Annotated in this window: 46 protein-coding genes (1 of these 46 running past the window's edge); 25 read left to right on the top strand and 21 right to left on the bottom strand. The window is 52.4% G+C overall.

The window, feature by feature from the left end; translation table 11 throughout:
• Nucleotides 1-454 precede the first annotated feature (454 nt).
• The 4 genes from RID21_RS11405 to RID21_RS11390 all read right to left on the bottom strand — a co-directional run bounded on the left by RID21_RS11405 (nucleotide 455) and on the right by RID21_RS11390 (nucleotide 4,577).
• Nucleotides 455-661: an ankyrin repeat domain-containing protein gene (locus RID21_RS11405; RefSeq protein WP_350189015.1), complete on the bottom strand. Its 207-nt coding sequence runs from the start codon at nucleotides 659-661 to the stop codon at nucleotides 455-457.
• Complete coding sequence (locus RID21_RS11400) at nucleotides 612-1,247, bottom strand: ankyrin repeat domain-containing protein (protein ID WP_350189013.1); 636 nt, start codon at nucleotides 1,245-1,247, stop codon at nucleotides 612-614. The genes RID21_RS11405 and RID21_RS11400 overlap by 50 nt, the downstream gene beginning before the upstream one ends.
• A 1,076-nt stretch (nucleotides 1,248-2,323) precedes the next feature.
• On the bottom strand, nucleotides 2,324-3,583 hold the full coding sequence (locus tag RID21_RS11395) for a sulfate adenylyltransferase (RefSeq protein ID WP_350189011.1): 1,260 nt from the start codon (nucleotides 3,581-3,583) through the stop codon (nucleotides 2,324-2,326).
• Between the two features lie 172 nt (nucleotides 3,584-3,755).
• The gene (locus RID21_RS11390) at nucleotides 3,756-4,577 is read right to left on the bottom strand and encodes a sugar phosphate isomerase/epimerase family protein (RefSeq protein ID WP_350189009.1); all 822 of its coding nucleotides are present in this window, start codon (nucleotides 4,575-4,577) and stop codon (nucleotides 3,756-3,758) included.
• A gap of 144 nt (nucleotides 4,578-4,721) precedes the next feature.
• On the opposite strand from RID21_RS11390, the gene RID21_RS11385 reads away from it, so the two are divergent.
• Nucleotides 4,722-5,531, top strand: a complete 810-nt coding sequence (locus RID21_RS11385; RefSeq protein ID WP_350189007.1) for an SDR family NAD(P)-dependent oxidoreductase — start codon at nucleotides 4,722-4,724, stop codon at nucleotides 5,529-5,531.
• 90 nt (nucleotides 5,532-5,621) lie between these two features.
• Here the strand turns inward: RID21_RS11385 and rpsT are convergent, their stop codons facing one another.
• Together rpsT and RID21_RS11375 are read right to left on the bottom strand one after the other, a co-directional pair.
• Nucleotides 5,622-5,891, bottom strand: a complete 270-nt coding sequence (gene rpsT / locus RID21_RS11380; protein ID WP_149345247.1) for a 30S ribosomal protein S20 — start codon at nucleotides 5,889-5,891, stop codon at nucleotides 5,622-5,624.
• Nucleotides 5,892-6,098: 207 nt separating this feature from the next.
• Nucleotides 6,099-7,514, bottom strand: coding sequence for a tetratricopeptide repeat protein (locus tag RID21_RS11375; RefSeq protein WP_350189005.1), 1,416 nt, complete (start codon nucleotides 7,512-7,514; stop codon nucleotides 6,099-6,101).
• A gap of 349 nt (nucleotides 7,515-7,863) precedes the next feature.
• Here RID21_RS11375 and RID21_RS11370 point away from each other — a divergent pair, with 349 nt between their 5' ends.
• The 5 genes from RID21_RS11370 (at nucleotide 7,864) to RID21_RS11350 (ending at nucleotide 11,676) form a co-directional block, all read left to right on the top strand.
• Nucleotides 7,864-8,871, top strand: a complete 1,008-nt coding sequence (locus RID21_RS11370; protein WP_350189003.1) for a 3-keto-disaccharide hydrolase — start codon at nucleotides 7,864-7,866, stop codon at nucleotides 8,869-8,871.
• 58 nt (nucleotides 8,872-8,929) lie between these two features.
• Nucleotides 8,930-10,330, top strand: a complete 1,401-nt coding sequence (locus RID21_RS11365) for an MFS transporter (RefSeq protein WP_350189001.1) — start codon at nucleotides 8,930-8,932, stop codon at nucleotides 10,328-10,330.
• Entirely contained in the window at nucleotides 10,330-10,563 is a 234-nt protein-coding gene (locus tag RID21_RS11360; protein ID WP_350188999.1) for a hypothetical protein, read from the top strand. Before RID21_RS11365 ends, RID21_RS11360 begins: the two co-directional genes overlap by 1 nt.
• A gap of 264 nt (nucleotides 10,564-10,827) precedes the next feature.
• Nucleotides 10,828-11,283, top strand: a complete 456-nt coding sequence (locus RID21_RS11355; RefSeq protein WP_350188997.1) for an Hsp20/alpha crystallin family protein — start codon at nucleotides 10,828-10,830, stop codon at nucleotides 11,281-11,283.
• A 9-nt stretch (nucleotides 11,284-11,292) separates the two neighbouring features.
• Nucleotides 11,293-11,676, top strand: coding sequence for an Hsp20/alpha crystallin family protein (locus RID21_RS11350; RefSeq protein ID WP_350188995.1), 384 nt, complete (start codon nucleotides 11,293-11,295; stop codon nucleotides 11,674-11,676).
• 5 nt (nucleotides 11,677-11,681) lie between these two features.
• Here RID21_RS11350 and RID21_RS11345 read toward each other — a convergent pair whose 3' ends face one another.
• From RID21_RS11345 to RID21_RS11335, 3 genes are read right to left on the bottom strand one after another with little or no spacing between them, the layout of a single operon-like run.
• The gene (locus tag RID21_RS11345) at nucleotides 11,682-12,803 is read right to left on the bottom strand and encodes a tetratricopeptide repeat protein (protein ID WP_350188993.1); all 1,122 of its coding nucleotides are present in this window, start codon (nucleotides 12,801-12,803) and stop codon (nucleotides 11,682-11,684) included.
• Complete coding sequence (locus tag RID21_RS11340) at nucleotides 12,800-14,572, bottom strand: CRTAC1 family protein (RefSeq protein ID WP_350188991.1); 1,773 nt, start codon at nucleotides 14,570-14,572, stop codon at nucleotides 12,800-12,802. Before RID21_RS11340 ends, RID21_RS11345 begins: the two co-directional genes overlap by 4 nt.
• Complete coding sequence (locus tag RID21_RS11335) at nucleotides 14,553-15,356, bottom strand: creatininase family protein (RefSeq protein WP_350188989.1); 804 nt, start codon at nucleotides 15,354-15,356, stop codon at nucleotides 14,553-14,555. The genes RID21_RS11340 and RID21_RS11335 overlap by 20 nt, the downstream gene beginning before the upstream one ends.
• Before the next feature lie 202 nt (nucleotides 15,357-15,558).
• Between RID21_RS11335 and RID21_RS11330 the strand changes: the two genes are divergently transcribed.
• The 4 genes from RID21_RS11330 (at nucleotide 15,559) to RID21_RS11315 (ending at nucleotide 18,904) form a co-directional block, all read left to right on the top strand.
• Entirely contained in the window at nucleotides 15,559-15,918 is a 360-nt protein-coding gene (locus RID21_RS11330; protein WP_350188987.1) for a GYF domain-containing protein, read from the top strand.
• A 273-nt stretch (nucleotides 15,919-16,191) separates the two neighbouring features.
• Nucleotides 16,192-16,914 carry a DUF1559 family PulG-like putative transporter gene (locus tag RID21_RS11325; RefSeq protein WP_350188985.1) on the top strand — a complete coding sequence of 241 codons (723 nt, stop codon included), beginning with the start codon at nucleotides 16,192-16,194 and terminating at the stop codon, nucleotides 16,912-16,914.
• A gap of 108 nt (nucleotides 16,915-17,022) precedes the next feature.
• Nucleotides 17,023-17,949 (top strand): DUF1559 family PulG-like putative transporter, encoded by a 927-nt coding sequence (locus tag RID21_RS11320; protein ID WP_350188983.1) that lies wholly within the window; start codon nucleotides 17,023-17,025, stop codon nucleotides 17,947-17,949.
• A 19-nt stretch (nucleotides 17,950-17,968) separates the two neighbouring features.
• Nucleotides 17,969-18,904, top strand: coding sequence for a DUF1559 family PulG-like putative transporter (locus tag RID21_RS11315; protein WP_350188981.1), 936 nt, complete (start codon nucleotides 17,969-17,971; stop codon nucleotides 18,902-18,904).
• Here the strand turns inward: RID21_RS11315 and RID21_RS11310 are convergent.
• Together RID21_RS11310 and serC are read right to left on the bottom strand one after the other, a co-directional pair.
• On the bottom strand, nucleotides 18,901-19,659 hold the full coding sequence (locus RID21_RS11310; protein ID WP_350188979.1) for a phosphorylase family protein: 759 nt from the start codon (nucleotides 19,657-19,659) through the stop codon (nucleotides 18,901-18,903). The genes RID21_RS11315 and RID21_RS11310 overlap by 4 nt on opposite strands.
• Nucleotides 19,656-20,741, bottom strand: coding sequence for a 3-phosphoserine/phosphohydroxythreonine transaminase (gene serC / locus RID21_RS11305; protein WP_350188977.1), 1,086 nt, complete (start codon nucleotides 20,739-20,741; stop codon nucleotides 19,656-19,658). The genes RID21_RS11310 and serC overlap by 4 nt, the downstream gene beginning before the upstream one ends.
• A gap of 264 nt (nucleotides 20,742-21,005) precedes the next feature.
• Here serC and RID21_RS11300 point away from each other — a divergent pair, with 264 nt between their 5' ends.
• The 4 genes from RID21_RS11300 (at nucleotide 21,006) to RID21_RS11285 (ending at nucleotide 27,325) form a co-directional block, all read left to right on the top strand.
• Nucleotides 21,006-22,022: a ribose-phosphate diphosphokinase gene (locus RID21_RS11300; RefSeq protein WP_350188975.1), complete on the top strand. Its 1,017-nt coding sequence runs from the start codon at nucleotides 21,006-21,008 to the stop codon at nucleotides 22,020-22,022.
• A 42-nt stretch (nucleotides 22,023-22,064) separates the two neighbouring features.
• Nucleotides 22,065-24,665, top strand: coding sequence for a DNA mismatch repair protein MutS (mutS, locus tag RID21_RS11295; RefSeq protein WP_350188973.1), 2,601 nt, complete (start codon nucleotides 22,065-22,067; stop codon nucleotides 24,663-24,665).
• A gap of 128 nt (nucleotides 24,666-24,793) precedes the next feature.
• Entirely contained in the window at nucleotides 24,794-25,192 is a 399-nt protein-coding gene (locus RID21_RS11290; RefSeq protein ID WP_350188971.1) for a hypothetical protein, read from the top strand.
• A 156-nt stretch (nucleotides 25,193-25,348) separates the two neighbouring features.
• Nucleotides 25,349-27,325 carry a glycosyltransferase family protein gene (locus RID21_RS11285; RefSeq protein ID WP_350188969.1) on the top strand — a complete coding sequence of 659 codons (1,977 nt, stop codon included), beginning with the start codon at nucleotides 25,349-25,351 and terminating at the stop codon, nucleotides 27,323-27,325.
• A 6-nt stretch (nucleotides 27,326-27,331) separates the two neighbouring features.
• Here the strand turns inward: RID21_RS11285 and RID21_RS11280 are convergent, their stop codons facing one another.
• Nucleotides 27,332-33,484 (bottom strand): alpha-2-macroglobulin family protein, encoded by a 6,153-nt coding sequence (locus RID21_RS11280; protein WP_350188967.1) that lies wholly within the window; start codon nucleotides 33,482-33,484, stop codon nucleotides 27,332-27,334.
• 270 nt (nucleotides 33,485-33,754) lie between these two features.
• Here RID21_RS11280 and cls point away from each other — a divergent pair, with 270 nt between their 5' ends.
• The gene (gene cls / locus RID21_RS11275) at nucleotides 33,755-35,185 is read left to right on the top strand and encodes a cardiolipin synthase (RefSeq protein ID WP_350188965.1); all 1,431 of its coding nucleotides are present in this window, start codon (nucleotides 33,755-33,757) and stop codon (nucleotides 35,183-35,185) included.
• 8 nt (nucleotides 35,186-35,193) lie between these two features.
• Here the strand turns inward: cls and RID21_RS11270 are convergent, their stop codons facing one another.
• Nucleotides 35,194-36,435, bottom strand: coding sequence for a hypothetical protein (locus tag RID21_RS11270; protein ID WP_350188963.1), 1,242 nt, complete (start codon nucleotides 36,433-36,435; stop codon nucleotides 35,194-35,196).
• A gap of 149 nt (nucleotides 36,436-36,584) precedes the next feature.
• Between RID21_RS11270 and RID21_RS11265 the strand changes: the two genes are divergently transcribed.
• From RID21_RS11265 to RID21_RS11255, 3 genes are all read left to right on the top strand, one after another.
• Nucleotides 36,585-37,232, top strand: a complete 648-nt coding sequence (locus tag RID21_RS11265) for a TlpA family protein disulfide reductase (protein WP_350188960.1) — start codon at nucleotides 36,585-36,587, stop codon at nucleotides 37,230-37,232.
• Between the two features lie 26 nt (nucleotides 37,233-37,258).
• Nucleotides 37,259-38,287 (top strand): alpha/beta hydrolase family protein, encoded by a 1,029-nt coding sequence (locus tag RID21_RS11260; protein WP_350188958.1) that lies wholly within the window; start codon nucleotides 37,259-37,261, stop codon nucleotides 38,285-38,287.
• Between the two features lie 334 nt (nucleotides 38,288-38,621).
• A complete protein-coding gene (locus RID21_RS11255) occupies nucleotides 38,622-39,146 on the top strand; it encodes a CBS domain-containing protein (RefSeq protein ID WP_350188956.1) in 525 nt (174 codons plus the stop codon).
• A 28-nt stretch (nucleotides 39,147-39,174) separates the two neighbouring features.
• On the opposite strand, the gene RID21_RS11250 is transcribed toward RID21_RS11255, so the two are convergent.
• Both RID21_RS11250 and RID21_RS11245 read right to left on the bottom strand, forming a co-directional pair.
• The gene (locus RID21_RS11250) at nucleotides 39,175-40,074 is read right to left on the bottom strand and encodes a uracil-DNA glycosylase (protein ID WP_350188954.1); all 900 of its coding nucleotides are present in this window, start codon (nucleotides 40,072-40,074) and stop codon (nucleotides 39,175-39,177) included.
• A gap of 18 nt (nucleotides 40,075-40,092) precedes the next feature.
• On the bottom strand, nucleotides 40,093-41,421 hold the full coding sequence (locus RID21_RS11245) for a leucine-rich repeat domain-containing protein (RefSeq protein ID WP_350188952.1): 1,329 nt from the start codon (nucleotides 41,419-41,421) through the stop codon (nucleotides 40,093-40,095).
• Between the two features lie 337 nt (nucleotides 41,422-41,758).
• Between RID21_RS11245 and RID21_RS11240 the strand changes: the two genes are divergently transcribed.
• The 4 genes from RID21_RS11240 (at nucleotide 41,759) to RID21_RS11225 (ending at nucleotide 47,740) form a co-directional block, all read left to right on the top strand.
• A complete protein-coding gene (locus RID21_RS11240) occupies nucleotides 41,759-45,721 on the top strand; it encodes an outer membrane protein assembly factor BamB family protein (RefSeq protein WP_350188950.1) in 3,963 nt (1,320 codons plus the stop codon).
• Nucleotides 45,722-45,773: 52 nt separating this feature from the next.
• Complete coding sequence (locus RID21_RS11235) at nucleotides 45,774-46,574, top strand: TPM domain-containing protein (RefSeq protein WP_350188948.1); 801 nt, start codon at nucleotides 45,774-45,776, stop codon at nucleotides 46,572-46,574.
• The gene (locus RID21_RS11230; RefSeq protein WP_350188946.1) at nucleotides 46,516-47,295 is read left to right on the top strand and encodes a TPM domain-containing protein; all 780 of its coding nucleotides are present in this window, start codon (nucleotides 46,516-46,518) and stop codon (nucleotides 47,293-47,295) included. The genes RID21_RS11235 and RID21_RS11230 overlap by 59 nt, the downstream gene beginning before the upstream one ends.
• A gap of 184 nt (nucleotides 47,296-47,479) precedes the next feature.
• Nucleotides 47,480-47,740 carry a hypothetical protein gene (locus RID21_RS11225; protein ID WP_155366900.1) on the top strand — a complete coding sequence of 87 codons (261 nt, stop codon included), beginning with the start codon at nucleotides 47,480-47,482 and terminating at the stop codon, nucleotides 47,738-47,740.
• Nucleotides 47,741-47,747: 7 nt separating this feature from the next.
• Here RID21_RS11225 and RID21_RS11220 read toward each other — a convergent pair whose 3' ends face one another.
• The 6 genes from RID21_RS11220 to RID21_RS11195 form a co-directional block, all read right to left on the bottom strand.
• Nucleotides 47,748-49,535 carry an arylsulfatase gene (locus tag RID21_RS11220; protein WP_350188944.1) on the bottom strand — a complete coding sequence of 596 codons (1,788 nt, stop codon included), beginning with the start codon at nucleotides 49,533-49,535 and terminating at the stop codon, nucleotides 47,748-47,750.
• Nucleotides 49,536-49,575: 40 nt separating this feature from the next.
• Nucleotides 49,576-50,517, bottom strand: a complete 942-nt coding sequence (locus RID21_RS11215) for a sugar phosphate isomerase/epimerase family protein (protein ID WP_350188942.1) — start codon at nucleotides 50,515-50,517, stop codon at nucleotides 49,576-49,578.
• A 37-nt stretch (nucleotides 50,518-50,554) separates the two neighbouring features.
• Entirely contained in the window at nucleotides 50,555-51,313 is a 759-nt protein-coding gene (locus tag RID21_RS11210; RefSeq protein WP_350188940.1) for a phytanoyl-CoA dioxygenase family protein, read from the bottom strand.
• Nucleotides 51,314-51,376: 63 nt separating this feature from the next.
• A complete protein-coding gene (locus tag RID21_RS11205; RefSeq protein ID WP_350188938.1) occupies nucleotides 51,377-52,705 on the bottom strand; it encodes a Gfo/Idh/MocA family protein in 1,329 nt (442 codons plus the stop codon).
• A gap of 44 nt (nucleotides 52,706-52,749) precedes the next feature.
• On the bottom strand, nucleotides 52,750-53,313 hold the full coding sequence (locus RID21_RS11200; protein WP_350188936.1) for a DJ-1/PfpI family protein: 564 nt from the start codon (nucleotides 53,311-53,313) through the stop codon (nucleotides 52,750-52,752).
• Nucleotides 53,314-53,477: 164 nt separating this feature from the next.
• Entirely contained in the window at nucleotides 53,478-54,635 is a 1,158-nt protein-coding gene (locus RID21_RS11195; protein ID WP_350188934.1) for a XylR family transcriptional regulator, read from the bottom strand.
• A gap of 186 nt (nucleotides 54,636-54,821) precedes the next feature.
• Here RID21_RS11195 and RID21_RS11190 point away from each other — a divergent pair, with 186 nt between their 5' ends.
• The 3 genes in view from RID21_RS11190 to RID21_RS11180 are tightly spaced (at most 22 nt apart) and all read left to right on the top strand, a layout consistent with a single transcriptional unit that may run on beyond the window.
• The gene (locus tag RID21_RS11190; protein WP_350188932.1) at nucleotides 54,822-55,280 is read left to right on the top strand and encodes a GNAT family N-acetyltransferase; all 459 of its coding nucleotides are present in this window, start codon (nucleotides 54,822-54,824) and stop codon (nucleotides 55,278-55,280) included.
• A 22-nt stretch (nucleotides 55,281-55,302) separates the two neighbouring features.
• Entirely contained in the window at nucleotides 55,303-57,006 is a 1,704-nt protein-coding gene (locus RID21_RS11185) for a glycerol-3-phosphate dehydrogenase/oxidase (protein WP_350188930.1), read from the top strand.
• A gap of 17 nt (nucleotides 57,007-57,023) precedes the next feature.
• Nucleotides 57,024-57,671: the 5' portion of a carbon-nitrogen hydrolase family protein gene (locus tag RID21_RS11180; RefSeq protein ID WP_350188928.1), read on the top strand. It continues 720 nt past the right edge of the window; 648 of the gene's 1,368 nt are visible here — the first part of the coding sequence; it begins with the start codon at nucleotides 57,024-57,026; its stop codon lies off the right edge, out of view.

The raw sequence follows: 57,671 nt of genomic DNA, 5'->3' as shown, positions 1-57,671 counted from the left end.
TTAACATCGACCGTCGGGTTGACGGGATCAGCAGCAGCCCTGACAGAGAACATTGGGGGGGCTGATTCAGAATCAGTATCACCAGGCGGGGACATGGGAGCCCGCACACAATAGTTCGATCTGGGATGATTCCTGCTCGCTGCGCCCGGCCCGAAATGCATTTGGGCCTATCGGTTGTAGCAACCGACGTCAGCGGGATTTTCAGTCAGGTGCCAATGAGAGCAGGAGGGGATCAAATGGCACCTGGCAGACACGCAGGCCTGCTTGCAGGGGTGATTTTAGCGGAAACGTGCTCGTGATGGAAGACATAATCGGGAATGAAGGATCTGGCGGGCGGATACGTGGGGCCGCACCCCGGTTTTCAGAGGTTGGCAGGCTGGTTCTGGATTGATTGTTTCAACCGGGGCTAAGCCCCTGCGGCTGATTTGGTTTTGCCTGCTGTTGTCGTGAAACATTAGATACGGTTTTCATTCTGCTGTGCAAGCAGTTCGGCGGTTTTGGTTTTGTGCCTGCAGATGGCGTAAGTTTCGGCCGTTTCTCCATCATTGCAGACATGCCGGGGATCTGCCCCTTTCTGGAGAAGCAGCTTCGCGATTTCATAACTCTGGTCGTCATCTAATCCATTTGATAACGCGCACAACTCCAGGGGGGGGCGTATCATCGATATCAGTCTGACTCAGATCTGCGCCGTAAGAAATTAAAAGGCTGATGGCTTCGAACTGACCGTAGATAATTGCCAGATGCAGTGCCGAGAACCCCTGGTGCAACGAATTGATCTCGTCGGCTCCCGATTTGAGCAACTCGCTGAGAGTGGCCAGTTCTCCCTCACGGGCTGCGATTGCGATTCGTGACGGACGGCGGACTTTTTTTCTGTCATCAAGCAATTCATATTGAACGATGGTGTCCAGATCGGCTGTGACCAAGATCTGTTGTCCCGCGAACTCAATTTCAAAACCGCCCTCGCCCGCACCATCTTCAAACTGAGCCAGGGTAAATTCTTTTATGTCTTCGACCAGTTCCTCGCTGGTTTCTTCAGGAACCGTATATGTGACTGCCAGACCGCCTCTATCCTCCTCAACCCAGACTCGGATCACTCCTCCGGTGACTCCCTGGTCGGCAATCTCACTCTCTAGATAATCGGCCAGTCGTTCCCGGGTCACTTCCAGTTGGTTCATCTCTGGCTGAAGTGTGATGTGTGATTCTGATTCATCACAAAATTCTGCTGACAGAAATAATGTCAAACGCATGTTGTACTTTCCACGTTGAATGTGATCGCAATTGCTGGTCCTGGATTCTGTGCCCGATGCTGATTATTGATTCAGCTTAACGATTTTCAGCTAGGGGTGTGAGGGGCATTCCTTAAAATGATGGGTTTGGTTGTGGTTCCGGTGGAGGCGGTGCGGGATTCAATGTCACCCGGCGGGCGGACACTTGGGTCCGCACCCTGGTTTTCACGGTTGGTTCCCTGGTTCTGAATTGATCTGTTGCTCTGACGGTTTCCTGTTCGCTGCGCTCGGCCCGAATTTTATTCGGGCTTACCCGGTTGTGGGGGATTTTTTCAGAACACGGCACAGTTGGGCAAGCCAACTGTGGCAGCCGGTTTCTTACGAAATCCGGTTGGCAGGCTGGTTGTGGATTGTTTGTTTCAGACTGGGCTAAGGCCCTGCGTCTGATTTGAGTTGAGCGGAATAGCGTTTGTCATCGGTATGTGGATTGATGATCTCACTGATTACCGGCGGCTAGCGCCTTGCCGCTCAGGAGGATTTGGGTTCGATGTATTACTCTGGTTTACTGGTTTCTTCAGACAAGGTGGCATGCAGGGAGACCGAACAGATGGCTCGTGTTGTTCTGATTTTGTTGAAGGGCAGCTGGGGGTCAAGACAGAATTTTGTCCCGATGTGGCCGGATTTTGTCCTGGTGTGTCCCGGATTTTGTCCTTGTCTGACCGGAATCTGTCCTGGTCTGCCCTGAACATCGGGGGGAGAACTTTGCGAACCAGTTCAAACTGTTCTACTGAAAGGCCGGTGAAAAACGTCCGTGATTCAGGTGAATCTGAGTCAGTGGTGCGTCCTGTTCCGGTGCACGATGACCTGCCTCGCGCGCGAGCCACGTTCGAAACAGGATACGGATCGGCGGGGGCGGTTCAAGTTCAATTTGAGCAGTCCCACTCAGGATCTGCGCAGTGGTGCGTACAGGAAAGTGAGATCTGTTTATGAAGGAACAACCAGGAGTGAGACGAGCGCAGCGTGTTGTGCGCATGAAAAAAGGCAGACAGGTCGAGGCCTGTCTGCCGGTAGCTGGTTCTCGGTTAAACCGGGATCACTCAGGAGACCTTCATGGCCTCAGCGAGAATCTGAGAAGTACTTTCCCGCATGATCCGGGGATCAACCATTTCGCCCTTCTGGAGGGTGGCACGGACTTCTTTTCCGGAGATGAAGACCGGCTTTTCTTCCGAATGGTTTTCCATCAGGTCGACGCGGCCCATCGATTCGTAGTAGGCAGCGAAGCCAACGTTGACGGGCTGAATCAGCAGTTCGCCATTCAGGTTGTTGAAGATTTCCTGGGCGTCGAAGTCACCCCAGATCGCGGTGCCGTCTGCGTAAGGAGCGTCGGCATGTTTACGACCGATGACGATGTTCGTGTAACCCATGTTCTGGCGGTAGATGGCGTGCATGACGGCTTCTTTGGGTCCGCCGTAAAACATTTTGATGTCCAGGCCGAGCAGCAGAACGCGATCGGGAGGATTGTCGTCGCGGGCCCCCCAGAGTTCGGGATCGCTGTCGCCATCGCCCAGTTCGCGGTTTTCGATCAGCTTTTCGTAGGTCTGCATGCGGATTTCTGCACTCACGTCGTCGCTCTTGGTTTCCCCGATCAGCGGGTTGAGGACAGCGCCGGCGTTCTTGCCGTCTTTCAGGAGTTTTTCGAGACCGTAGACCAGGGCGTATTCGTGAGCCCGGTGCAGTGGGTTACGGGTCTGGAAGGCAACCACGGCATCCCAGCCTTTTTCTGCGATCAGGGCACGGACTTCGCGAGGAGTCAGAACGTATTTGCCGAATTCGCTGTTCTTGGGCTGAGGCAGAACGCGGATTTCACCACCGATCAGGTGAGTCTTATCAGCGTCACCTTCGAGGACCATGGCCGCACCGGGGTGGTCGGTGCGTTCGGTCTGGTAGACGCTCTGGATGTATTTGGGTTTGTCCCATTCGAAGACGTCGCCGATTTCCAGGATCGCGACGATTTCGCCTTCCGGGCAGGTCAGAGCGACTTTCTGTCCGCTGGAGAGAGTGCCGGCCAGTTCGGAAGTGACGGGCAGTGCGAGCGGGATGGTCCAGGCGTATTTCTTACCGTTGACTTCGATGCAGGCTTCGTCCAGCACGCGGTTGTAGACGTCCCCGTTCATCGGTCCGGTCAGCGGGCTCAGAGTCCCGTCGCCGAGGCGGTATACGGTAGACAAGTCGGCGGCAGAAACAGGAACCTGGGGCAGGCTGGCTGCTTCGGCTTTGAAGCTGTCAATTTCCCCTGCGGGCACTGTACAGCAAACGGGTTCAGTCAACCCTCCGTGAGGGGCAATCAGATCGGCCATTGTTTGAATTCTCAATATTTGTAAAAAGTTCCGAAATTAACGCCAGCCAGTGGGCGTCTCCAGCAGCGAAATTAGGGAAACGCCGTCAAAACTTCAAGCAACAGACAGGGGGATTCATGGAAATCAAAAAACTCTCTCGTTTCACGGCAATTTCCGCCGGTTTAAGTCGATTTCAACCACGCAAACCGGCCTGTTTCATGAGGGAATCAGTGGATTCGTATGCTTCGCGGACCCATTCCTCAATTTTGTCGGGTTCGGGGGAGTACTCGAGCTCGAGTGAAATGGCCCCGTCGATGTTCAATTTTTTAATCTCAGCCAGGTAGGGTTCGAAGTGAACAACGCCGCGTCCGGGAGGCAGATCGCCGTGTACTTTACCGTCGCAGTCCGAAATGTGGACATGAATGGCCTTGCCCTGCAGCTTCTGCAGTTCGGGTGGTTCGACGCCGGCGAGCAGGAGGTGCGAGACATCGATATTGGCCTTGAGCGCGGGATGATCGACTTCATCGACGAAGCGGACCATGGAATCGACGTCGTTGAGCAGCGAGAGGGGGAACGGTTCGAGTTCCAAGGCGATTTCCAGCCCCAGATTGGCCGCGTATTCGGCGAGCCTGCGACAATTCTCCACCGCGGTCTGCCACTGTTCTGCGGGGGGAATGACTTCGCGGTTCCAGATGTATTCCCCGAGGACCAGCAACAGGTTACGGGCCTCGTACTCGTAACAGAGATCGAGGTAATCCCTGACGCGCTGGAGATGGAACCGCTGCACACTGGGATTGAAATCGATCAGGCCGACCGCGACGCAACAGACGGACATGATGGGCAGGTCGAGCTGGTCACAGGTATCCTTGACCAGTCTCCGCTCGCGGATGTCGACATCCTGCGGATCGATGAAGATATCCACGCTGTCAAAGCCGATCTCTTTCGTTTTGTGCAATCCCCAGGCGGTATCACGACCGGCCTGAGCCCAGGCGGAGTTGATCATCCCCAGTTTCATAGAGGTTCCTTTGCAGCTGCGGTTCCGGGTGTCGTGTTTCGTTTCTTTCAAGATAACAGTCCGCTTGCAGGGAGAAAAGGCATCGATCAGAATGGGCGGAACAGTTACTGGACTCACCTCACCTCTCTGCAGGATCGGCAGCTTATGGATCTCAAATTACAGAACGTCCCCATTATCATCACCGGAGGTGCCAGCGGAATTGGACTGGCGACCGCACGGACCTTTGCCGAGGAAGGTGCCCTGCCCGTCCTCTGGGATCAGTCAGACCAGGTAACGGCGGTGGCGGAACAGCTCGCTTCAGAAACCGGGCAGCCAGTGCATGGATTTCAAGTCGATATCACCGATTTTGAAGCGTTACAGGATGTGACCCGACAGACGGTGGCGGAGGTGAAGTCGTTCGCACACCTGGTGCATGCGGCTGCGATCGGGTCGGGTAAATTCGGGTTCCCGTTTACGAATCTCACACCGGCTGACTGGCCGCGCGTGTTTGAAGTCAACATGCAGGGCATGGTGAATGTGGCGCATGCGGTGACGCCTGTGATGCAGGAGTCGGACGTGGGGAGCATGGTGTTTGTGAGTTCGATTGCCGGGCAGATCGGCTCACAGACCGACCCGCCTTACAGTGCGTCGAAAGCGGCGAATATCAACTTCGCCCAGTGCCTGGCCAAAGACCTTGCTGCGGGGGGAATTCGCGTGAATTCCGTCTGTCCGGGGATGGTACAGACGCCGTTGAATCAATCGGTGTGGCAGGCGTGGAATGATCGTCAACCAGAGGATCAGAAACGGAGCTACGAGGACTGGGCGGGGGATAAAATCCGTCAGCTGGTTCCCCTGCAGCGGTGGCAGACGACTCGGGACATTGCGGATATGATTGTGTTTCTCAGTTCGGCTCGCGCCGCGCAGGTGACGGGTCAGACCATCAACGTGGACGGAGGTTTTGTGATGCACTGGTGAGGTGTGGAGGCGGTTCCAAAAACAAAACCCCGCGCAGAGGACCTGTGCGGGGCTGGTTTATTCGGTTTCAGATCAGCTGGTTGAGCGAGACTACTCAGCTGTTTTCTGATTGGCGCTCTTTGCCAGACGTGATTTGGTCCGGGCAGCGGCGTTTTTGTGGATGATGCCTTTGGCAGCAGCCTGATCGATCTGTTTGCTGGCCAGCTGTAATGCTTTGGTGGCAGCCTGTGCATCGTCACCGGTGATCGCAGCACGGGCATTTTTGATGGCAGATCGTAATTCAGAACGGGTCGCACGGTTACGGACACGACGAACTTCACTTTTCCGCAACGCTCTTTTGGCACTTTTCGTGTTTGGCATTTTTCGACTTAAGTATTTTCTGAGTAACTATTTACTGTTCATACCAGCAACCGCATTTCAAGACGGTCGCCACAAGATATCTCAGGCAGATTGAGAAGTGTAACAATCTGTCGACGGTTATTCCAACCATCCCGAGACGCAAATATGAGGTTTTTTCAGGAATTCTGGAGAGAAACCGGCTATTTTCCCCTGCTGAGAGCGGAGAAATCAGGCCTCTACTCCGCCTTCCATGTCTTCCAGACGCTGGCGAGTGTCCCGGTAGTCGTAATCGACGGCCAGAATTTCGCTGTAGTGATCGGCCGCCTGGGATTTCTGATCTGCATCCTCATAGAGGCGTCCCAAAAGGTAGTGGGCTTCCTTGAAGGTGTCTTCCTTTTCATCCGGCGACAGCTTGGGAAGGGCCTTTTCGAACTGCCGCTTGGCGAGTTCCTTTTTCCCGTCTGCAAAGAAGCACTTGCCGAGAGAGACCAGGGCATCGGAACTGATGCGGGTGTCTTTGACGGACTGCTGCAGCAGGGGAATTGCGGAGGACCATTTTTTGAGGCGGATGAAGCGTTGCGCGAGTTCGTACTTGTACCGCATGTCGGCGGGATAGCGTTCCACACGTTTGGTGAGAACTTCGATCTCTTTCTTGATCAGCGCTTTGCTGAGCAGGGTGACCTCTTTTTTCGCTTCGGGGTTTTCCCGATCCTGGTTGAAGAGATCCCGGGCGACGGTGAGTTTTTCTTTGAGCATCTCGATGTCGATGTCTTCGACCTGCTCGCCGATGTTCGCATCTTTGCCGGAGAGTTCGTATGCCTTCACATAGCTTTCCCGGGACTCTGCCAGCTTGCCTTCGCGTTTGTAATAATCACCCAGTTTGAGGTAATGGTCTTTGTTTTCAGGCTCTTTGCGAATGGCGCGCTGCAGATCCGCTTCGACAGACTGGCCGGGACCATCAGCGGTATTACCCCGCTGGGCCTGGTGGCGCTGTTCGCGGGAAGCACGCCCTTCGTCGTAGGCAGACTGACGTTTGACAGACGAAGACTTGTCGGCTCCATCGTATCCGCCACGCACGCGGGTTTCGGTCGCCATCAGGGCGGTCACCTTGGAACGGGCATCGCCGTCCATGTTATCCAGCTTGAGCACCATTTCCCAGCACTCGCGGGCCTGTTTGTACTCTCCCTTTTCCTCGAGCAGGTCTCCCAGTTCGCGGAAATACGCCTTGTTGGTTTTATCGTTTTCGATCGCCACCTTGAAGCCAAAAATCGCAGCATCATCATAACCGAGGTTCTGGCAGGCGGTGGCCATTTCCGCATTCAGGACGGCGTCCCAGGGATTCAGAGAGAGCCCTTCTTCGGCGAGCTGATCCACGCCAGCCCAGTCCTTCTTCCTCCGGGCATTCTTGATTTTGGTTTTGATACTGGCGAGCTTCAAGACGCCCATCTTGGAACCGCTCTGATTATCGCCGTACTTCTTTCGTTCTGCGCCCCGTTTGGTCTGGCGGTAGAGCAGCGCTGCGGGCTCCAGTTTGACGGCGGTCGTGAACATCTCAATCGAGTAATCCCAGTTCTCTTTGGACAGGGCCTCGTTTCCACGTCTCCAGCAGTCAGCAGCGATTTTTTTGTTTCTGTCAGATGTCATAAATCTCTTCCGCAGTTCCTCAATGCTCAAAATCAATTCTTGAGTAGAACGACACCTCCCCGACTCCCGCATTAGGGATATCGGTACGAAAGGCCCGCACCTTGTTCTTTATCTTCTATTACGCCTCAGTGTTACATCATACAAGATTTTTTAACACCCTACCATCACAAGTTTTAGTTAATTTTACTGCACAAACGCATCGAGCGAATGGATTCGGACTACCTGAACTTGCATCTCTGATGCCGCCTTCGCACAATGGAAGCCTCTTCGCTGATCAACTGATCTGGGAAGATCCGTCCCAGTCCATACAATCAATCGACCGACTCAAGAACACTCCGGGAGTATCACAATGAAGCAGTTTATGATTCGCGCCCTCACTGGCTGCTGTGCTTTTTTAATTCTGGCCCAACTGGGACTGGCTGACTCGAAAGACCCGAAGTGGGCCGCCAACAGCGTAGAAAAAGCGGGTCCCGACTTTCAGATCCAGGGCGAATACTCGGGGATCCTGGGTGGTGGTGATGAAACTCTCAAGTATGGGATACAGGTGATTGCCCTGGGTGACGGTCAGTTTGAGGCCGTCGGCTATCCCGGTGGGCTCCCCGGCGATGGCTGGAACCAGAATGATAAAGTTAGCGTACAGGGCTTCAAAATTGGCAATCTCATCAGATTCAAATCGGAAGATGGACGCGCCGACCTGGAGGACGGGAAGTTCAACATCTATGATGCGGAAGGAATCGAAGTCGGCGTGCTTGACAAAGTCCAGCGTAAAAGCCCGACCCTGGGTAAACCGGCTCCTGAAGGAGCCACCATCCTGTTCGATGCGAAACAGCCTGAAAATACTGTGAAGAACTTTGAAAACGGTCGCGTGACCGAAGATGGTCTGCTGATGGAAGGTGTCACGAGTAAAAAGAAATTCAAAGATGGTCACCTGCATCTGGAATTCCAGCTCCCCTTCATGCCGCAGGCTCGTGGCCAGGGACGCAGCAACAGTGGCTGTTACGTGCTCGGGCGTTATGAAGTTCAGATCCTGGACTCCTTCGGTCTGGAAGGGAAAGACAACGAGTGTGGTGGGATTTATAAAGTCGGTGCTCCCAGCGTAAATATGTGCTTCCCCCCCCTGGCCTGGCAGACCTACGATATCGATTTCACCTCTGCGAAATATGATGATAAAGGAAACAAAACAGCGAAAGCCCGCATCACCGTGAAACACAACGGCGTCACCGTGCACGATGATCGCGAGATTGATGAACCGACTCCCGGAGGGACCAACAAGGATGAATCCATCGCAGGTCCTCTGTTCCTGCAGAACCATTCGAATCCGGTCCGGTTCCGGAATATCTGGGTGATTGAAAAATAACCCCAACCGTATTGACGGTAATCACTCATGAGATTTCACAACCGGGAGCCGCTTACTGATGACAGATTCAGAGACAGAGACGCTTTCACTGGAAAAGACTGATTTCGCACTAAAAATGCGACTGATTGTGATGATGTTCCTGCAATACTTTGTGCAGGGCTGTTATCTGCCCATCATCACGCTCTACCTGATTGATGCCCTGGGCTTCTCCGCATTTCAGATCGGCGTATTCGGGGCGGCACTTGCCGTAGGCCCCCTGCTCGCCCCGTTTGTGTTCGGTCAGATCGTCGACCGCCATTACGCGACAGAGCGCGTGCTCGCGTTCTGCCATTTATCGGGTGGCGTGATCATGCTGGCTTTGTTTCTCCAACAGAGTTACTGGCCGGTCGTGATTCTGGGTGTACTCTATTCGATTCTGTATGTCCCCACCATGATGCTCACGAATTCACTCTCATTTCAGCATCTGAAAGACAGTGACCGCGAATTTCCCCTGATCCGTCTGTGGGGAACCATCGGATTTGTGGTCCCCGCCTGGCTGGCAGAGGGACTCTTTTTACGCGGACTTTCAGGTGACGCGTTGAATACGGGTCGCGGTATTGTGCTGGCGATGGCGGGGGTGGCTGGTCTGCTGATGGCTGCCTACTGTTTATCGCTCCCGCATACGCCTCCTGTGAGTAAAGATAAGAAGGACCTGGCCCCCGGTAAGGTGCTGAAGATGCTGAAATACCGGCACTTCCTGGTGCTGGTGCTGGTCGCCTTTATTATTTCGATCGTGCATAAGTTCTATTTCCAGTGGAACAGCCCGTTTCTGAAAAACGTCCTCGTCATGGGAGACGTCACAGGGGCCTGGGAGCAGCGAATCAGTTCGATTGGGCAGGTGTTTGAAGTGCTCGTGATGGCGGGTCTGGGTTTCGCCCTCAAGAAATTCGGGTTCAAACTGGTCATGCTGGTCGGTCTGCTCTCCTACCTGGTTCGCAGTCTGATCTTTGCTTACGCTTCCACACTGAGCGATGCGTTTCCGCTGGCAATGGCGTTGACCAGTCTGGGCCAGGCGATGCATGGTCTCTGTTTTGGCTGCTTCCTGGCGGCTGCTTACATCTATGTCGATAAGGTCTGTCCGCTGGATGCACGCGGGAGTATGCAGACGTTTTTCGGAACGTTTGTCTTTGGACTGGGGATGTTTGCCGGCGGGTTCATCAGTGGTTCGATCGGTGACTATTTCACATCGCCCGAAAAAGAGACGCTGGTACGGGCGGCGTGGAATATCGAATCGCAAACAGGCATCCAGGCATTCACTCAGAAGAACCTGGAGGGTCAGTCGATTGATCTGCTCCGCGACTGGCCGGGAATCTGGCTCAGCAGTGCCGCAATCGCCCTGTTGGCAACGCTGTTGTTCTGGTTTCTCTTTCCCCGGCTGGACACGTCCCAGCGTATGGATCCGGATGAAGACCAAAGTTGATGCCTTTTGAAATTCCCGAAAATGTTGTGATAGGTCTGTTTGTCGCGGCTTTCTCGCTGTGGGGGCTGATCAAAGAAAAGTGGTTCCTGGCGGAAACACGCAAAGGACAGAAGCTGACCCGCTGGTTTGGACCTGCCCGTGCGGTCTGGGTGCTGCGCGTGATCTTTCTGGTCGGAATCCTGTTTGGTCTGCTGCTGGCGGCTGGGCTGATCCGGCCCATTCAATGGGGATGAGAGGACAGGTTTCTATCTGATCATTGCCTATCACTGTCAATTTGGCATGGCATCTAGTGGTCATCCACGCCGTTTCTTCATGCCAGAATGACATCTGGTACGGATCCCTTCATCCACCCGACCTCAACCAAAACACCTATCCCACTAAAAAATAGACACTTACAACACGTCCCGCGAAATCAGTATCTCCCTGAAAGAATGGTATGCTCTTTGCTTTCTTAAGGAGTCGAGTTACGTATCTAAACTTAGAGTGAGGATCATACCATGCCGATTTTTCGCTGGGATCAATCCTGGAACCCGTTGCGGGACCTGGAACGTGAAGTTGATCGACTGATTCAGGGAGTCGAATTCTCAGTCCAGGGGATTCGTATGCCCCGCCAGTATCCGGCTGTGAATATATTTGAACTGGAGCACGAGTTTCTGATCACTGCAGAGCTTCCGGGCATGCAGGTTGAAGATCTGGAGTTGACGATTGCCAACAGCATACTGACGCTCAAAGGGCATCGCAATTCCCCCGTCTCTGAGAACGAAGCCATTCCGGAAGAGCGTTTTCGACGTCGAGAACGGACCTTCGGTGAGTGGCAACGCTCGATCAGTATTCCGGATCGGATATCGGACGAACATCTCTCTGCTGAGTTCAATGACGGTGTGCTGAAGATCCATCTTCCCAAGCTGGAAGAGGAAAGTCCTCGTCAAATTCCGGTCAGCTCAGGAGAATAGGAGGCTTAGATGAGTCAACCACACGAACATGAAGAACCGCGTTCTCTGTCGCATCCGGAGCAGTTTGTATTTACTCCGCCGATTGATATTTACGAAACCGATGAAGGTCTGGTGCTCTACGCGGATCTGCCAGGCGTCTCCGTCGGATCACTGGAACTGCAGGTACAAGACAACAAACTGACACTGCTCGGAAAGGTCGAACCACAGATCCCCGAAGGCGCACGTCCGATTCATAAAGAATACGAAGTCGGAAATTATCTCCGCTCTTTTATTCTCAGCGGAGAGATCGTGCACAGTGAGATTGAAGCCAAGCTGACCAACGGGGTCCTGCGTATTTTTCTGCCGAAAGCCCCCAAAGCAGAGCCGCGACGGATTCAGGTCAACACAGGCTGAGAGCGTCAGTTATGTTGAGACTGCTTCTTTTCCACGGTGTCGCTCTGTAGCGATGAGGGGCGGAGATCGTCTTCCTTGATCAATTCCTGATTCCGTTTCTGAAGTTCCAGGGCCTCTTCACGTTTCCCCGTCAGACCGGCTGCCCGGGCCAGTGCCGATACATAATGGCGGTTGTTTTGGTGATTCTCATAGAGCGGTTTGAGCAATGAGTACGCTGCCTCTCCCTGACGCTGGTAAAGGAGCAAGTCTGCCTTGATGAGCAGGCTGTCAAAGTCCTGCGGATCAATCTGCAGCGCCTGATCGATGTGCTGGAACGCGGACGCGATCTGCCCCTGATTGCGGTCGATGGTCGCCAGATAGCGCAGGGCGGCGATTGATTCAGGTTCCTGCTCCAGACACCAGCGGGCTTCCCGTTTAGCGGTTTCCAGGTCTCCCGTATACAGAGACGCGTAAGCCAGACTCAAATGAGCCGGAAAGGAATCGGGCTGGAGATAGAGTGCTTCCTTGAGGGGCACGAGCATTTCGCTGGTCCGCCCTGCTTTTTTGAGAATCTCTGCCAGCAAGAGCTGATTCTCTGCATTACCTGGTTCCAGTTCCACGCAACGTCGGGCATAGCGGAACGCACGTCGATAACGCCCCTCCTGCTGATAAATACTTGCCAGGGCCTTCTGGTATTCAATCTGCTCTGGATTCTCCCGTACCAGTATCTGCAAAGCCGGCTTCGCACGGTCCGGGAGATCCTGCTCCAAAGCGATGTCCGCGATCGCTGTCACCGCCTCGAAGTAGTGCGGGTGCCGGGAAGTAACATGCGAGAAATTTTCCAGAGCCTGAAAAGGGGCTCGCTGCCGAATCAGTTCACCGAGCTGATAATGGGCGAACTCATCTTGCGGATGATCCTGCAGGTAAGCGATTAACTCTTTCTGCCGGTCTTTATCTGACTTCTGTTGTACTGACGATTGAGAGTCTTGCTCTGGGGCAGATGACGTCGATTTACTTCGTCCCAACCAGAGGAATAGCACCAGTACCCCGCAGCCGAATATTGCCACGACGGCCCCGCTCGACCAGAGTTTTTTCTGGGGGGAAGTCAAAGTGCGAAAGGGTTGCTCCGGTTCAAACGGCGTGTTCATTCTTTAGACTGGCTGGGGGACGATTTCTGTGAGTCGCTGTTACCTTCTATCAATGTATAGTGCTGCCCCGCCTTGAATCCAGTCCAGATCTCCGATTTCCCTCCGGGCCAGATGACTTTCACCGTGACCGGCGCACGATGCTCACCCAATCCTACCAGTATTTGAGACTCATCAGCCGACAGATAGCTGCTGCTCCCCTTCCGTAACCGCATCAGCTTCCGCTGCCCGACAGTGATTTCCACAACAGCCCCGATCGCGCTGCGGTTCGCCTCGGTTCCGATCAGTCTCAGGGCGATGCTCTGACCTGCGGTCCGGGTTTGATTCTGCAGCAGGACCACCTTTTGATTTAAATGAGAGACAGCCAGATCAGCCAGCCCATCCCGATTAAAATCAGCAGTGGCACTCCCCCGCCCGACCCGCCTCGTCTGAAAGAAAGGCCCTGCAGAGTTTGAGATCTCACGAAAGCGGGTTCCGGATTCATTCCTGAATATCTGCGGTTCCTGTTCAAACGGCTCACTTTTGCCCAGTTGGGCCAGCCGATCATGCACATGTCCGTTGGCGACAAACAGATCTTCCCAGCCATCGTTATCCAGATCGACAAACGAAGTCCCAAACCCCAGACGAACCCGACTCGGCGCCGCCAGCCCGGTCTCGTCGGTGACATCCAGAAAAAACAGGGCACCTTCGTTGCGATAAAGCGTGTTGGTTTCTCCAAAGTAGTTAGTTACGAATAAATCCAGGGTGCCATCCCCATTATAATCTGCACCGGCCAGCCCCATGCCCGCTTCACGGTCCCCTTCCCGATTGAAGGCCAGCCCTGCGATCAATGCCTGATCGGTGAAGTTCCCTCGCCCATCATTGATCCAGAGCTGATTAGCCACAGAGTCATTGGCCACGTAAATATCCTGGTCGCCATCCAGATCGTAGTCTGCAGCAAAGACTCCCAGTCCCTGTCGGGCGGGTTCACTGTGCAAACCGGACTGCTGGGAGACATCCAGGAATTTACCGTTACCCAGATTACGATAGACCACATCATATTCGCCTGGTACATAGCGCGGATGACAGACGAAATAAACCCGCGAGTTATCAACCCGGCGACTGCAAAGAGGATAGTGCTCCCGATCAATCTCCAGATAGTTGGCAACATACAGGTCCAGTAGCCCGTCGCCATTGAGATCTACCCAGGTACAGCTGGCACCGTAACCGGGATGATCAACGTGGGCCGCCTGTGATATATCGTCAAAGGTTCCGTCACCATTGTTGGCATACAATTGATTGCGACCAAACACACTGACATACAGATCCTCAAAACCGTCGTGATTAAAGTCGCCGACAGCCATACCCATTCCGTATCCGAAGCCGGTCAGCCCCGAAGACCGCGTGATGTCCTGAAACTCACGCCCTTCCACATTCCGAAACATGCGATGTGACCAGTCCAGGTCTGAAACCTGTTTCTTACGCAGTGCAGATTGCCATTCTTCTCCCTGGGCACAGAACAGGTCGGGAAAGCCATCGTTATCATAGTCGAACCAGCCAACCCCGGATCCCATCATCAGGTGCAGATGCCGGGTAACGGTCAGCGGCGAGCGATGCTGAAATGAAAGCTGCACAGCATCGGTCACATCTTTGAGCTGTATTTGATCCGCTGGTTCCTCTGCGGCAAGCATAACTGTATCGCCAATCGACATGCAGCTGAGCAGACAGACCGTCCATCTCAGCAACTGGAACAGACGGGAAGCTGTATTTCGTCTAAAACGGAAATTGCTCATCCAGTTCCGCCTCGGAGAGTTCGACCAGAAACTGAGACAATCGCTCGACCAGAATCTGCATCAGCTTTTCCCCTTTTTCAGCAGATGCCTGATGTGGATTTCCGGATCCCGTATTGGTGGTCAACAGATGCCAGGGACGCGTAATGCTCACCCAGCCTGAATTAACGGCAGTAAATCGGGTCGGATTCGTGGCCCCTTCGTCTGCGAGCAGCGCTCCGGACTCAGGATCCCGGACAACCAGATGAGGGAAAAATGCCAGAGCGAGCGAGGTTTCCATCTCCCCGGCGTGATCGTCGGGATTCTCAAAGATCTGCGGCTTCACATCAGCGGTGGTCCCGCGAAACCAGTCAGCCAGAAAGATCTGGACCGGCGTGGTGCCGTGCAGTTCCCGCAAGAGTGGTTTGAAATCGTTCCCCCCGTGGCTGTTCAAAATCAGCAGCTTCTCCACACCATGATTCGCCAGGGAATCGACCAGATCAGAAATGATCTGCCCCAGTGTAGAAGGATTCACATTCATGGATAACGGAAACGCACTCTGGTTCGTCTCGGTGCCGTAAGGGATGGGGGGCAGCATCACAACCTTCGCTCCCCGCTGCCAGGCAGCTTCACAGACACGTGAGCCGATGGCTTTGGCTTCGAACGTATCAGTCCCGTACGGCAGATGCAGATTATGTGGTTCAGTAGCCCCCATCGGCAGCACTGCTACTTCATAGGAACATTCTTTGACATGCGCATAGTTGGTTTCGGCTAAGATCCAGGGACGCATCGCAGGTTCTGCAGACACTCAGTTCTCTCCTTGTCTGGAGTTTTCCGGGAGTGGTTTGATACATGATTATCATACTAACAGATCCCACCGTGAACCTCATGTAATCTGAACAGGTTCTCTGGCAGTTGTGATCAGCTTCTCATGTCTGACTGTACTCATCCCCCAGACACATGTATACTCAGAGAATTGAAAAAGTAAGACGCTCACAAGGAAAAACAGGATGGCAAGTCTATATGTGACCTGTGGAACCGAAACTGAAGGTCCCTTGACCCGGCAGGCGCTGAAAGAACTCGCATCGCAGGGAAAAATCTCTCCCCGGGACCAGATTCGCGAGGGAATGTCAGGCACGGGAATCCAGGCACGCGAGATCCCCGGACTGTTACCAACCCTCAAGAAGTCCAGTGTTCCGTCTCGTCCCCGAGGCAGGAAATCAAGAGAGCGGGTACACGATCTGGACCTCGAATCCAGCCCGCTACTGACGATCGAGCAGAAAGAATGGATCGTCATTATCTGTGGTTCGATCTTTATGGGCAGCCTGCTGCTGATTCCCCTGATCCAGGCTCTCGTAAACCTGTTTTAGTTTCTACTGAGCCTATGCAACGTTGAAGCCTGCCTTTTAACTACGTTTCAGATCAGCTCTCTGTGAGCTTTAAATCTATTGTATGACCAGCATTTAAAATGCAGAGTGAGATATTCCATTATGAATTCACAGCCCAATCCCAATTCAGGAACTGTCGAATCGACAAATCAGTTTACCCCCTCGTCCCGGAGCCTGATGACCATACTGGGCGGATGTCTGTTTTCCATCTTGCTGTTGTTGTTTCTGTTCCAGAATATACTGGATTTGCCGTTGATGAAACAAAATGGATCAACTCAGCAGGATGACACCCACAAAGTCCCCCCCGCTAACGTGGTCTCCACACGTACTCAACCGGAAGCCCCCACCTTCTTCCTGGACAGAATGGTGGTCGCCACCAACCGGTCTGATTCCAAGAAAAATCTGAGACAAATCAACCGTGCAGTCATCGATTACTACAAAGATCGATACCGGTACCCGCCACACGCCATGTTCAAAGAATCGGTCCATCCTAATCATGGCTGGCAGACTGCAATTCTCCCCTTTCTGGGTGAATCTGAGTTGTACTCAAAAATTAAACTGAAGCTGCGTTGGACACATCCCGTTAACTACAATCGCTTTCAGCAACAGGTTCCGGTTTATCTAAATCCGCTGATCACAGAAAAAGTCACACCAGATGGTCTGGCATTATCGCATTATGTAGGCAATCGACTTCTGCTCAGAGACGACATTCCCAGAACCTATGAAAGTATCTCAGACGGACCGCAAAATACCATTCTGGCCGTGGAACGAGGTAATGACTTTCAGGCCTGGGGAGACCCGACTTCCCTGGAAGATCCGCAGAAGATTATCGGACCGGATAAAGTTTCCTCATTCGCCGATGGAAATCAGGCCCTGATGTGTGATGGATCCGTACGCTTAATTTCCAAAGACATCGATCCTGCTATTCTCAAAGCACTGAGCACTCCATCCAGTGCCGATTCGACTGGCGATTTCTAATCATCTGTCCCCAAGCTAAAACAGCAAACAAAGTCTCCTCTGTACCCCAAGCCAGCTGCCGGGTATGCTGGACGAATATCAATACCATTTCCATAAGGAATTCAGCACATGGCAAACTGGTACGTAAAGCGTGGCTCTGAAACCGCTGGCCCTTTAACTCAGCAGCGTCTCAAGGAACTGGCTACTGAGGGACGCATCAAGGACACAGACCTCATCCGCAAGGGTGAAGACGGCTCGTTCATCGAAGCACACCAGATCCCCGGCCTGTTACCGGACGAGGATTTTGAAACGGTTTCCTCCTCCCGCGAGCCAGCAACAAAAAATAATAAATCAATGCTGTTTATCATCGCCGTGCTGGGGGGAGGTGGAATTCTGGTTGTGCTCGTCCTGATGGCATTACTGCTGCCGGCCATCCTGTCGGCACGTGACGCCGCCCGCCGATCACACTCAAAAAATAACCTGAAGATGATCGCAATTGGCATCCACAATTACCACGATACTCACAGTGTATTTCCACCTGGAGGAACAGCCCGCACCGATGGTACTCCCTACCACAGCTGGCAGACCTATATTCTGCCTTTCGTAGACAACGCACCGCTCTACAATCGAGTCGATTTTAATGAACCCTGGTCTGCCCCACAAAATCAGACTCTGTTTCAGTTGGAGCTACCAGTCTACCTGAACCCACAGATCGAGGATAAATATACCCCTGCTGGTCTGGCATTATCACATTATATGGCTAATGAAAAAGCGTTAAACGAAAACAGTCACCTGCGGATCCGGAACATCACAGATGGCACTTCGAATACCATACTCGCATTTGAAGCGGGAGATAATTTCAAAGCCTGGGGAGATCCCACGAATTTTGGTAATCCCGTCGACTATATTGGCTCAGGTGCGAAATCCGCGTTCCGCGGCGGCAGCCACGTCATGCTGGGAGACGGCGCCGTGCGCTTCGTTTCAGAAAACATTGATCCCGGTGTTCTGGAAGCGTTGAGTACCCCTGCTGGCGGTGAAATTGTGGGAGAATTTTAATTCATACTGAAAGAGTTCCATGGCTGACTGGTACCTGAAACGTAACGAGCAAATCACGGGACCGTACAGTAAACAGGAACTGCACGAGTGGTACACTACAGGCAGGCTTATTACGACTGATCTGATACGAGAGGGAGAGACCGGTTATTTCATCCCGGCAGGTGAGATCCCCGGTTTCTTACGGGAACTGCAAGCTGAAAGAATTCAGCAAATTCATTTTGCCAGTCTACCATCCAGCAGAAAACGGCTTCCCCTGCTCCCGATCATCGCGATCCTGATCGGTCTTCCCTGCCTGGTGTTCTTTATTCTGATCAGTTTCAATGTCATTCACATTGAGCAGACCAGGGGGGAAGCACGACGTTCACGATCAAAGTATAATCTGAAACAGATCGGTGCTGCACTCCTGCAGTACCATGACGCCCATCAAACATTCCCTCCAGGAGCAATCATCGCTGAAGACGATACCCCCCGGCACAGTTGGCAGTCCTTAATTCTGCCCTATCTGGATCAGCGGGGACTATACCAACAGATTGATTTCGAGCTCCCCTGGAACGCCCCTTACAATCAGCGGGTATTTCAGCAACAGGTTCCTCAATACCAGGCTGACTGGATCGAAGAAAAATCTTCTCCGGAAGGCTATGCTTTATCACATTATGTAGGAAATGAAAAGTTATTGAAAAACAATCAGGGCTTCCGCCTCAGGGAGATCACTGATGGCGTGTCCAATACGATCGCTGCTGTGGAACGGGGAGTTCCCTATCAGCCATGGGGCAATCCGACCAATCTTGCTAATCCAACTGAAATCATTGGACCAGGTAATAAAACATTGTTCCCTGGTGGGAATCACGTACTGTTCTGCGATGGACGAGTTCAGTTTATCTCCAAAGACATCGACCCCGCAATTCTCAAAGCACTGAGCACACCCGACGGCGGTGAGACCATCATTGATTACTAATGACGGGCATCGTAGAGTTGCACAACCACGCCTTCCAGAAAACTGGCCAGGCGAGTAGCAGCACGAGACGCATCACCGCGCATCTTCCACATCTCTTTGATGCTTTCCGGACGCTTGAAGACAGCTCCCAGCGCAGCGCCCGCACGAACGGCGCCCGTCTCTCCTAAAATTGAGAGCACCTCTTTAGGCAAGTCCGTTGAGCAGTCATCACTGATCACCCGGATCGCCATGAATCCCCGTTGTTGAGCGTGACAGACCTGGGCCACCGCGAGGCTTTCCAGATCGACGGCCAGCGCATCATACTCCGCGGCCAGTTTCTGTTTCTCCTCAACGGTCCGGACGATTTCGTCAGCATTGAGAACCCGGCCCACATAGAGCCCGTTCTCCGGATCTTCCGGAAAATGGACGTCGTTCGTCAGCTCCTGTCCATGCAGATCACAGATCGACGTCGCGACCACGATATCCCCCACCCGCATCCCGGACTGCAGAGCGCCCGAGAAACCAATGGAAAGAACCCATGGTGGAGAGTGTGCGTCGATCAATGCCTGGGTCGCAGCCCGGGCGCGGGCAAAGCCCACTCCCGTCTGCACCACAGCAACTTTGATTCGATCCAGGAAACCACCCCGAAACACATACGAACCGCCGGTGTACTTTTTGAGGTGCTCGCAGCGGTCCAGAAACGGCTGGACCTCCATCGGCAGAGCACAAACCAGCCCTATATCCGCATGTGCTTTATCGTCCTGGGGTTGATTCAAGAGGCGTGTTCCTGTTCGAATTGACTCATCGTTTCAATTAACTTATCGACGCCCGCTTCCGGGAATGCATTGTAAATGCTGGCACGCATGCCGCCGACACTGCGGTGTCCTTTCAGACCATCCAGACCTGCTGCGGTCGCCTGGGCAATGAATTTCGCATCCAGGTCGGCATCGCCGGTTACGAAGGTGACGTTCATCAGCGAACGGTCTTTCTTCGCCGCAGTCGGCTTGAACAGCTTGCTCTGATCCAGGTAGTCATACAGCTTACCGGCTTTCGCCTGGTTCTTCTCCTGCATGACCGACAATCCGCCCTGGTCTTTCAGCCACTGCAGGACCTGCCCCAGGATATAAATCCCGAAAGTCGGCGGAGTATTATACATCGAACCGGCTTCGGAATGGGTCCGATACTGCAGCATTGTCGGAATGTCGCTGGGCCCCTGCGCGATCAGATCATCGCGAATGATCACAAGCGTCACACCGCTGGGTCCCAGGTTTTTCTGAGCACCGGCATAGACGATTCCGTATTTGGTAATATCCAGCGGACGGGAAAAGATATCGCTGCTGGCATCGCAAATCAGAGGTGCATCGCCGGGAACTTGAGGCTCACTGGCGAATTCGGTTCCGTAGATGGTGTTGTTTGAGGTGAAGTGCACATAAGCTGGCTTGTCACTGTAGTTGACTTCTTCCGGGATATAGGAGAAGTTCTGATCTTCACTGCTGCAGGCGACATTCACGTTACCGAACATCTTGGCTTCTTTAACCGCTTTTTTCGACCAGGAACCGGTCACGAGGTAGTCAGCAGTCTGATCCTTGGAGAGAAAGTTCATGGGAATCGTGAAGAACTGGGTGGAAGCGCCCCCCTGGACAAACAGGACTTTATAATTATCGGGCACCGCAGCCACTTCGCGGCAGAGGGCTTCAGCAGCTTCATACACCGCGAGGAAGGCTTTGCTGCGATGGGAGTGCTCCAGAATTCCGATACCGGTATCGCCCAGAGAGATCAGATCTTTCTGAGCCTGTTCGAGAACGGGTAACGGGAGGGCTGCAGGTCCTGCAGAAAAGTTGTAAATTCTTTCTGTCATTTTAGATATCTCAATATCGTTTGCGGGCGAAATTCGGTGGTTTCCCCCTGAGTAACCGGTGTGGTGTCAATAATACCGACGAGACTCTCACTCTTGGAACCATCCTTGAGGATAATCGCAGGCGTTCGCTTGTTTTGCCATTCAGCATCGATATTATGGAGTCTGCATTTCTTCGTGAATGGAGCGAAGCCAAATATTCAAGAATTCCCGGGAATAGTCGTGTTTCAGGCATGTAATTGCCCCGTTTGATTGATCTGTTATTTAATGTCACAATCTCCCAACCCATTATCCAGAGGGCCCCGCGTCCAGCCTTTCCAACCTCCCCAGGGCGACCTGACCATCATGGCCGGTTCCGGCAATCCGTTGCTCGCAAAAGCAATCGCTGATGAGTTAGGGATCCATCTGACACCTTGTGAAGCACACAAGTTCAGCGAGGGCAATATTTTTGTCCGGATCCTCGAGAATGTCCGGGGCCGCGATGCCTACATCATCCAGGGTGTCCATTCTCCGGTTAATGACAACTTCGTTGAACTTCTGTTCTGGATCGATGCCCTCAAGCGGGCCAGTGCCCAGCAAATTACAGCGGTCATCCCGTTCTTCAGTTATGCCAAGGGAGACAAGAAAGACGAACCCCGCGTATCCATCAGGGCGCGGGTCTGTGCTGACGCCATCGAAGTGGCGGGGGCCGACCGTGTTCTGACCATGGATCTGCACAGTCCCCAAATCCAGGGATTCTTCAGTGTCCCCGTAGATCATCTGTACGGACGACATGTCATCAGCGATCACATCCGCAAACTCAAAATTGAGGACCTGGTCGTCTGCAGTCCCGATGTTGGTTTCGCAAAAGAAGCCTCTGATTTTGCGAAACTACTGGGGGCACCGGTTGTCATCGGTAACAAAATGCGTAAAGATCACTCCGAAACGGTCGAGATGCTGGAAGTCATTGGAGAGGTGGCGGGGAAAAACGTCATTCTTGTCGACGATTTCACGATCACCGGTCGCACCCTGATCAGCATGGCTGAACTGCTGAAAAACAAAGGTGCCAAAGACATCTACGCTGCGGTCACACATGGGGTTTTATCCAGAGGGGCGGCCGAACGAATTGGTCAGAGTCCTTTGAAAAAGATGTTCATGACCAATACCATTGAGTCACAGATCGATCCCCTGCCGGATAACATTGAACTCATCTCGGTTGCCCACTCATTTGCTGCTGCAATCCGGTCCATTCATGACCGTACCAGCGTCAGCACTCTGTTTCCGGAAAAGCGACCAAAAAAGTAATTCCGAATTGTAATAGCTCACTGTCAGAGAAAATCAGGACGCATGGCAAAAACAGGCAAGAAGCTGACCCCGATGATGGAGCGGTATCTGGAAGTCAAACACCAGAATCCGGGAACACTGTTATTGTTTCGGATGGGTGACTTCTATGAGCTGTTTTACGAAGACGCGGAAATCGCTGCCCGCATTCTGGGAATCACACTCACCAGTCGCGATAAAAATTCCAGTAATCCGATTCCCATGGCCGGGTTCCCCCATCACTCGCTGGACAGCTATCTCTACAAACTGATCCACGCCGGCTATCGGGCCTCCATCTGCGATCAGGTAGAAGACCCCAAAAAAGCAAAGGGGATGGTCAAGCGCGAAGTCACCCGTGTGATTACACCGGGGACCCTTACAGACGACGCCCTGCTCGACCCGCATGAAAACAACTTTCTGGCCAGCATCTATTTTGGCAAAAGTGATATCGGCCTGGCCTGGCTGGAACTTTCAACCGGGCGTTTCCTTACGTCCAATACAACGGCAGAACATCTGGTCGATGAACTCGCGCGCATTCACCCTGCTGAGTGCATCTTTGCCGAAGGGAACACAGCGCTTCAGAACGCCATTAGTCACCTGGATACGATGCTGACGGAACGCCCCTCCTGGACGTTTGCTGAAGATGAATGTGAAAAGCTCCTGCTCTCACATTTCGGTACCAAAACCCTGGAAGGCTTCAACCTGGAACAGGGGACCCCCGCCATCACTGCTGCCGGTGCACTGCTGGAATACGTTCAGGAAACTCAGCGAAGTGCCATTCCGCATATCAACCAGATCGAACCGTACGAACGGGGCGATCGTCTGCTGATCGACGAAGCAACCCGCCGCAGCCTGGAACTGACCCGAACGATCCGCGAAGGAAAACGGGAAGGCAGTCTGATTTCCGTCCTGGACGAGACCGTGACCTCCATGGGGGCCCGCCTGCTCAACGACTGGATCGCCAACCCCCTCACCAGTCTGGATGAAATCCAGAAACGCCACGATTCTGTCGAAGAAATCTCACAAAATCCGGTGCTCTGCAACGATGTACGGGAACAACTCTCGAAAACTTATGATCTGCAACGTCTGACTGCCCGAATTGCTACGGGGCGTGCGAGTGCCCGGGACCTCAGCTTCCTGGCACAAACCCTGGCATTATTACCGAAACTCAAGGCGAAGCTTTCCGGACGCAAAGCAGAACTGCTGCAGTCCCTCGAAGCGGGAATCGATCTCTGTGCAGAAGTCCGCAATGAGATTGAAACCATGATCGTCGAAGATCCACCTCTGACACTCAATGAAGGGGGTGTCATCCGCTCAGGCTTCAGCGATGAGTTGGACGAACTGCGTTCGCTCTCTAAAGGGGGCAAGGAATGGATCGCCAGTTATCGGAATGAAGAATCGGAGCGGGTCGGCATTCCCCATCTCAAAGTCGGCTATAACAAAGTCTTCGGCTATTACCTGGAAGTCTCAGCGGCCCACGCGGACAAAGTCCCCGAACACTACATCCGCAAACAGACACTGAAAAATCAGGAACGCTATATCACTCCTGAACTCAAGGAGTACGAAGAAAAAGTACTCAAAGCAGAAGAACGGGCGATTGAACTCGAACAGACCATGTTCGACACGCTTAGGGAAAAGGTTGCGAAAGAAGCCACTCGTACCCAGCGAACAGCGGAAGTACTGGCCCAGATCGACGTCCTGTTCGGTCTCGCGCACCTGGCAACACACGCCGGTTACACGCGTCCCGAAATGACCACTGACCCGGTACTCGATATTCGCGAGAGTCGGCACCCCGTGCTGGATCGCCTGCAGCCTTCGGGCGAATTCGTCCCAAACGACGTCCTGCTGGGTGAACCTTACGGCCGGGTCCAGATTATCACCGGACCGAACATGGCAGGTAAGAGTACCTATATCCGTCAGGCAGCCCTGTTGACTCTCATGTCACAAATCGGCTCGTTCATCCCCGCCAGTGAAGCACGCATCGGGATTGCTGATCGCATATTCGCTCGCGTTGGTGCTAGTGATGAGTTGAGTAAGGGCCAGAGTACATTCATGGTCGAAATGACAGAAGCCGCGCGCATCTTGAATTCCGCAAGCGACCGAAGCCTGGTCATCCTGGATGAGATCGGGCGGGGGACGAGTACCTACGATGGGATTTCCCTGGCCTGGTCCATGACCGAATTTTTACACGACCAACTCAAAGCGAGAACTCTGTTCGCAACCCACTATCACGAACTGACCGAGCTGACACAGACACTTAAGCAGGCCAGTAACTGGAATGTGGCCGTTCATGAACAGGATGGTGAAATCGTCTTTTTGCATAAAATTATCGAAGGATCGGCCAACAAGAGCTACGGCATCCATGTCGCCCGACTGGCAGGGATCCCCGATCAGGTCATTCAACGGGCCAACCAGATTCTGGCAACCCTGGAAAAAGACCACTTCGATGACAGTGGCCAGACTACAATCCCGCCCCGCAAACAGAAGAAATCGGTGCATCAACAACTCTCTCTGTTTGGAAATGCCCCCCATCCGGTACTGGATGAAATCAGAGATCTGAATGTAGATGAAATGACCCCTTTGGCGGCTCTGGAAGAACTCTACCGCATCCGCGAGCAACTGAACTGATTGTCAGTTTTTTCGAATTATCCTGGTAATTGCAGTTGAACACAAAAATTCACGTGTACACAATAATATACACGTGGCCCCCATGGGGGCGGTTTACAATTTCCTGTTGTTTAACGAGGGGGAAAGTCATGTTGAAACAGCATGCTTTGAAAATGATTGCCTTTTTGTCCACAGTGATCGCATTCACCATCTGTACGGCCGACTCTATTCCGGCTCAGCAAAAGGAGGGCGAGACTGCAAAGCCCGCCGCTAAAAAAACGGAAGGCACAAAGGCTCCTGCCAAACGGAAAGTCCGCTTACCCAATCACTATGGAAAGCTGAATCTCACGGACGACCAGCGCGAGAAGATTTATAAAATACAGAAAGACTATAAAGCCCAGATCGATAGTCTTAAAAAACAACTCGCTGAAATCGATGCGAAAAAAGATGCCGAGTGTGCGGAAGTTCTCTCAACCTCACAGAAATCGATTCTGGGAGAAATCCTCGCTCAGATCGAGAAAAAGAAGGCCGCTAAAAAGAAAAACTGAGATCTGTCTCTGTTCCCTGAAAAAGGCGTGGTCTACTCGGAGATCACGCCTTTCTTTTTTCCAATCGGCACAGCTATACTCTCTTTAAGGAATAGAAGTCTATGATTTTCCTTTGAACTCGCAGCAGGTTCCAATCCGCAGAAATCAATACGATTCATGAATTCGAAACAGCAACCTTCCTCCCAGCCCGGCTCGGGAGCGGATACAACGTCTGCCTCCCCCTCCCGCTGGATCCCGCTGATCCATCTGTTCTTCCTGGTCGCATTATTCTCCTTACTTGCCCCCTACGAATGGAACCGGGTTGAATCAGAGAATCTGCAACTCCCCTGGCTCTCCCGCTTCTTTCTGTACGTGAATGTCGACACGACTCCTTATTTCATACTGCTGCTGTTTAGCCCTCTCTGCTGGTGGCTGCCACTCCCCCTCCACTGGGGATTCTTCTCCCGGGTCCTGCGTCCCCGGCTCTCCCAGTCATGGGTCGATAAAAAGCGCAGCGACAAACAATGGGACTGGTTCGCCATTTCGATCAGTCTGCTCCTGGCTTTGACTTCACTTTTTATTAGCGGCTGGACCGCGGACCATATCGTGAATGCCGAACGAGAACTCACTCTCGGCGACCTTCCCCCGGCGTATCACGATGAATATAGCTACCTTTTTCAGGCCGAAACCTTACTGGCGGGACGGACTTCATTTCCCAGTCATCCGGAGGCACCGGAACTGTTCGACCAGGTTCATGTCCTCAACGAAGGGAACATGGCCAGCCGCTATTTCCCAGGTACGGGACTCTGGCTGGCCCCGTTCCTTGCCTGGGGACATCCTTATTGGGGGTACTGGCTCGCGGGTGCGGTTACCACGTTCTTTTTCTTCTGGGCGGGACGAGAACTCGGAGGGAATGGCGTCGGCTTACTGGGTAGCCTGATCATCGCGTTCTCCCCGGGCATGGCGATCTTCAGTAACCTGCTTCTGGCCCATCATCCGACGCTGGTCGGACTGTCTCTGTTTCTCTGGGCTTACCTGCGCATGCAGCGAACCAGTTCGTTGGGAGACGCATTGCTGGCAGGGGTCGGGCTCAGTTTCGCGATGCTCTGCCGCCCCATGACAGCGGCTGGTTTTGCCCTGCCGTTTGGAATCTGGCAGGCAGTTCAACTGGTTCGCTGGTACCTTCAAAGATGTAAGAAAACAGAATCAGAAAGCTCGTCTCGGCAAATCTGGTTGCCTGTGGCGGGACTGGCGCTGCCCCTGGCTTGCGGGTTAATCTGTCTGTTTCTGTATAATCAGTCAATCACCAGTAGCGGCTGGAAGATGCCCTATCAGCTCTATACCGATATCTACACCCCTCGGCACGTGTATGGATTCAATAATGTCATCCGGGGAGAACAGAAACTGGGGCCCAAGGTCCTGGATAATTACGACAAGTGGGCCGAAAACCTGACGCCGGCTCTGGCTGTCCAGAATGTACAGAACCGATTCCTGGCCAGCCTGCAGTGGACGCTGGGAATTATCCCTCTCTCCCTCGCTGCGCTGGTTTTTGTACTGACCGAATGGAAACAGTGGTCCCGCTGGTGGCTGGTATTCGCCTCCATCATATCACTGCACATTGTCCACATCCCCTACTGGTATGATGGCATCATGCACTGGCATTACGTATTCGAAACCGGCCCGCTCTGGGCGCTGATTTTTGCCCGCGCCACGCAGACGCTGTTTCGGATCTGGGAAAAAATCGACCGCCCCCTGATGAGCGTTCTCTGGCTGGCCATGATGCTGGCCGCCTTCCTGACTAACCTGACGGTCCTGCCCCCACTCTGGGGAGTCTCCAAGCTGGAAATCATCGTGAGTAATGTTGCCTTCTCACGCCTCAAACATTTCCAGTTTCAGCAGATGCTGGATCATCACCCGCAAATCATACGTCCCGCGTTGATGCTCATCGCCCACGATCCGCATGACCGACACATCGACTATGTCATCAACCCACCCGACCTCAAGCAACAGGAGATCCTGACCGGTCGTTATCTTCCCGATCAGTATCCCCCTGCCCGCGTGCAGCAAATCTTCCCGCAACGCACGCTCTATCTATTCGATGCAAAACAGAATCGGCTCAGCAGATGGAATGGTACCTTCTGGGAGCCGATCTGATCTGGATTATTTATCGATGATTTGCAGTTTCATTTCGTCGGAATTGGCTTTGAGCTCGGGAGCATACATGCCCTCACCCGTAGTCGGTAAGCCACTGAACTTCCCGGGTATTTCGGCTCGCAAGCGGTAATTCAGACCATGTTTTCCGCGGGGCAGTTGCCGGATGTAAAAGACCACGCGGTCATCCCGAAATTCCTGATAGTTCCTCAGTCCGTTGTAGGAGTATCCACTGCGGAGTTCGACCGGTTCCAGACCAGCGGCGCGGAAATCTTCGAATACCAGATATTCATAGTCATTTTTGCTGTCGAAGATCAATTCCACTTCAACCAGGTCACCACTCTTGAGGGCAGTCTCACGTGTGATTTCCTGACGCTGGTATTTCTCCACACGCTGATCGACGACCTGACCTTCCGAGCCGGACGTTTTAATATCTGCCTCTTTGGGAATCAGCTGGTAATACTTGCGCTCCACTTTGACTTCCAGCCCCGTGGCTGTGATGAAGTCTTCCTTCGTGAAGTACGTCACATATGCATTGTAGTATACCGGCCCTCGCCCCTGCTTCCGAATCTCGAGACGATGGGCCCCCGCAGTCAACGCGTCACCTTCCAGAACAAACTTGTTGTCATAGGTAAACAGATCGGCGGCAGTAATTTTCACTTCTTTCTGTTTCTCACCGTCCAGGTAGACTTCGAGAGTCAGATCGGGTTGATCTTCTCCACTGGCTGTCCAGTACTCAGCCAGAGCTTCGACTGCGATCGCAGTGTCCGACACAGAACTCCAGTAGGTGGCGTGCTTGCGGTTGTTAAGCAGATACTTGACCAGCTGTACCGCTTTGGGGTTCTGCGGATCTACTTTCGACAACAGCTTCAGATAGTAGGCATTTGCTTCCACTTCATTACCGTACCAGTGCCACCACCAGTTGTTTTCTGGCAGATTAAGATAAGCGGTCTGATTTTCAGGATCCCGTACCAGGTACTGGTCCATGTTATCCATCAGCATCGCCAGCCTATCCTGACGTTCCAGCTGATGAGACGCCAGTCCCAGCATACCCAAGGCATAGACCGATAATTTAGTGCGATCCCGATACAGGAAATCATACATCTGCTCATTGGTGACGCCCTGATTGACCAGAACCAGGAACACATAGGCATCCAGGTTGGATGCATATTCTTTGTAGGGTTTCGTTTTAGCTGGTGCATTCAGAAGTTTCCGCACTTCCTGCTGCTGGTAGTTTTTCAACCACTCGACTCCGCGTTCCAAAGTGCCGGGTACCAGTGCAACATCGCTCTGCTGCGCCAGGGCCAGCCCCTGTACGACCCGGGCGGTGAAGAAGGGAGACGACCGTTCCTGCCAGCCAGAGAGCCAGCCCCAGCCGCCGTCAGACAGCTGCATACTGGTCAAATCTGCGACGCCCTGCTTCACGATCAAATCCACCTCAGCCTGATTGAAGATCGGATTCTGACCATAGCGTTTCCACTGTTCAGCCCGTTTCTGATCATCGCCAATTTCCTGGGCATTCAGATTGGTCCGTTTCCGCTCGATCTCCTGTAGATCCAGCCCCATTCGTTTCAGAATGTTCTGGGTCATCACGGTTGGCAGAAAACGATATAGGGTACAGTCTGTAGTTTTATGGGGGTTGTAAATCAGATAAGGCAGTGCATCGACCATCGCTCCTGCCAGTGAGGGAGAATAACGCAGTTCCAGGCGACTGAGTTCAGTCGTCCGCTGACCGGGAATCTGAAAACTGATCTGGGCCGATGTATCGCCAGGACGAATACTGCCGGTAAAGGATTCTGTTTTTAAAATTCCGTGTACTTTGACCGGGAAGGTCATCTGCATCGCATCGGATTCCTCATCGGTCAGTGCTTTCATGCGAATCACAGCAAAACCGGCCCGTGAGGCTTTAACCCGCCAGTCAATCCGTTTCTCGCCATTGGCATCAATCGTCACCGTCTGAGTCAGTTCATCCAGCGGTTCCAGCGCATCGCCGTCCAGTTCGAGCACCACTTTCACATCCTTGGAGGTCTTCAGATAGTTATGCACGTTCGCACTCAGCACGACTTCATCAGTCTCTGTAAAGAACCGGGGAGCCTGGAGCCGAATAATCAGATTTTTACGAGTAACAACTTCTCGCTGACCTTCACCTACCATGGTCCCTGCGCCCATTGACCAGCTGCGAATCTTCCAGCTGGTCAGATTCTCGGGCATCTTAAAGGAGACCTCAGCTAAACCATTCTGGTCCGTATTGATCGCGCCATTCCAGAAGGCGGTATCTGCGAAATTCTGACGAACGGCTGGTTCGACTACAGCTGAAGATCCTGCCGAAGCCACAGAAGCATCTGCCTGTAACTCACTTGCCTTTTCTTCGGCAGGGGCCAGGCTGAGGGGGACTCCCGCCATGGGAGTTGCTCTGCCAGACTTCATAGCTGGTAAGACACCCGGCCCCGGGCCTTCCATGACCCCGAATTGATCCGATTTATCAGCATTCGCAGGCATCAGATTTCCAAAAGTCCCCAGCACCTGCATGCCGACTTCACCTTGCTTGAGCAGGTTATGAAAACTCCGACTGAGGCTACTATAGGTCAAAGGGTGATGTGAGCGTTTCCATTTCCAGAAGAACGATTTGATGTCACTCACATTCGAACCGCCGCTGATGTACTCCACACTCTTGTCGTAGACACTGACCACCAGGGAACCTTCAACCGGATTTCCTTCTGCATCGGTCACTTTCAGCTTCACGGTCGCGTCCTGACCGGGCTTATATTCGGTTTCAGAAGATTCGACTTCCAGATTGACCACCCGTTTTTCTGGTGGAACAGCAATTTCACGTGCTTCGGTAAATACCTGCCCCTGGTGAATTGTCACAGCTTCCACAAACAGGTTTGGCAGATCCTTGCGCGTCAGGTCCAGCTCATAAGTGGTGCTTTTTCCAGCAAGTTTGAGCACCTGAGGTTTCTGATAGATTCCATTCACAGGACGCAAGAACAAAAGAACGGTGCTACCCGGCTGATTCGTATTGATCAACAGACGAACTTTTTCCCCCGGCTGGTAATTTTTCTTTTCGACAATTATTTCCAGGTCATTGAAGCGATACTCCTTGCCGTCAAATCCTTCACCTCGGATCGTGAACAGGGAACCCCCTTCTATCTGTTTGCCCTGCCTGTCAGTCACAACACAGGCAACTCGATATTGTCCGGCCTGAGTCGCGGACAGTTTTTGAGTGATTGTGCCGTCCTCCTGGGAATTTACATCCCATTCCTGGACCGCCGTTTCCTGTGGCTCCCCCTGTTGATTGTAGGTAATGCGGTATAACACGATCTTCCCGGTTCCCTGGACCGGTTTCTGATCGAGTGTCTGTGCCTTGAAGCTGGCCGTCATCGAATCGCCAACCCGGTAATAACCCCGATTCATCCAGGCAAACACTTTGAAGGGTTCACGGGCTACCAGTACCGATCCTTTTCCCACGATTGTACGCCGAGACTCGTCAACGACTTCAGCGGTAATTTCATATCGATGGTCTTCATCGCCGTGAATCGCTTTCGCTAGCGCTGTATCGATCGCGATTTCAACCTCACCATTGCTGCCAATTGGAACCGTATTCGACATGACAACTTCTGGTGGTGCAGAGCGACGATGGATCCACCACGGACCGGGGGCAATACATCCCCAGCGGCCCCATCCGGGATACCAGGGATGATCACCGGTAAACCACCAATAACCGGATCCGTACAACCAGTCCCAGGGATCATAGGGATACCAGTGCTGCTCATAAGAGGTTCGCGTTACTTTGTATTTGACTTCCGCGTTGATCACTGGACTGCCAAAATAGTACTTTGCCTTAATTTTGGCTTTAATAGTATCTCCCAGTGCCACGGGTTCATCAGGTGCCTCGACCGAGACTTCATATTCCGGCTTCTTATATTCCTCAACGCGGAACGAGAACGATGAAGCAAATCTGCGATTTCGGTTTTTCCCCGGTGGAAAATCATATTTAACTTCGACCACAAAACTGTAGAAACCCAGAGCAGCATCTTGGGGAATCTCCCACTCCCCGTTTGCACCGCCGTATTCGTCGGTCGTCAGCGTTTTTTCAAAGATCTGTTTCTGATCTCGCCCGATCAGCTTTAAAGTAACCTCACGTTGATCAAACAGGGCTTCTTCAGATTTTGAAAGATCATAACCCACGTTCCGGACCCAGAATTTATAATCAACCTTCTGGCCGGGACGGTAGACGGGACGATCGGTGATCCCATAAATCTTGTTGACCTGATACTCTTCCTGGGGGGACCGCTGGTACCAGAAGCGATCGAACCCCTGGTAAGCAAATCGACCTGACTTTGTACGAGCGATGGCAATCCATTGAAACTCGCGTTTCAGCAGATTCTCTTCAGGAAATGCCTGACCGTTTTCATCGGTCTGCTCTGCAAAACTGGCTGTCAGAGTCTGTCGCTGATTACGGGCGACGTATTTGTTCTGATATCCAAAAAACTCCAGATTCGCATTCGGCACCGGTTGGCCACTGCGGGCATCAGCCACATAATAGAAGGTTCGGTCAGCCATCCGCTTGTGCACGATGACGGTATCGTCCAGCCAGACAACAATCCGACTGGTATTTCCGTCTTCCATTTTCGCGATCAGCAGATATGCTCCGGCATTCTGCAGCGGTGTGGCGACAGTCACACGACGGTCCCGGTGTCCTGCCAGCGGTTCCAGTTTCATATCCCAGCGAGAAACCAGTGCTCCCTGATATTTTTTCTGCTGTTCCTGAACCAGACGATATCCCAGGTTAGAAATATTGATTTTATTCCAGTCCAGGCGGTCCGGATGTGACTTGAGATAGTCTTTGACATCTTTCAACAATGCAGCAACGTTAATCTCATACGCCTCAAAATGGACCTGCGTACCGTTCCGGAAACGATAATCGACCTTAGCCCCCTGACCTGCCGCCTGTGTCTGGGTGGGTGCGAATTCTCCCCAGTTGCCAACAATCTGCTTCAGGTGCTTCTGTTTATTCTGCCCGGGATCACCATACTCTTGAATATTCTGCTGCAGGTATTTAGCAGCTTCTGGATACTGTCTCCGGTTTTCGAAGACACTCGTCAATTGAGCCAGTGCGTTTTCCGCCTGGTTGCTTTTACCCAGTGAGATCACCTTCTGATACAGCAGAATATAATTCTGATCGGCTGGCAACTCGAAGCGCTGAATCCCCGTTGCCAGACGTGCGAGGGTTTCGGATTCTTTCAGACTCTCCAGAGAATACGGATTAACCTGCTCTTCTTCTTTGGCATCGTCCCTTGCGCGAGGCCGGTACAGCAGGGGGAAGTATTGCTGCAGGGTCTGAACACCAAACTGACTGCGGGTAAAATTCGCGACTCCCAGAAGCACACGCCCTTCCCGCCCGGGCTCCTGTTTGACTGATTCCGCCAGCATCCAGCGCCAGCGTTCTCCATCATTAGCCGCTCCCTCCCAGGACTCGGGCACTCGATAGTAAACGGGCTTGCCATTCGCATCCACGGGCGCCCCTTCCGGCCCTCCGCTGGGTTCACCACGAAACCAGTTGCCAGGTTCGGCCCCGACGCTCTGGTAGTCTGGGGTTGCCTCTAGATCAGTCAAAATCTGAAGCTTCCAGGCAGCGCGCCCCTGACGGCCTGACATCAGGTATCTGGCATAGTCGGCATAAATCTGGGCTGCGAGCGCTGGATCATTGGATGAATTCAATTCCTCCACCGCCTGACTCATTAACTGCAAGGCCCGGAGTCGGTCCTGTTCCCGTGTATTCACATATCGATTGCCGCCCCGCTGGTGACCGCGGATGAACTCACCATCGATGATATATCCAAAATAAGGTCCCTGAATCAGTGTTTCTGCAAGACTGGAGAGAACCAGCGGTTCGTCGCTGTGTACTTTGAGAATCGCATCTCGAAACGCATCGATTTCACTGACGCGATTCAATCGCTGCAGACACTGGATGCCTGCCTGCAGATCATGCACCACTTCTGTTGCTGAACTGTCCTGTCGGGTTGCCAGCTTCTGGTACAGCTCCCAGGCATCCCGGTAGTTTCCCTGTTTCTGATAGGAATCTGCCAGCGAACGGGCTTCGGGCGAACTTTTTTCTGCCGCAAAGAGATAAACTCCCAGCGAGGTCAGGCTAACCAGCATGCATGACCAGAGAAGGTGTTTTTTTATGGATAACTTTAACATTGCAGGACCTGTATCAAGATGTGTTTAATTTTGAAGTGCTTCAGACGGGAATCATAATATTTCGCGTTGGTTTGACGAACGGAATTCCCGCCGAGTTCCCGAAATTCTCATAATTTTCAAGCCATACAGAAAAACAAGGTAGGAGAAACCAGTGGATTACTGCATAATCCTGAATCAAATTGATCTTCCTGCATGTATTATGCTTCCTGGCGCTCGAGAGACTCTTCGATGGACTGGATTACAGCCACAATCTCACTTACCGGTTACCTGATTACGCTGGCGCTGATTCCCCACATCCTGCTGCAGAAGAAACGACACCCCGTCTCCACTGTTTCCTGGATTCTCAGTATTCTGCTGCTCCCCGGTCTGGGTGGTATCATTTATCTCTTCTTCGGAATCAACCGCGTTCAACGGCGTTCCAGATCCAAAGAGCGGGCCAATCAGTCGCTGGCTCCCAAACTCCCTCAGATAATTCAAAACCAATTGCTATCCAACGATGAGTACCTGGTCCTGAATCAAAATCTGATGCGGCTTGCACAGAACATCGCCCATACCGTGCCCACTTATGGCAACAGTATCGAACTGTTGACAGATACGAACCGCACTCTGGGCCTGATCAAACAGGCGATTCTGAACGCCCAACATTCCCTGCACCTGGAATACTATATCTGGCAACCCGATCAATCAGGTACGATGCTGCGCGATCTTCTGATCGAAAAAGCAAAAGCAGGCGTTGAAGTTCGATTTCTCTATGATGGTTTCGGGTCAATGAATCTCAGGAACCACTTTTTCAAGCCGATGATTGCCGCAGGAATTCAGGTCGCGCCCTTCTTGCCCGGTGCTTCAATTCGCGAACGCTGGTCGATCAATCTTCGTAACCATCGCAAAATTGTGATTGTCGACGGGAACGTAGCATTCACCGGTGGTATGAACATCGGAGATGAATATCTGGGGCTGCATCAGAATCTTGGCTTCTGGCGCGATACCCATCTCAAAATTGAAGGTCCCGAAACACTGCAACTGCAACAGGTGTTTGCAGAAGACTGGTTCTTCGCCACCGGAGAAGCATTGACTCATTCGCAGTATTTTCCTCATCCGGAAACCGATGGGAACGTCACAGCACAGACGCTCTGTTCCGGGCCGGAAAAAAATGCAGATGTTTTCCTGACTCTGATGTTTGCCGCTATCAACGAAGCCCGCGAGAGTCTGTTACTGACGACGTCTTATTTCGTCCCGCCAGAATCTTTAACAACCGCGCTGGAATCAGCAGCGCGACGGGGAGTTCATGTCAGGCTGCTGGTTTCAGGCAAGTCAGCAAATCCCTCGACCGTACATGCCGGCCGTTCCTATTACGATTCCCTGCTCGATGCCGGCGTGGAAATCTACGAGTACAACAAGGGAATCCTGCACTCGAAAACGCTCACGATCGATGGCTGCTGGTCCCTCGTGGGGACCGCCAATTTTGATTCCCGCAGCCTGATTCTCAATTTCGAAGTCGGACTGGCAATCTATGACCGCAAGTTTGCCCAGCGACTGAGAGAAACCTGTGAGCAGGACCTGCTGGATGCCATCAGAATCACTGAGGCTGAGTGGGACCAACGAAGCAGACTGGTAATTTTAAAACAGAATATCTATCGCCTGTTTGCGCCCGTCATGTAACAGCACGCCTATCGCGTTGTATGTCGATATGCTTCTGATGCACCTTCAGGCAGTCGGGACAGATAGCGAATTAGCTGAACGGCCTCGGCTTTCGTCAGTAGATTCAGCAGTCCATCCGGCATTGACGATTTCTTGACGGGGATGATCTCATCCACGTCCTTCTTTTTAATGAGCTGTCGTTTGCCTTCGCTGGTCAGCAACATAATCTCATCGGGTCCCGCTGCGCCCATCATGCCGGTATGAGACTTACCGGCACTGGTAATGATGGTAAACGTGGGATATTCTTCGGAAACGAAATGGGAAGGAAAGATGGTTGCCTGCAGGATTTCCTTCTGCTGGAAACGCCTGCTGACATGAGTCAGATCAGGTCCAATTTTCTCGCCTGATTTTCCAAAGAGATGACATTTGACGCAGGTCGCTTTGACAAAAGCCTCTGCCCCCAGCTGCAGATTGACCGGTTTTGTCGACTCGTTCTTCAATTCTTTCAACAGGCCGGCATATTTCCAGCGGCTGTCCTCTGATTCCACAGGAAGTTCTGCGGGAAGTTCGTCCGGATATTTTAGAGCAAACCATTTCTGCCAGGCCACGAGCGGAGAAGAAGCAGCTTCTCCCGACTGTTCGGGATGTTGTCCAGTCCAGTGCTCCAGCAGTTTCACTGCAATCGCCTGCCCCTCAGGATTCTGCTGCAGCCCGACCAGAATCACCTGCCGAATCCATTGTGCTTTGTTGGATCGCCTGTGAAAACGGGTCAATGCCTGCATCACAGCCCGGGCCTGTTTTCCTTCGACGATATTCAACGACCGTACCAGAATCCGCCAGTCGGCGTCCCGTCGCTGATTCTCCTGTGAATACCAGCTGATCGCCTCAGCCACATCATTTCGTCGCTCGGGATAGGATTCGAAAAGTTCATGCAGGTAGATCAAAGTCGGTTCGTCCGCAATGCGTCCCATGGCAATCAACAGCGCATTGAGCTGTTGCGCTACCCGAGGATCATTCTGCTTCTGTTTCTGTAACTTGATCTCCAGATCGCGTAAAGCAGGCAGCTCTGCACCGGTAATGCGTTTCAGAGGTTCTCCTTCCACCAGAATCTGATAGTCACCATCCGCGACTTCATACAACCAGGTGTTTTCCAATCGCTCAATTTGTACGGAGATCTCTGGTGAACCGGCATGGAGAGGTGTGTGAAGATCCGCTAACAGCGAGAGACTCAGTACTGTGCAGATCAGAAACGTTTTGCCAGGGAAATTCATAAAGGGTCCCGGATTAAAAAGACATTTCAATAATTATTGGACTCTTTAATCTTACTGAAGGAAACCCGCTTCACACTATGCTCCTTTTCCGTTTTTGTTTAAAATTCGAACAGGTATATCCGATTAATTACACTTTTCAGGGACGAACCATGATCCTTACACAACTGATACACAACCTTCGTCAGCAAAGCCTGTTTCGCACCGCTTTTGTTTGCAGCCTGCTGCTATTCACATTCAGCTGCTCGACACAGGAAAGCCAGGAAACGACAAAAACTGAGCCGCAGCCCGAAGCTGCTCCCTCCGAGACAGCCACTCCCGAAGCCAAACCTGCAAAGACGGAAGAAATCACACTGACGTTAAGCGATGCTTCCGGTTTTGAAGAGATCCTCAAGCAACAGCAGGGTAAAGTCGTTCTGGTTGATTTCTGGGCGACCTGGTGTATTCCCTGTGTCAAGAATTTTCACCATACAGTGGAATGGAATCAGAATCTCGCCGATCAGGGGTTGAGTGTCATCTCGGTCAGCATGGATGAATCAGACGAGGCAACCCAGAAAGCGGTTCGCGAATTTCTCGAAAAACAGAAAGCGCAATTCACTAACGTCCTGGCGACCGCTGCCGATGACAAGGATCCGATGGAGACCTTTGGAATCGATGACGGTGCGCTCCCGCATTACCGTATCTACGACCGCAGTGGGAAACTGGTTAAGAAATTCTCTTTTGCAGACCCCAGCCAGGAAATCACGCAGGCAGATATTAAAGCAGCTATCGAAGCAGCCCTGAAACAGAAACCGGAATAAGACATTCCCCAGTCCGAGTTTATTGCATGTTTCAAAAGCTCTGGTCGACTTGCCTGGATGAAGTTGTTGGTTTCTATCTCCTGCATCGGTTCTTCTACTACCAAAAGCAACCGCTGGAGATCTCAAATGCACGTGAAACCACTCCGGAACTCCAGAGTGGCGAGTTAGACCAGTTTTTTTCTCCGAAACCGGATCCAGCCCAGCTGGAGTATCAGTCCGAGTTACGTCCGGCTTCCAAGACTACATTCCCCTCTGCGGAAGTAAAAGACTTCGGGTTTCAGTCCTGTGTGACCAGCGGTTTTCCTGAAAACGACCACGTTAAAGGTCGCCATTGGAAATCGACCGTTCAATCCACGCAGAGAAACATCCCGGAACGTCTGACCGTTGTCGCCGTTGATGGAATTGTGCAGTTGGGTGTCCGCAGCTTTAACAGACTGGCGGAACGCTTAACACCTCACGGCATCGATGTGGTCATGCTGGACAGCCCTTTTAATTTCCGTCGCACTCCCCCGGGATACCGACCTGGTCAGTTAATTGCAGGGGGAAATATCGACCACCAGTTGATGGTCGCCCGGCAGGGAGTTCTGGATCTCTGGAGTCTGATTCTGACACTCCAGTCTCAGGGACGTCGAATCGGCCTGATGGGCATCAGTCACGGGGCCTGGTTAACACTGACTGCGACTCTGCTGGTGGAAAACCTCGCATTCGCGAATGCGATTACGCCTCCTGTGGATCTCTTGCGAATCCTTGACGAAGGGGGCACTGTAGTGAATGCAATCCGCCGCGGCGCAAGCCACGATCCGCCTGAGGAATCACAACTGGAAACGCTTTGTAAACCACTGCGGTTGAATCAGTGGCAACCATTGTTATCTCCGGATCAGATTCAATTGCATATCGCCGACTTTGATCGCTTTGTACCCTCACTGCGGATCGCAGAGCTGGCAGAACAATGGGGCACCAGGGTCTCGCATCACAAACTGGGACACATTGAAGCGACCACGGGGCCTAAAGTCGTCTATCAGGTCGCAGAAGAGATTCTAAAGCGCTATCAATAAATGCAGTGACGCTGTCAGTAATCTACTCGCTCACTGACCGCTCCCTGGGCTCAGAACTCTTTTCGATATAACCTGCACAATCCGTATGGTTTTCGCACTGTTCCCGACTTTTCGTGAGAACGTGTTGAGAAAAAGCATCATGTTGCTTCCTGGCAACCTATCTTTGATAGAAAGGCTGGTTGAAGACTTTTGCTCTTTTAACAGTGGACTTGAACCAGTTTTCAGTGGGCCTGTAATCTTCAATCTCCCCTGTGAGATAAACCGATTTCATCCGTCCCTATTGTAGAAACCGTTTTGAGACCATTCAAAACAGGTCATTGCCAAGGAAGAAACAATGCAGGTACGAGTTCGTGATCTGATGACCCAGAGTCCGGTCAGTGTGCCACTGGGAACGACTCTTCAGCAAGCCGCCCGGCGCATGATCGAAGCAGAATCGCCTGAAGTTTACGTGACTGACCATCAAATGCGACTGGTCGGAATTGTCCCCGAGTACAATTTTCTGAAACAGAAATTGCAGCTCGCTGACATGAATGCTCCCGTTGAATCAATCATGCATGTTCAACTGGAAACCCTCTCACCGGATGATGATGCTCTGCTCCAGGCTCCCCTGTTCCGCGATCGTCGCAACAGCTGTATGCCTGTGACTGACGAAGGACTGCTGATCGGGAAACTGAACTGCCGCGATCTGTTCCGCCTGATGCTGACGCTGGATGAAATACACTGCGATTCAGAGCAGGAAACTAAAGTCTCTTCCACGACGGAAATTCATTCCTCAACGCACGACATCAATCCACCTCACCTGAATCGAGTCAATTCACACCGCCAGTTGTTACAGTTGCATGGTCTGATTGAAGATTAGTCAAAAAGACCTCACAGCACCTTTTATTTTATTGTGTGGCTTTGAGGTCAATGCCCATATCTTTGAACAGTAAGATCATGTCATCCCAGACGTTCTTCTTAGCGGATGGATTTCTCAGCAGGTAAGACGGATGGTAGGTGCAGACGACTCTGGCCCGGCCATATTCGTAAAACTGCCCGCGCATCTTGCCAATCGGAAGCTCTGAGTGCAGCAGATTCTTTGCAGCCACAGAGCCCCAGCAGACGATGTAATCCGGATCGACAATCTCAATCTGAGCATCGAGAAAGCCTCGACAGTTTGCCGCTTCCTGATCGGAAGGATTCCGGTTTCCAGGGGGCCGACACCTGAGAATATTCGCAATATAAATCTCGCTGCGCTTCATCTGGCAGGCTTCGATAATTTTATCCAGCAGCTTCCCTGCCCGTCCGACGAAGGGTTCTCCCTGTTTGTCTTCATCCGCCCCGGGTGCCTCACCGATAAACATGATTTTCGCACTCGGATTCCCGACTCCAAACACGGTCTGAGTGCGTGTCTCAGCCAGTTCCGGACACTTCCGACATTGAGAGACTTCCTCAGCCACAATATCCAGTTGTGCCTGGCGATCTGCCTTGGAAAGTCTCGATTTCGTTGTTCGGGGCACGCTCATATCCTTTCGCGGGTCTGCGGTCTCTACAACCGGTTCAACAACATGTTCTACTGTTGGCTCTGGCGGAGAGATCGATGTGCGTTCTGGTGGAGTCTCGGGCTCAACGGGGCGTATTCGTAGCGGCGTTTTTGTTTCAGTGACAGCAGGTGCAACAACTTCTGCAGGCGCAGAAAGCACGGGCGCCGGCTCGACGTGTTTGATATGCGTCAGCCCGGAACGCTGCCAGCTTTCCATAAACTGACGTACGGCCCGTTGTGCCCGCTGTTGTTCCTGATCAGACATCTGCTTTCGACCAATCCTTTAATGCTTAACCTTGCAACCGGGAACCGCTTCCTTGAACTTCTTGATCCCGTCATCTGTCACCTGGGTGAAGCTGACCTGCACTTCCTTGAGATTCTTCAAGGCTGTGAGTTTCTGTAATCCTTCATCACCGATTTCCGTTTTACTCAAGTTCAGATATTCCAGTTTTTTCAGTGGCAGGAGATGCTCCAGACCTGCATTGGTAATTTGAGTACCTTCCAGGTTCAGCCGATTCAGATCGGTAAATCCAGAGACCACCTTCAATCCTTCATCAGTAGTTTCGGTTCCCCAGAGTCCGAGTCGGGTCAGTTTTTTCAGATCTTTGAGCTGTTCCAGCCCTTCATCCCCAATCATCGATTCATCCAGATCGAGGTAGGTCAGTTCCGTCAGTCCCGACAGATTCTTCATCCCCTCATTGGTGACGACAGTATCACGCAGATAGAGCGTCTGCAGGTTCTTCATATCTTTGATATTTTCGATACCCGCATCTGTTACAAAGTCACGACGCAGATGCAGGGCTTCCATATTGGTCATTCCCTTGAGGTGCTGGAGTCCTTCATCAGAAATTTCCGTATCATCCAGTTCCAGTGATACCAGATTCTTATCCTTGAGCAGTGCCAGCGTCTTGTCAGAGATGTTGCGTCCCCAGGTGTTCAGTCGCTGCAGGTTGGGCAGTTGAGCCACATCCTTCATGCCGTCATCGGTCACCTGAGTTGCCTGGAGCTTCAACACTCTCAGGTTTTTCATATCCTTGATCAGCGGCATTCCCTCGTCGTTGATTTCCTTATTGAAACGCAGATCGAGGTCTTTCAGCTTGGGAAACTGCGCGACTGTCTTCAGTGCATCGTTGGTAATATTGGTCGCCCGCAATGAGAGTACCTGCAGATCCTGCAGATCGGCAAGATTTTTGACCCCTGCATCACCAATGGCCGTGCTTTCCAGACTGACAAACCAGAGCCCCTTCTTTTTACCGATCTCTTCGGTCGCTGCATCGGTAAAATTTGGCCCCCAGATAATCAGCCGTTCCAGGGAAGGCAAACCAGCCAGATGCTTCAGGTCTTCGTCCTTGGCGTTTGTCCCTTTCAAATCGAGAATGAGCACCCGTCCATCGTCGGAGGTTACCATTTTCGCATCCAGGGCTTTGAAGGCTTTTACCGCTTCAGAATTATCGGGTTTTACCGTTTCTTCTTTCTCTGGCGCGGTTTTCTGTTCTTTATCTTCTGTCGGCTGTTCCTGTTTCTGCTGTCCCTGATCAGACGGAGGATTGTTAGCGGGGCAGCCGGTAAACAGACATAAACCTGTCAGAGATAGCAATATCTTATTCTTCATCCTGAGATCCCTCATAGATTTCAATTGGACACGCACTTCAGGAACCGATTTTTTGATCAATCGTGAGCTGTTTGCGAGCGTCAAGCCAGCGTTCCCTGACTCAAAAATCAAAGATTCACCAAACGCACTCACAAAACTAACAATGATCCCCAAAATAGAGCCCCGTCAGAAACATTGCAATTCAAAGCGTCTGTTTTCTGCAACTACTTGCGATTCCACGACCAGCCCCGGTATACTCAATGGCATCAACATCCATCGATGTGTCAGCTTGATTATTACCCGCCCCCTCAAACAGGCGGCTCGGAATGATCTCCGCCAGATTATGAAGGATCAATCAGTGAAACAGCGACTCCCCCTCTTCACCCTCTGTCTGCTTACCCTTGCCTCTGTTTTAACTCAGCCCTCGAATGAGCTGTCAGCGAAGGACTGGCCGACTTATCTCATGGATCGGGAACGTGCTGGTGCCACAACCGACAGTATTCAGACACCTCTGGTCCCTGTCTGGCAATACTCCGCTCCAAGTGCACCTCAGACTGGCCAGACCGATCCCGGCGAACGGGTCATCGAAGGCCACGATCTGGAATCGCGAGTCGATTTTGACGATGCCTTTCAAGTTGCGATCTCAGCAGGAAAGGTCTATTTCGGATCCTCGGTCGATCATCAGTTACGTTGTGTCGATCTGAAAAGTGGTCAGATACTCTGGCGATTCTTTACCGGCGGGCCGATTCGCCTCTCCCCGACCGTCCATCAGGCGAAAGTCTATTTTGGCTCCGATGATGGATTCGTGTATTGCCTCGACGCAGCGACTGGAAAAGAAATCTGGAAACTGCGGGCAGGGTTGAACGAAGAAATGATTATCGCCCGCGGAGAGATGGTCTCACGCTGGCCTGTCCGCACAAACGTGCTGATCGACGAGGGAATCGCCTATTTTGGTGCCGGCATTTTTCCTCATGAAAACATTTACCTGTATGCCGTTGATGCCAGTACCGGCAAAGTGATCTGGAAAATTGACAACTTGAGTCAGACCAGCGCCGGTCGCAATGAACTCTCCCCCCAGGGCTATATCCTGGCCAATGATGAATTCCTGTTTTTCCCCTCTGGTCGTTCTCTTCCCGCTGCCTTCAATAAAAAGACAGGGGAACAGGAACACAACCGATCTTACAGTTGGCGCAGCACGGCTGGTGGTGTTGTCGGAGGGACTCAGGCACTGTTAGCGGATGGTCAGATCTATTCGATGGGTGCTCACCACATTCTTGCCCTGACTCAGGACGAAGGCGACGTGGGTTTTGCCTGGATCAACGGACAACAGATGGTTGTCAAAGATGAATACGCTTATCTGGCCACCGACACGAGCCTGTTGAAAGTCAATCGGCTTGAGCATGCTAAAGGTTCTCAGAAGGCCCACGCTAATGAAATGACCATCAACGGTTTGTTCCGTAAACTGCGCAGCCTCAAAGGCGACAAAGCCACAGCGGCCCGGGATCAGATCAAGAAATTACAGGAAGAAAATAAACAATACACTCAAGCAGGAGTCATCTGGGAAAAGCCAATCGTTGCCCGTGACTCACTGATCGTGGCGGGAGATAAAGTCATCGCCGGCGGTCAGGAGCAGGTGCTGATTCTCGAAGCCGATTCCGGCAAGGTCCTGCAGACATTGAAAGTCACAGGGAAAGCCCGGGGACTGGCTGTTTCAGATGGTCAACTGGTTGTCAGCACGTCCGCTGGCGACATCATCGGTTTTGGCTCCTCAAGTACTCCGACTGAAAAGCTGACGGAACTCGATACAGTCTCCACACAAAACCCATATGTGGACAATGCTGCGTCAGCCCGTTACCAGCAGGCTGCCCAGGACATCCTGAAAAATACGGGAGTCCAGAACGGCTTCTGCCTGGTTCTGGGTGGTGAAGAGGGACAGTTGGCTTATGAACTGGCCCGCAACTCAAAGTTGAAAATCTACTGTATCGAACCCGATGCTGCCAAAGTTGCTGCAGCCCGGGAAAAACTGAGCCAGGCAGGCTACTACGGACATCGGATTACATTCCATCAGACCGAACTCTCGCCGCTGCCTTACTCACACTACTTTGCAAATCTGATTGTCTCAGACACACTGCTCAAAACAGGAAAAGTCCCCGGGATTCCCCAAGATGTCGCCACTCATGTCAAACCGCTGGGAGGCACTGTCTGTCTGGGAACCCCCGCCGACCCGAAATCAGCAACAACAGATTCAGCCAGTCTGACAGGCTGGCTCAAAGATACTGGCCTTACCGAAACCGCTGAGATTAAAACTCTGGATGGCTACGCCCTGCTCATCCGAGGGGCTCTGCCGGGGGCCGGCAGCTGGTCTCATCAGTACGCAGATCCGGGAAACACCGCCAGCAGCAAGGATCAACTCGTCAGAGGTGGTCTGGGTGTGCTCTGGTTTGGCGACCCCGGTGAAAAGAAAATGGTAAACCGCCATGAAGGTGCAGTAGGTCCGCTGGCAATCAACGGCCGCCTGTTCATTCAGGGTGAAAGCACCATTATGGCCTTCGATGCCTATAACGGACTGTTTCTCTGGGAACGTGAAAACCCTCAGGCCATCCGTACCGGTGTCTTTCAGAACCAGAACCCCGGAAACCTGGTCGCCAGTGAAGACAGCCTGTTTTTCATGATGAAGGAATATTGTTATCAACTGGATGCAGCCACGGGGAAAACAGTCAAAAAAATCCCCCTGCCCGAGCAGTTCAATGATGGCAAGCACGAATGGGGATACCTCGCCTACCAGGACGGCTTGTTGTTCGGCACAGCGACGACTCGCCAGGAACTCGCTGCCCGACAGATCCGCCGCGGTCGCAGAACTGAAGATTCAACGGATGCCGTTTTTGCAATGGACGTCAAAACAGGTAAACCTGCCTGGACCTATCAGGGAAAAAGCATCGCGCATCACACCATCGCCATTGGTCCGGAAGCCGCTTATTTTATCGACAGCTCCATTACCAGCGAGCAGCGGGCAGAGATTCTCCGTCAGGACAAATCGCACCTGAAAGATTTAACCGGGAAAGAACGGGAAATCGCAGAAGACCGCCTGAAAAAACAGGACCTGCGTTTAGCAGTCGCCCTCGACGTCAAGACGGGTAAAAAACTCTGGTCCACCCCAGTCGATGTGACTGACTGTAGCGAGATTGGCATCGGGGGTGGAAAACTTACGTTGCTCTATCAGAACAACGTTCTGCTGCTCTGTGGCGCCAATGCCAACGGACATTACTGGAAACAGTTTATCGCCGGCGATTTCTCGCGACGTCGACTCGTCGCTCTGAATGCGAACGATGGGGCACTTCTCTGGAAGAAGGACGCCAACTATCGCCATCGTCCCATCATCGTAGGTGACAAGGTGATTGCCGAGCCCTGGTCCTACGACCTCTACACCGGCCTGCAGCACATGCGGAAACACCCGCTGACTGGTAAAGAAGTTCCCTGGAGTATCATGCGGGAAGGACATCACTGCGGCATGCTGGCTGCTTCCGAAAACCTGTTGATGTTCCGTTCCGGTTTCACCGGCTTTTATGACCTGGAAAAAGACGCAGGCACCCGTCACTTCGCAGGCCATCGTACCGGTTGCTGGATCAACGCGATCCCAGCCAACGGTCTGGTCATGATCCCGGAATCGAGTGCCGGCTGTGTCTGTCTGTTTTCGATCTCTTCCACCATTGTGCTCGAACCGCGCGAAGAACGAAAACACTGGACAATTTTCAGCTCGGTCGGTCCGAAAACGCCAGTCGATCATATGGCACTTAACATGGGAGCCCCCGGCGACCGTCGGGATGCCCGCGGAACTGTCTGGATGGCATATCCGCGTCCGAAGCCCAGTCGCGAAACGGGGCTCGATTTCAAATTTGATATCAGTCCTAAATTCAATAGCGGTGGTGGCTACAACAGTCTGAATGAAATTACTCACCCTGTGAAAGAGGCAGATCCTCCCTGGATCTATACATCCTGGGCACGGGGATTGAAAGAGTGTACGATTCCACTGCTGGGTAAAAACGATGCTCCTGCAAACTATTCGGTACAACTCTCGTTCTCAGAACTGGAACCCGTCTCTGTGAATGACTCCCAGACAGCCCCCCTGTTTACGATTAAACTGCAGGGAAATGTGGTTCAGGAAGATTTCAATCCACACGGAAAACAGGGTATCCAGATACGAAAATTCGAGGGAATTCCAGTCAAAGACAATCTGCATCTCGAACTGGTCCCGCAAAACGAAGCGGCAGAGCAGATGCCGGCCGCATTAAGTGGAATTGAAATTATCCGCACAGATTCATAGACTGACTTCAGTTAAATCACTGAAGTCAGTTCTCTGAATCAAGCGAGATTACGTGAAATACCTACTCAAGTATCAATACCTCGTCGTCTTTCTGACGCTGACTGTAATCAGTTTCAGCAGGCTGAATTCAGTTCATGCCCTGGAACTAACGCTCGAACCGCCGGGAGATCGTGAGTTCGTTCGCGATCTGGCCGGTATGATCGATGAGCCGACTAAGAAAAATATCCAGGAGATCTGCGATAAACTGCTTACCGATAAGGCGACGCCGATCATTGTCGTCACCATCGATTCGATGGCTAAACATGGCGGCGCTGACATGCGGATCGAAACCTTTGCTACGATCCTCTTCAACCAGTGGCAGATTGGACATGCCAAACTGAATGATCAGGACTGGAATACCGGCATTCTGTTGCTGGTGTCCAAAGATGATCGTAAGGCACGCATCGAGTTGGGAGCCGGTTGGGGACGGGAAGACGATGCTCAATGCCGTGAAATTATGGATGACTATATCATCCCTCATTTCAAACAGGGACAGTTTTCACAGGGTATTCTGGCGGGGGTTGAAGCTCTCGACAAAATGGCGCGCAAGCTGGCAATGCCTGCCAAGCCACAGTCTGCCTGGAGCTACGTCATTGTCGCAGTCGTGATTGGCCTGGCTATTTTCACCATCGTCTCTTTAATCCGCCGCGGATCTAGTGGCTGGGCCTGGTTATTCTGGGGCGTCATCTTTGCGGTGATCGGCACGATTCTCTATCAGATGCTCACCAACCGGGGAGGTGGAGGAGGCGGTTTCAGTGGCGGCTCATTCGGAGGTGGCTTCTCCGGTGGTGGCGGTGCCACTGGCTCGTGGTAACCAGATCGTTATTCCTCAGTATCCAGATGGAAAGCTCATTTCCATGCAGAGCGCATTTAACTTTTTAACTGAAGAACAACAGAAGCAGGTCGAGCAGGCCGTTGTTGACGCTGAGGGTAAGACATCCTGTGAGATTGTGCCCGTAGTGGCAACCGCTTCAGGGCGCTACGATCGTCCGGAGGACGTTGTGGGGCTCTGGTTGACCGTACTCACAGCACTAGGCTTCTGGTATTTCTTTCCCCGAATTGAGGGACAGGCAGGTGACTGGGGTGGTTTACCCGTCATTGTCGAACTGATCCTGGCAGCACTTGCGATGGTCATCGCGTTTATTCTGGGTGCGATTGCCGGAAGCCGTATCGGCTGGCTCCGCCGTCTGTTTACACCCCGGCAACAAATGCAGGATGAAGTCGCCGCCCGTGCCCGAGAGATCTTTTTCGATAAGCGCGTCCATCACACCGAGGGGGGAACCGGAGTACTCATCTACATTTCCCTGTTTGAGCATGTGGCAGTGGCACTGGCTGACCAGGCGGTCATCGACAAACTGGGGCAGACTTTCATTGATCAGATCTGCCAAAAACTGACAGCAGGTCTCCACTCAGGGAAGGCAGCTGAAACGATCTGTGAAGTCATTCGAGAAATCGGCGAACAGGCAGCTAAGTCCCTGCCTCGCGCCTCTGATGATAAAAACGAACTGCAGGATGCCCTGGTTCTGATTGACTGACACAGCCCCAAGGTAGACGCCTGATGTAAGCCATTAAATATTGGTCGGTTGCAACTTAACGGCTGTCGACTTCCTCGGAAAACTGGTATAATGTCAGTAATGAGCCATTAAAACTCAGCAAGAATCAATCTAACCCGTTGATCTTTGTTTTCAAGAGAATGATCCAAAGTAAGGAACCATGACCATGACCAACCGCAATCGCATGGACGAACTAATCAGTGCGCTGCAACAACAACGCGATGAACTGGCCCTCAAAATTCATCTGGGTAAGAAGGAAGCTCAGGACGAGTGGGATCAGGTCACCGGTCGGTTTGATAAATTAAAAGACGATTATAAACCGATGAAAGATGCCGTCTCAGAATCAGCAGGTGGAGTGGCCGACGCGCTGTGGAATGTCGGCAAAGAGATCCAGGAAAGTTTCCAGCGAATTCGTAAGTCACTCTGATCCTGATTTATTCAGGTAACGCTTTAAGCCAGATTGAATTCAGTCGCAGCCCCTGAATCCCCTCGGGGGCTGCGGCACGAATTGTGAGATTCTGTGCTCCCTGCGACAGATTCAGTGTGCCCGCCTTGGATTTCATGAAGACATTTTGGCTCGTCGTCATAGGTAGCTTACACTTCAGGCTCTGATCTCCCACGGTTAGTTTCAGTGTACCGCTTGTAACGGATACTGAACGATATCCATAACTGAGTTCGACCGCATAACGGCCTGGCTTCAGTACGTCCAACTGCCAATGAGCGGTGCTCTTGTTGGATTTCCAGCCATCAAGGGTATCCCAGTCATATCCGTCGAACGAATATTCGAGTCCGTCACCATCAATGATGGCCCAGCTCGGCTGTAACTCGACGACCGTTTCCGTAGGATCTCCCACAGGGATCGCAGCCGGCTGATATTCCTGCCCCTGAGTCACATCATCGAACCAGCGGTGAAACTCATTTCGCAGGCGGGAAGCCTCTTCGGGGTATTTCCGGGAGACGTCCTTAGTCTCACCTGGATCTGCTGTGAGGTCATACAACTGACCAGCCGGCTCCTGCTGTTTCTTTTTGCCTTGAGGATCGTGTCCTACCAGCTTGAATCGTGGACCATGAATCGACCAGCGATGCCAGGGGTTCGGTGTGTAACGATCCCAGGTGTGATACAGGTACTCGTGAGGCGACTCACCTCCCCCCTGCTGCATGAGAGACAGGATGGATTTTCCATCAAGGTCAACACCTTCGGGAATACTGACTCCCGCCAGTTCGCAGAACGTGGGAAACAGATCAATCTGAGCCACCAGCGCGTCGGTCTGTTTTCCTGCTGGAATCTTACCGGGCCAGCGGACGACGAAAGGCACTCGCGTCCCCCCTTCATAGGCACTCCCCTTGCTTCCTTTAAGGCCCGCCTTGAACGCCTTACTGACGCCGCCATTGTCACTGGTATAAATCACCAGGGTCTCTTCATCCAGTCCCTGTTCCTTCAGCATTTTGAACAATCGATCGAGATTTTGATCGATGCGTTCCACCATTCCGTAGATGCGTGCCTCTCGGAGAGGTAGCCCCTTGGCGAGGTATTTCTCAATCAGCTTGTCTCCCTCCGGTTGACCGAAGTGAGTCGTATCCAGCAAAAAGGGAGAATGCGGTGCATTGAAGGCCAGAAAACAGAAGAAAGGCTGCTCCTGATCTCGTTTGATAAAATCGATTGCGGCTTCGGTAAACAGATCAGTAACATAGCCGCGCGTTTCGACCGGTTGCCCGTTAACCACCACCTGGTCTGGATTCGAATAGCGTTCGATATGACCATGGTAATGACCGAAGAAATGATCGAAGCCCCTCCGGTGCGGCTGATATTGAGAATAACGCCCGAGATGCCATTTACCGAACAGAGCGGTCCGATAGCCGGCTGATTTGAGCACCTGTGCGATCGTCGTTTCACTCCGCCCCAGCGTATCGCCACCAAAACGGGTGTTATAGAGTCCGGTCCGCAGATAATGTCGCCCCGTCATCAATCCGGCGCGTGTGGGAGCACATACCATGTTCGCATGGAAGTGTGTGAACGTGACCCCTTCCGCCGCCATCTGTTTTAAAGCAGGCGTTTCGATGTGAGGGTTGCCAGCAACTTCAGTGTCCCAGTATCCTTGGTCGTCAGCCATAATCAACAGGATATTGGGCCGTTTGATCGGTTCCTGTGCCTGGGCATATTCCAGAGACATCAGACAGATCAGACCGAAAACCGCAGTCAGGAGCAAACGTCGTAAATTCATGAAAACAGCCTCAGTCTTGGTGTTGAGTCGCGATTGCAGTTCATGCCTGTTTCAGACAGTTCTCCAGATAGGCTCGGGAGCGGTTGACCTCAGACGTCACCTGCTCCGCGGTGGGTAGAATCGGAATTCCGCGGGGTACGGGATGCATGAAGATTTCGGTTCGTCCCTGGTAGTTGATCTGTTTAAGGGCTGCGAGGACGGGAACAAAATTCAGATCACCACGGCCAGGCAGTTGCAGCAGTTCCTGTTCCTTAGGCAGTTTCTTAATACAGCCCATGCCGTGTTGCCAGGCCTGGAAGTGCACGAGCCGTTCATCCAGGTCTTGAATCAGCCGGGCCATCATCTCCGGATCCTGTTCCAGGTGATAGGGAGCCAGCGCGATACCGAAGTTTTTCGCTGGCAGCATTTCCATCAGCCAGAGCTGTGTATCCGGATCATTGATTAATCCGCCGCCATGATTCTCCAGACCGACAATAACGCCTTTCTCCGCAGCAGCATCGACATGCGGTTTCAGTTTTTCAGCAAACTTTTTTATCGCTGCTTTGAGTTCAGTCCCTTTCAGACCTTTGGGGCCACCGCTGTTACAGATCACCATGTCACCGCCCAGTTGCTTGACGAGGTCCATTTCGCCCTGCATGTTGAACAGTCCGTACTTGAAACAGGTAAAGCTGCCCAGCTTAATGTTGTATTGATCAAACAGTTGCTTTGTTTTCTCGACGCCCAACTCGTCTATCTGCTCGCGCTGGTTCCCGTGCCGTTTCGCCCAGATCTCCAGATATTGCGCTCCCGTTTTAGGAGTTTCCTGCAGAATCGTTTCCAGGGGGAGTGTCCCATACATGCAGGAGGCAACGATGTAGTTCAGTTGAAACGGCTTTTGCGGTGTTTTTGTCCCCGCAGCCAGAGTGTTACCAGCCAAAGTAGCTGCACAGGCTGTTCCCAGCAGTTGTTTATTAAAATTGCGACGAGTGATCTGTTCGTGCATTGGTCTGTCTTTCTAAAGATCTATTTCACTCAATTGATCAGGATACCACGCGGTCCCCACCTTTAAGGAACGGTACCGCCAGATGCTTGGGCTGACCGGTTTCCGGATCATAAATTGGTTCCGGTGAATATTGGGTGACGTACGCCCGACGCATTTTATCGGTCGTATTCGCGCCACTGCGATGGAAGGTGAGAGAACTGAACACAGCCAGGCTCCCTGCGGGAACGACAGCAGTAACTCCCGGTTCCTTACCGAAGTAGCCGGTTTTGTCCCCGGTTTCAGGATCCCGAATGTGTTCCACTAAGGAACGGATACCAACCGTCGAAAAGGGTAACACATCAACGGTTCCGTTTTCCACGGTCATATCATCTACGGCCGCCCAGACCGTCACATAGGGACGATGATTGAATCCCAGATAGCCAGAATCCTGGTGCCAGGAAAACTTAATCCCCTTCTCCGCGGCTTTGACAACGTACTGATCGTAAAACAGATACGCGGTGTCTCCGATGGTGGCCTTGCAGATTTCCGCCATCAGATCGCCAAATACATATTCAGTCAAACGTGGTGCCTGATCGTATTTTTTCGCAATGTGATAACGTTTGCCTCGATGGCTGATATGAATATGGTCTGTTCCCAGACGATCCATCTCCTGATGCATCAGATCAATCAGATGGGCACAGGAATCCCGGATGATCTGCAAATCTTCATCCGGGATGACCTTCTCCAGAATGAAATATCCCTCTTCCACAAACTGCCGTTTATGCTCTTCTGTGATGATCCCCGTAGAAACCGACATGATTACTCCTGCTTGAAAAAAACGGGACAGGCGAAACTCGTTTAACGCTCAACAGACAACGGCTCAGGAATCAGTGATTTCGTAACCTTTTCTCTGCTCCCGTTTGAGCCACGTGTTGGCTTCGTCGTCTCCCACAAACAGTTCCTGTTCGGGATCCCAGGTCAGCTTACGTCCCAGGCGTTGTGAGATATTGCCGATATGACAGACTGAAACAGAACGGTGCTGATTCTGCACACTCGAGATCGGCGTTTCGCGAGATTCGATGCAGTCGAAGAAATTGCCCATGTGATTGACAATCGCATCCAGTTTACCCATCCGGGGAGGTCGGGAGAGATTGTCGTGAGCATAGACATTAAATTTTTCGCGAGGTAGTGGATTCTGCTTCAGATCCTCCACCGGTTTACCTGCGATCGTCCCCCGGTTTACAAACATTCGTCCCTCGTCACCTTCAAACATGACGCCGGTTCGTCCGGTGTCATTGACTTCCAGAATCACCCCGTTGGCATAGCGGGCCTTCAAATGGTAGTCGAGGGCAACATTGTAACCGTTTTCGACATTCGGAAATGTAGCGGTCCCTTCGATATCCACAGGACCGGTATCCTGCATCCCGGCTCCCCACTGGGCGATATCAATGTGATGCGCACCCCAGTCGGTCATCTGGCCCCCCGAATACTCATACCACCAGCGGAACGTATAGTGACAGCGTTCCTTGATGTAAGGGACATCGGGAGTCTGTCCCTGCCAGAGATCCCAGTTCAATACTGAAGGGACAGGCTCCGGTTTGAAGGGACCACCCGTTTTGTTTTTACTGAGTGTGACGGTCACCTTCTTCAGGTTGCCGATGCGTCCGTCATGTACCATTTCGACAGCCTGACGGAAACGATGATCGCTTCGCTGCCAGGTTCCAACCTGTACGACCGCGTTAGTTTCTTTGACGACCCGATTCAGAATCTTGCCTTCATCCACGGTCAGCGTGAGTGGTTTTTCACAATAGACGTCCTTTCCGGCCCGGCAGGCATCAATCAGCATTTTAGTATGCCAGTGATCGGGTGCGCCGATCGTCACGACATCAATGTCGGCCTTTTCGAGCATCTCACGGTAATCTTCAAACAAAATCGCTTTCCCGCCAAACTGCTTGCGGGCCTTCTGCGCGATCTCTCGATCCACGTCGGCTATCGCCACAATGTCGCCATATTCCTGAGCCTTATCTGCGATAACCGATCCCTGGTAACGCATACCAATGGAACCAATCTTTAGACGCTCATTCGAGTTCCGCGACTTTTGAGCAGAGCGTGCCGTATTTACGAATACACCCGGTGCCAGGCAGGCGAGCGGCAGACCGACTGTAGAGGTTTTCAGAAATGATCGACGTGTCAGTTTTCGTGAAGTCATTACACTCTCCTGTTGCGCTGGCAAGATTAGTTATTGAATTCAAATCAGAACTGGCTCTGGGCTTCATCCAGCATTTTCATCCAGGGCCCAATATAGTGTCCATGGTCATGGTAGGTGCGACCGCTGACGAGATTCCCGTCAATCACGCAAGGCTCATTGACAAAAATGCCACCACAGACTTCCAGATCAAACTGACACTTGGGCACAGTGGCCATACGACGTCCTTTGACGCACCCGGCCCGCGCTGGAATTTCCACTCCATGGCAGACGGAAGCGATCGGCTTTCCGGTTTCGAAGAAATGCTGGGTGATGCGGATCAGATCCTCGTCGTCGCGAATGTACTCTGGCGCACGTCCACCACTGAAAAAGATACCCAGGTATTCTTCTTCTTTGATATCTTTGAAAGCGATGTCTGCTTCGATCGAATACCCTTCCCATTCTTTAGTGATGGTCCAGCCCGGTTTGACTTCATGCAATACCATCTGGTACCGCCGTTTTTCGGGAGCTGCGACGACAGGTTCATAGCCTCCCTCAATCAGGCGATAGTAGGGATACAGCGTATCGACAGTTTCTGTGGCATCACCAACGATGATCAGCACCTTGTTCATTCAAGTCTTTCCTTCTACGTAAAATATGAACTTCGAACGGAATTAATTTTACGAGGGATCCCCTCCCCGTCATTACGGATTCCCATAAACATTATCAGGTTTTGCGTATCAATTCACTATTGTGACCTGGAAATGCTTCAGAATCCCGTCATTAAAGCGTTATCTCAGTGCATTTTAGCACGATAGGATCCCGGCGTTTCCCCCAGTTTCTCTTTGAAAATCGTGCTGAAATGCTGCGCGTGACGAAATCCGACGCGCTCGGAGATCTGTGCCAGAGATAATTCGGTCGATACGAGCAGCTCTTTGGCGCGTTCCAGCTGATTACGGAGAATCTCTGCTTTGGGTGAGCGTCCGATGGCCGCTTTCATTTGCCGTTCCAGTGCGGTTCGAGAAAGCGGAACCTGTTTGAGAATATCCCCCACTTGAATTCCACGACAGGCATTTTCGCGAATGAACCGCAGCGCCATGGCCAATTCCGGATCATCCACGGCGACGACATCAGAAGACTGCCGGGTTACAATTCCCAGGGGATCAATCATGAACGGTTCTTCCGGGACTGGTTCCCCCTGCATCAATCTACTCAACAACGCTGCCGCCTCGTAACCAATCCGGGCTGAGTTGAAAGCCACGCTCGAAAGTGGCGGCCGGGCCATCATGCAGAGGATCTCGTCATTCTCGACGCCGACGACGGCCACTTCATCAGGAACTGAGATTCCCGCCCGATCACAGGCATCCAGTAGCCAGAAACCGAGCTGATCGGTACACGCCATGATCCCCACCGGTTTGGGGAGACCACGTACCCAGTTCGCCATCTGTTCCTGGTGCTTCTCCCATTCGCGGGGAGCCTCCGAATCTTCTGCCGCGGAAAACACACTCACTTCGTAACCCGCCTGCTGGATCGTTTGAATGTAATTGTCCCTGCGTTCTTCAAAATAGACTTCGATACCGATTTCGTAGACACCGAAGTGACGAATCCCGCGTTCGAGAAAATGCTCAGCGACCAGTCGTCCCATGGCCCGGTTATCGATCCCCAGAAACGGGAAGGCATGCCTGAGTTTCGTTGATCGCAATTCCACGGTGGTAATCCCCGAAGCGGTAATCGCATCGGCCATTTCCTGGCTGGTCGTTCGACTGAGAATTCCATCCCCTTTCCAGCGGGAGATCCAGTCCGGAATCTGAGAATCCAGGGAACGGGGCATCAGAAAAACAGACCACTCTTCATTCTCTGCGATAAACTGACGAATGCCGTTCAACAGCCCGCGCCCATGGGAGCGGGATGTTTCAATCAGCAGTGCCACGTGGGGAATAGATGAGAAAGTCATGTGATCAACGAGCAGATGTTATCAGTGGAATAGTTTCAAGATGGATTCAAAAGCCACTTAATCTTTTACCGGAACGCCGAATTCTATTCAATCAAGATCGAAACAGTTCAGATGAGATCGTACAATAGGACTCAGTAACTCAGCCCCGGATTCTCTGATGAAAAGCGACAATGAAAGGCTTTTGGATTGTATAAGATTAAACTGGCTCAACCGGGTCATTTTCTGGATGTAGCAGCCCTGGATCGTATCGCCTGGCCCGAAGAGCCGGACACCTACATTCCCGATGGTGAGCATGCCTGGCGGCTCTGGTGTGAGTATGCAACGGTTCTGATTGCCGTGGAGTCGCAATCAGATCAAAGGGAACTCGTGACAGGAGCGCTCTTGATGTTCCCCACGAATACCAGTGAAATTTTTCTTCATAAAATCATGGTCCACCCTGATTATCGCGGTAAGGGAATCGGCTCGGCCCTGATGCTGCAGGCACTGCAAGACGCACAAGACGTTGTACTGCTGACCGTGAATCCGGAAAACACCCCCGCAGTCAAACTCTACGAAAGCTTCGGATTCAATGTCCGGACCCGGGTGGAGGGCTACTATCGCCCGCATGAGCATCGTCTGATCATGGAATTCCAACCGACCACTTAAACTTCAGGCAGGAACAACCTCAATGAATCAATCAGAGCGGGCACTCATCCTCGGTGCCGGCATCAATGGCGTTGCGATCGCCAGGGAACTGCTACTCAACGATATGCCGGTGACGATCGTCGATCAGGGAGACCTCTCACAGGGGGCGACGTCGAAATCATCCCGCTTGATTCATGGTGGTCTCAGGTATCTGGAATACGGCGATTTTTCACTCGTAAGCGAATCGGTTCACGAACGGGGCATCCTGCTTAACCTGGCTCCCCACCTGGTTAAGCCCCTGCGTTTTGCAATTCCCCTGGCTCATCGGGCATCGGGAATCCCCTCTTCCGGGCTGCGGTTCCTGAGTGGTTTCCGTGTGCCGGGTGTTCCCTGGCTGACCTCGCATTTGAATTTCTCTTCAGAACGCGGACTGTACCTGGTCAACATCGGACTGACACTCTACGACTGGTTCGCATCAAAGGGAAATCTCCCCCGTCATTCCGTTCATAATGTCGGGGAAACGGGACTTCCTCAAATCAATGCGTCCAAATTCCGCTGGATGGCCTGCTATTCTGATGCTCAAATGCGATTTCCCGAACGCTTCGTCGTCGCGCTGCTGCATGATTGCCAGCGTATTGCCCGTGAGAAAGGCATCGAATTCGAACTGCTGACCTACCACCAGGTCAGGCTGAAAGAGCGGACTGCGGTGATTCGCAATCTGAACGCGGACGGACAACCTGAGCGTGAATTTGTTCCGACCGTTATCGTCAACGCTTCGGGTGCCTGTGGTGATCTGACGCTGGAACAGATTGATGTACCGTCCCCCCGTCTGATGGGGGGAACCAAGGGCAGCCACATTATTTCGTTTCACGCTGGGCTGCGTGAGGCGCTGGGCACACAAGCCGTCTATTCCGAAGCCAGCGATGGTCGACTGGTTTTCATTCTCCCCTTTGGTGAATCCACCTTGATCGGCACGACCGATGTCCGCGTGGAAGGTAATCCGCTGGATGTCACCGCGAGTCCGGAGGAACTGAAATACCTGGTTGACATGGTCAACATGGTTTTCCCCCAGGTTGAACTCACCCTTGAGGACATCAACCTGCATTACAGTGGTGTTCGTCCTCTGCCTTATCAGCCACAGGGGAAAGCCGCTTCGATCTCCCGCGATCATTCGCTGAAAGATTATGAAGGCCCCTTCGGCTGGATTGTCACACTGGTCGGGGGCAAACTGACCTCCTGGCGGGCCTTTGCCGAAAAAATTTCCGATCGGATTCTGCGAAAACTGGGAAAAAGTTATATCTCACAATCCAAAACCCGCCTGGTTCCCGGTGCAGAAGGCTACCCGCAGACAGAAGCCATTTTCAACGCGGAGCTGGATCGGCTTGCGGAAAAATACTCGCTCCCGAGGGAAAGCATTCAAGCTCTCTGGACGCTGCAGGGAACCTATCTGGAGGAGATTCTCGATTCTCTGCCCGAGTTTTCTCCGGAACTGATCCGGGGGACTTCACTGCCACGCCAGTATGTTGCCTGGACCATTGAGCATGAGTGGGCAGAAACTCTAGGTGACCTTGTCGAACGTCGTTTAATGCTGATCTTCTCCGAAATACTCAAGGAAGAGACGTTAGAGGATCTCGCAGAATGCCTTGTTGCAGCCGGTAAAGTGTTACCTGAGCAGGCTCCTGATCTGATACAATCTTACAAAACGCACCTTGATCAATTTTACGGTAAAGCGGTTGTTACAACGTAAAACCGAAAGGTCTTCTCATGAATTCTTCCCTTAAGTCACCGTCTATCTCCTTACTGTTAGGAATTCTGCTGACTCTATTGCTACAGAACACTTCAATATCAGCGGGTGAGCCCTTGCCTGAGGGCTGGCAACAGATGGCGATGCGCGAACCGGTCAAGCCGGAGTTCAGCTATCTCCCCCAGGGTTCCTTCGATGGTAAAGGGGTGCTGGCAATCTCTGCTGCTCCCGACCAGACAGAATCGCATGGAGCGTGGGTAAAAACATTCCCGGTCAAAGGAGGACAGGGATATCGCTTTCATGTCTGGAGAAAAACCGAAGGACTCGCTGTTCCGCGCCGCAATGCAGTCGTCAAAATCACATGGCTCGATGAAAAAGGGAAGTTGATTCCTTCGCGCGTCCAGGGGGCCGATGACAGAGTGAGACCCGTTTTCCCCGCAGATGGAAATACAAACAAAGCAGGCTGGACCGAAGTAACCGACGTGTATCCGGTCCCGACAGAGGCGACGCAAGCCAAAGTAGAACTACATCTCCGCTGGGCCGGTCAGGGACGCGTTCTGTGGAGTCTGCCGGAATTGAATCCTGAAGCTGCTCCCGCGCAGCGAATCATCCGACTGGCATCCGCTCATTTGCGTCCTCGCAATGGAAAGTCAGCGATGGAGAACTGC

The organism is Gimesia sp. (genome assembly GCF_040219335.1).
Taxonomy (GTDB): domain Bacteria; phylum Planctomycetota; class Planctomycetia; order Planctomycetales; family Planctomycetaceae; genus Gimesia.
Note: the sequence above shows the minus strand (reverse complement) of the source record. Positions and strands in the feature narration are given on the sequence as shown.

Excerpts from the sequence above, each read along its gene's own strand:
- RID21_RS11290 (WP_350188971.1), top strand. The coding sequence starts at position 24,794 with ATGTTGAAACAGCATGCTTTGAAAATGATTGCCTTTTTGTCCACAGTG.
- RID21_RS11360 (WP_350188999.1), top strand. The coding sequence starts at position 10,330 with ATGCCTTTTGAAATTCCCGAAAATGTTGTGATAGGTCTGTTTGTCGCG.
- RID21_RS11320 (WP_350188983.1), top strand. The coding sequence starts at position 17,023 with ATGGCAAACTGGTACGTAAAGCGTGGCTCTGAAACCGCTGGCCCTTTA.
- RID21_RS11210 (WP_350188940.1), bottom strand. The coding sequence starts at position 51,313 with ATGTCGGTTTCTACGGGGATCATCACAGAAGAGCATAAACGGCAGTTT.
- serC (WP_350188977.1), bottom strand. The coding sequence starts at position 20,741 with ATGACAGAAAGAATTTACAACTTTTCTGCAGGACCTGCAGCCCTCCCG.
- RID21_RS11405 (WP_350189015.1), bottom strand. The coding sequence starts at position 661 with ATGATACGCCCCCCCCTGGAGTTGTGCGCGTTATCAAATGGATTAGAT.
- RID21_RS11395 (WP_350189011.1), bottom strand. The coding sequence starts at position 3,583 with ATGGCCGATCTGATTGCCCCTCACGGAGGGTTGACTGAACCCGTTTGC.
- RID21_RS11315 (WP_350188981.1), top strand. The coding sequence starts at position 17,969 with ATGGCTGACTGGTACCTGAAACGTAACGAGCAAATCACGGGACCGTAC.
- RID21_RS11390 (WP_350189009.1), bottom strand. The coding sequence starts at position 4,577 with ATGAAACTGGGGATGATCAACTCCGCCTGGGCTCAGGCCGGTCGTGAT.
- RID21_RS11345 (WP_350188993.1), bottom strand. The coding sequence starts at position 12,803 with ATGAACACGCCGTTTGAACCGGAGCAACCCTTTCGCACTTTGACTTCC.
- rpsT (WP_149345247.1), bottom strand. The coding sequence starts at position 5,891 with ATGCCAAACACGAAAAGTGCCAAAAGAGCGTTGCGGAAAAGTGAAGTT.
- RID21_RS11250 (WP_350188954.1), bottom strand. The coding sequence starts at position 40,074 with ATGTCTGATCAGGAACAACAGCGGGCACAACGGGCCGTACGTCAGTTT.
- RID21_RS11300 (WP_350188975.1), top strand. The coding sequence starts at position 21,006 with ATGTCACAATCTCCCAACCCATTATCCAGAGGGCCCCGCGTCCAGCCT.
- RID21_RS11185 (WP_350188930.1), top strand. The coding sequence starts at position 55,303 with ATGAATCAATCAGAGCGGGCACTCATCCTCGGTGCCGGCATCAATGGC.
- RID21_RS11225 (WP_155366900.1), top strand. The coding sequence starts at position 47,480 with ATGACCAACCGCAATCGCATGGACGAACTAATCAGTGCGCTGCAACAA.
- RID21_RS11220 (WP_350188944.1), bottom strand. The coding sequence starts at position 49,535 with ATGAATTTACGACGTTTGCTCCTGACTGCGGTTTTCGGTCTGATCTGT.
- RID21_RS11400 (WP_350189013.1), bottom strand. The coding sequence starts at position 1,247 with ATGCGTTTGACATTATTTCTGTCAGCAGAATTTTGTGATGAATCAGAA.
- RID21_RS11245 (WP_350188952.1), bottom strand. The coding sequence starts at position 41,421 with ATGAAGAATAAGATATTGCTATCTCTGACAGGTTTATGTCTGTTTACC.
- RID21_RS11280 (WP_350188967.1), bottom strand. The coding sequence starts at position 33,484 with ATGCTGGTTAGCCTGACCTCGCTGGGAGTTTATCTCTTTGCGGCAGAA.
- RID21_RS11205 (WP_350188938.1), bottom strand. The coding sequence starts at position 52,705 with ATGACTTCACGAAAACTGACACGTCGATCATTTCTGAAAACCTCTACA.
- RID21_RS11385 (WP_350189007.1), top strand. The coding sequence starts at position 4,722 with ATGGATCTCAAATTACAGAACGTCCCCATTATCATCACCGGAGGTGCC.
- RID21_RS11195 (WP_350188934.1), bottom strand. The coding sequence starts at position 54,635 with ATGACTTTCTCATCTATTCCCCACGTGGCACTGCTGATTGAAACATCC.
- RID21_RS11265 (WP_350188960.1), top strand. The coding sequence starts at position 36,585 with ATGATCCTTACACAACTGATACACAACCTTCGTCAGCAAAGCCTGTTT.
- RID21_RS11340 (WP_350188991.1), bottom strand. The coding sequence starts at position 14,572 with ATGAGCAATTTCCGTTTTAGACGAAATACAGCTTCCCGTCTGTTCCAG.
- cls (WP_350188965.1), top strand. The coding sequence starts at position 33,755 with ATGGACTGGATTACAGCCACAATCTCACTTACCGGTTACCTGATTACG.
- RID21_RS11285 (WP_350188969.1), top strand. The coding sequence starts at position 25,349 with ATGAATTCGAAACAGCAACCTTCCTCCCAGCCCGGCTCGGGAGCGGAT.
- RID21_RS11355 (WP_350188997.1), top strand. The coding sequence starts at position 10,828 with ATGCCGATTTTTCGCTGGGATCAATCCTGGAACCCGTTGCGGGACCTG.
- RID21_RS11215 (WP_350188942.1), bottom strand. The coding sequence starts at position 50,517 with ATGCACGAACAGATCACTCGTCGCAATTTTAATAAACAACTGCTGGGA.
- RID21_RS11370 (WP_350189003.1), top strand. The coding sequence starts at position 7,864 with ATGAAGCAGTTTATGATTCGCGCCCTCACTGGCTGCTGTGCTTTTTTA.
- RID21_RS11350 (WP_350188995.1), top strand. The coding sequence starts at position 11,293 with ATGAGTCAACCACACGAACATGAAGAACCGCGTTCTCTGTCGCATCCG.
- RID21_RS11260 (WP_350188958.1), top strand. The coding sequence starts at position 37,259 with ATGTTTCAAAAGCTCTGGTCGACTTGCCTGGATGAAGTTGTTGGTTTC.
- mutS (WP_350188973.1), top strand. The coding sequence starts at position 22,065 with ATGGCAAAAACAGGCAAGAAGCTGACCCCGATGATGGAGCGGTATCTG.
- RID21_RS11325 (WP_350188985.1), top strand. The coding sequence starts at position 16,192 with ATGAAACAAAATGGATCAACTCAGCAGGATGACACCCACAAAGTCCCC.
- RID21_RS11200 (WP_350188936.1), bottom strand. The coding sequence starts at position 53,313 with ATGAACAAGGTGCTGATCATCGTTGGTGATGCCACAGAAACTGTCGAT.
- RID21_RS11270 (WP_350188963.1), bottom strand. The coding sequence starts at position 36,435 with ATGAATTTCCCTGGCAAAACGTTTCTGATCTGCACAGTACTGAGTCTC.
- RID21_RS11375 (WP_350189005.1), bottom strand. The coding sequence starts at position 7,514 with ATGACATCTGACAGAAACAAAAAAATCGCTGCTGACTGCTGGAGACGT.
- RID21_RS11365 (WP_350189001.1), top strand. The coding sequence starts at position 8,930 with ATGACAGATTCAGAGACAGAGACGCTTTCACTGGAAAAGACTGATTTC.
- RID21_RS11330 (WP_350188987.1), top strand. The coding sequence starts at position 15,559 with ATGGCAAGTCTATATGTGACCTGTGGAACCGAAACTGAAGGTCCCTTG.
- RID21_RS11255 (WP_350188956.1), top strand. The coding sequence starts at position 38,622 with ATGCAGGTACGAGTTCGTGATCTGATGACCCAGAGTCCGGTCAGTGTG.